Below are 57148 nucleotides of genomic sequence, written 5' to 3'. Positions count from 1 at the left end.
GGTGTCGCGGATGATCTCCTCGGCCGTGGTCTCGCGGTGAATGCGCGGGTTGGCCTCGTTCTCGAACTGGCGCGCGAGAACGGCGCCGGGGATCTCGGCGACGAGCTCCTCCGCCTTGGCGACGGCGCCCTTCATGCCGCCGGCCGGGTCGGTGAGCACGAGCTCGGCACCGTAGCCCTTGAGCAGCAGGCGGCGCTCGATCGACATCGACGAGGGCATCGCGAGCACGACGCGGTATCCGCGGGCGGCGCCGACCATGGCGAGCGCGATGCCGGTGTTGCCGCTCGTGGCCTCGACGATCGTGCCGCCGGGCTGCAGCTGGCCGGACTTCTCGGCGGCGTCGACGATGGCGATGCCGAGGCGGTCCTTGACGCTTGACGCCGGGTTGTAGAACTCGAGCTTGGCGATCACGTTGCCGCCGAGGCCCTCCGCGGTGCGGTTGAGGCGCACGAGGGGGGTGTTTCCGAAGGCGGAGGTGATGTCGGGGTGGATGCCGGTCATGTCAGGCCTTTCAGCGGTGGTCTGCGGGTGGGGACAAGCCTAGGGGGACGCATCCATCGTGAGTCCTTCTGTGACGGTGGCCCGACCACGGGCGAGTACCCTGCCGGGCTTAGGCTGGACGGGCCCATGGCTTCACCCGAGACACCCCCGACCACCGCCGCCTGGCTGCGTGATGCCGCCGCGCGCCTGGCGCAGGCCGGTGTGCCCGATCCCGATGTCGACGCCGAGCTGCTCGCTGCGTTCGCGCTGCAGACCGGTCGCGGGGGAGTGCAGGCCGCCGCCATCCGCGGAGACGCCCTTCCCGCCGAGGTGGTCCGGCAGCTCGAGACGCTGGTCGAGCGCCGTATGACGCGCGAGCCGCTGCAGCACATCACCGGCCTCGCCCCCTTCCGCCATCTCGAGCTCCGCGTCGGACCCGGCGTCTTCGTGCCCCGGCCCGAGACCGAGATGGTGGCGCAGCTGGCGATCGACGCGCTCGCGGCCGCGGCATCCCCCTCTCCCATCGCCGTCGATCTCGGCACCGGAAGCGGCGCGATCGCCCTTGCGATGGCCACCGAGGTGCCGCACGCCCGGGTCTTCGCGGCCGAGAACTCGGTCGACGCCTTCGTCTGGACGAAGGAGAACTTCGAGCGCGTCGGCGCCGACAACGCCGCGCTCGCCTTCATCGATCTGGCTCACGCGTTCCCCGAGCTCGACGGCACGGTGTCGGTCGTCGCGTCCAATCCGCCGTATGTTCCGGATGCCGCGATCCCGCGCGATCCGGAGGTGCGGTTCTTCGACCCGCCCGCCGCACTGTACGGCGGCGGGGACGGCCTCGACGTGGTGCGCATCCTCAGCGGTGTGGGGCTCCGGCTGGCGCACCCCGGCGGCACGATCGTCATCGAGCACGGCGAGTGGCAGGGCGAGGCGATCCGCGACCTCCTCACCGCCGACGGCTGGCGCGCGGCATCCACTCATCCCGATCTCACGATGCGCGACCGCGCGACCACCGCCATCCGTCCCTGATACCCGCTCCCCGCGCGCCGCGGATCCCCAGGCGCCCTTGATTAGACTGTGCGCGACATGTCCCCCATCTTCGATTGCCGCGATGAGGCACAGCTCCTTTCCGGCATGCGTCAGGCGCGCCAGGCCATCGGCCGCGCCGACCTGGTCGTCATCCCCACCGACACCGTCTACGGCGTGGCCGCCGACGCCTTCAGCGCGAAGGCCGTGCAGAAGCTGCTCGACGCCAAGGGGCGCACCCGGCAGATGCCGCCGCCCGTTCTGGTGGCCGGCACTGCGACGCTGCGAGCCCTCGTCGCCGAGGTTCCCGAGCAGATCGAGCGCCTCGTCGAGGAGTTCTGGCCCGGCGGACTCACGATCGTGCTCCCCGCCCAGCCGTCCCTCTCCTGGGACCTCGGCGAGACGCGGGGAACCGTCGCCGTGCGCATGCCCGCGCACCGCATCGCCCTCGAGCTGCTCGAGGAGACGGGCCCGCTCGCGGTCTCGAGCGCGAATCGGACCGGCAAGGCGGCCGGCATCACGGCGGAGGACTCGGAGGGGATGCTGGGCGACAGCGTCGCGGTGTACCTCAGCGACGGTCCGTCCACGACGGGGATCTCGTCGACGATCATCGACGCCACCAGCCTCGTCGGCCAGGCCGAGCCGCTCGTGCGGGTGCTGCGTGAGGGCGCCGTGAGCCGTGAGCAGCTGCGCTCGGTGCTCGGCGACCTGCTCGAACCCGACCCCGAGGCAGACGAGGCCGAGACGGACCTGCCCGAGCCCGAGGCAGTCGACCCCGAGGCAGACGAGGCCGACGGGCCCGAGTCCGCGCCGAACCCCGACGAGCCGGGCGGGCCGTGAAGCAGTACGTCTTCACCATCCTCTTCACCGCGGCGGTCACCTTCGCGCTGTCGTGGACGGTCTGGCGACTCGGGCTGAAGTACAAGCTGTATCCGGGGATCCGCGAGCGCGACGTCCACAAGACGCCCACCCCGCGCCTCGGCGGCATCGCGATGTTCCTGGGCGTCGTCGCCGCGTTCCTGGTCTCGTCGCAGCATCCGTTCTTCGCCATCGTGTGGAACGAGCCTGCGCAGGTGTGGGCGATCCTCGGGGCGACGTTCCTGATCGTGGTCGTGGGCGTCGCGGACGACCTGTGGGACCTCGACTGGATGATCAAGCTCGGCGCGCAGTTCCTCGCCGCCGGCATCATCACGTGGTTCGGCGACCTGCAGATCTACTCGCTGCCCATCGGCGGGCAGGCGGTCGGCTCGAGCTGGGTCAGCTTCACGCTCACGGTGTTCTCGATCGTCGTCGTCATGAACGCCGTCAACTTCATCGACGGCCTCGACGGGCTGGTCGCGGGCGTGTGCCTCATCGCCAACGGGGTGTTCTTCGCGTACTCCTACATGCTGGTGCGCGACACCGGCCAGAGCAGTTACTTCAACCTCGCGTCGTTCATCGCCGCGGTGCTGATCGGCGTGTGCGTCGGGTTCCTGCCGCTCAACTGGCGGCCGGCGAAGCTCTTCATGGGAGACTCCGGCGCGCTGATGCTCGGCCTCCTGATGGCCTGCTCGGCGATCGCCGTCACCGGCAGCATCACGCCGGCCATGGTCGGCGACAACGACGAGTTCGGCCGCTCGCAGCTGCTCGGTGCGTTCATCCCGATCCTGCTGCCGGTGGTGATCGTCCTCCTGCCGCTGCTCGACTTCGGCCTGGCGATCATCCGGCGGATGAGCAAGGGCAAGTCGCCCTTCTCGCCCGACCGCAAGCACCTGCATCACCGGATGCTCGACATGGGGCACTCCGACCTCGGTGCGGTGCTCATCTTCTACGCCTGGACCACGATCGTCAGCCTGTCGGTCCTGCTCATGTACATCGGCACGTCCGAGGGCTGGCCGGGGGACTACCTCCTCGGCGTGGCGTTCGGGCTCATCGGGGTCGTCGCGTGCCTCGTGGTGACCCTGCTGCCTTCCCGCCGGCCCGTGCCGGCTCCCGACACCGTCCTGGAGGACGCCGCATGACCACCAACCCCATCTCGAGCACGCCGATCCTGCGCACCGTCCTGGTATGGGGCGGCGTCGTCACCGGCGCGCTGGCGGTGCTCGGCGGCCTCATCGGGTTCCTCGTCGCCGGCACGAACGGGCTGTGGAGCGCGCTCGTCGGCGTGCTCGTCGCGGCCGCCTTCCTCCTCATCACCGTCGCCAGCATCCTGATCGCCAACCGGTGGTACGGCGACCCCCTCTACGTGCCGCTGTTCTTCGGCATCGTGCTCGGCGGCTGGATCCTGAAGTTCATCGTGTTCATCGTGCTGCTCCTGGTGCTGCGGGGTCAGCCGTGGATCGAGCCGATGGTCTTCTTCCTGGCCGTCGTCGTGGGCGTGCTCGCCTCGCTCATGGTCGACGTCGTCGTGCTGCTCCGGATGCGGGTGCCCCACGTGAGCGACGTCACGCTGCCGAGCGATCCCGACGCCGGAGACCGTCGCGATGACACCCAGGAGGGAGGGCGCGGGCGCCCCGGGGCGGATTCAGGCCCCTCTCAAGTTTGATAGGCTCTTCCTGCGCCCGCCTGCTCGCCTAGCGAGCATTTGCGGAGTGACGCTCATCGACCATCGTCGCAACGGTTCTCGACCGGTGCCCCGAAGCTGGAGCCAGCGCTGTTTACTCATGCTGCGACCCTGATCGCCCCCCTTGCCGCCGACGCGCCGCCGGAGTTCCACGGACCTTCGATCGAAGAGTTCTTCCCTGAGATCCTCTTCACGCTGGCGGGGGTGCCGATCCACCGGATCCACCTGATCCAGTTCCTGGCGACGATCGCCGTCGTGCTGATCTTCTGGCTCGGCACACGTCGCATGCGCGTCGTCCCCGGCCGGTTCCAGAGCCTGGTCGAGATGGGGCTGGACTTCGTCCGCGTCAACATCGGCGAAGACCTCCTCGGCAAGAAGGACGCCCAGAGGTTCCTCCCGATCCTCACGACGATGTTCTTCATGATCCTGTTCATGAACATCACGGGAATCATCCCGTTCCTGAACATCGCCGGCACGAGCATCATCGCGGTGCCGCTGACGCTCGCGATCGTGAGCTACATCACCTTCATCTACGCCGGCATCAAGAAGAGCCCCAAGAACTTCTTCAAGAACTCGCTCTTCCCGTCGGGCGTGCCGTGGCCGATCTACATCATCGTCACGCCGATCGAGCTCATCTCGACGTTCGTCATCCGCCCCGTCACGCTCACGCTCCGACTCCTGATGAACATGATGGTCGGCCACCTCCTCCTGGTGCTGTTCTTCGCCGCCACGCAGTTCTTCATCGTCGACCTGGGCGGCTGGTGGTCGGTCCTCGGCGCCGGCAGCCTCGCGTTCGGCTTCATCTTCACCCTGTTCGAGATCCTGGTGGCTGTCCTCCAGGCCTACGTCTTCGCCCTTCTCACCGCGGTCTACATCCAGCTCGCGGTCGCCGAAGAGCACTGATACGGGACGGCCGGAAGGCCGCCCACAACCGAAAGGAAACACCCCCGTGGACGCAACTACGGTTCTCGCCGAGGTCTCCGGCTCCATCGCCACCGTCGGCTACGGTCTCGCCGCCATCGGCCCGGCCATCGGCGTGGGCATCGTCGTCGGCAAGACGATCGAGGGCGTGGCCCGTCAGCCCGAGCTGGCCGGCCGTCTGCAGGTCCTGATGTGGATCGGTATCGCCTTCACCGAGGCGCTCGCCTTCATCGGCATCGCGACCGGCTTCATCTTCGGCTTCTGATCGCCAACTCTCGACCTAAGGAGACAGGATGCTGAACGCTCTTGTCGCGTACGCCGCGGAGGAGGGTGCTGCACCCAACCCGCTCATTCCCGCGTGGTACGACATCATCTGGTCGTCGGTGTGCTTCATCGTCATTCTTCTCGTCTTCTGGAAGGTCGCCCTTCCGAAGATGAAGAAGCTGCTCGACGAGCGTTCCGCCGCGATCGAGGGGAACATCGCCAAGGCCGACGAGGCCCAGCGCAAGGCCGAGGCGGCACTCGAGGAGTACACCGCCCAGCTCGCCGACGCGCGCAAGGAGGCCGGTGAGATCCGCGACGCCGCCCGTGAGGACGGCAAGAAGATCGTCGCCGAGGCGAAGGACACCGCTTCCGCAGAGGCCGCGCGTCTGACCGCGACCGCGCACTCGCAGATCGAAGCCGAGCGCCAGACGGCCCTCGTGTCGCTGCGCAGCGAGGTGGGCACGCTCGCCCTCGACCTCGCCGGCGGCGTGATCGGCGAGACGCTGTCCGACGACGCGAAGGCTCAGGCCGTCGTCGACCGCTTCCTGGCCGAGCTCGAGGCATCCGAGGCAGAGAAGGCGTCGAAGTAATGGGCAGCGCGACCACTCAGGCCCTCGCGGCGACGACGAAGGCGCTCGACGCCACGTCGGGCGTCGACCTCGACGTGGCCGGCGAGCTGTTCGCCGCGGCGCGCGCCGTGGGCGACTCGTCGCAGCTGAGCGGCGCGCTCGCCGACTCCGCCGCTTCGGCCGAGGCACGCACCAAGGTCGTCACCGACGTGTTCGGACGGGCCGTGTCGCCCGCGACGGTCTCGTTGCTGACGGTCGTCGTGGCGCAGCGCTGGTCGTCGGCGTCCGACCTGGTCGACGGCATCGAGGAGCTCGCCATCCGCGCTGCGGCGGTCGCCGAGCCGTCGGCCGACGTCGAGGACGAGCTCTTCCGCGTCTCCCGCACGGTCGCCGAGAACCCCGAGCTCGAGCTCGCCCTGGGCAGTCGTCTCGGGGATGCCTCGGCCAAGGGAACGCTCATCGACACGCTGCTCGCGGGACGCGCGAGCCGCGCGACGACGCTGATCGCGGCATCCCTCGTCCAGCAGCCGCGCGAGCGTCGCGTTCGTCAGCTGCTGTCGCGGGCCACCCGCCTCGTCGCCGACCAGCGCGGCCGGAAGGTCGCGACGGTCTTCGCCGCGTCGCCGCTCAGCGCCGCACAGGCCGACCGCCTCGCCGACACGCTCTCGAAGCGCTACGGCACGCGGGTGTCCATCAACACCGTGGTCGACCCGACCGTGGTGGGCGGGCTGCGCGTGCAGATCGCCGACGACGTCATCGACGCCAGCGTGTCGGCCCGGCTGGCGGATCTCCGTCAGAGGCTGGCCGGCTAGCACAGACTTCCCGCCGCAGGCGGAGATCTCGGGGGCACGACCCCCACACACAGAATTTGGAACAAAGGGAAGACCATGGCAGAACTGTCAATCAGCCCCGACGTCATCCGTGACGCGCTGAAGGATTTCGTCGCCGCCTACGAGCCCACCGGGGCAGCGGCGACCGAGGTCGGCACCGTCATCGACGCCGCCGACGGCATCGCTCATGTCGAGGGACTCCCCGGCGTCATGGCGAACGAGCTCGTCACGTTCGAGGACGGCACGCTCGGCCTCGCGCAGAACCTCGACGAGCACGAGATCGGTGTCGTCGTCCTCGGCGAGTTCTCGGGCGTCGAGGCGGGCCAGCCCGTCACGCGCACCGGCGAGGTCCTGTCGGTTCCGGTCGGCGAGGGCTACCTCGGCCGCGTGGTCGACCCGCTCGGCAACCCGATCGACGGACTCGGCGAGATCGCCAACATCGAGGGCCGCCGTGCGCTCGAGCTGCAGGCGCCCGGCGTCATGCAGCGCAAGTCGGTGCACGAGCCGCTCCAGACCGGCATCAAGGCCATCGACGCGATGATCCCCGTCGGCCGCGGCCAGCGTCAGCTGATCATCGGCGACCGCCAGACCGGCAAGACGGCGATCGCGATCGACACGATCATCAACCAGAAGGCCAACTGGGAGTCCGGCGACGCCAACAAGCAGGTCCGCTGCATCTACGTCGCCATCGGCCAGAAGGGCTCCACGATCGCCGCCGTCAAGGGCGCGCTCGAGGACGCCGGCGCCATGGAGTACACGACCATCGTCGCGGCGCCCGCGTCCGACCCGGCCGGCTTCAAGTACCTCGCTCCGTACACCGGCTCGGCCATCGGCCAGCACTGGATGTACGACGGCAAGCACGTCCTCATCATCTTCGACGACCTGACGAAGCAGGCCGAGGCCTACCGCGCCGTGTCGCTGCTGCTCCGCCGCCCGCCGGGCCGCGAGGCGTACCCCGGTGACGTCTTCTACCTGCACTCGCGTCTGCTCGAGCGCTGCGCGAAGCTCTCGGACGAGCTCGGCGCAGGCTCGATGACCGGTCTGCCGATCATCGAGACGAAGGCCAACGACGTGTCGGCCTACATCCCGACCAACGTGATCTCGATCACCGACGGCCAGATCTTCCTCCAGTCCGACCTCTTCAACGCCAACCAGCGTCCCGCCGTCGACGTCGGCATCTCGGTCTCGCGAGTCGGCGGTGACGCGCAGGTCAAGTCGATCAAGAAGGTCTCCGGCACGCTCAAGCTCGAGCTGGCCCAGTATCGCTCGCTCGAGGCGTTCGCGATGTTCGCGAGCGACCTGGATGCCGCGTCCCGCCGCCAGCTGGCCCGTGGCGCGCGCCTCACTGAGCTGCTCAAGCAGCCGCAGTACTCGCCGTACCCGGTGGAGGAGCAGGTCGTCTCGATCTGGGCCGGCACCAACGGCAAGCTCGACTCGATCGAGGTCGAGGACGTGCTGTCGTTCGAGCGCGAACTGCTGGACTACCTGCGTCGCAACACGACGATCCTCGACACGCTCCGCGACACGAACGTCCTCGATGACGACACCGTCGCCGAGCTCGGCAAGAAGACCGACGAGTTCATCCTCGAGTTCCAGGCCGGCAAGGGCCAGACGATCTCGAAGCCCGGCCATGAAGAGGTCGCGGCGGCAGAGGCCGAAGACGTGAACCAGGAGAAGATCGTCAAGGGCCGCCGCTAAGGCGACACCGGACAGAGACAATGGGCGCACAACTCCGGGTCTACAAGCAGAAGATCAGCACTGCTCAGACGACCAAGAAGATCACGAAGGCGATGGAGCTCATCGCGGCTTCGCGCATCCAGAAGGCGATGGCGCGTGTGCGCGCGTCGTCGCCCTTTGCGCGAGCCGTGACGCGAGCCGTCTCCGCCGTGGCGACGCACTCGAACGTGGAGCACCCGCTCACGACGGAGCGCGAGGTCATCCGCCGCTCGGCGGTGGTCATCTTCGCCTCCGACCGCGGCCTCGCCGGCGCGTTCAACTCGCAGATCCTCCGCGAGGGCCTCGAGCTGGCCGAGCTGCTGCGGCAGCAGGGCAAGGAGCCGGTGTTCTACCTCATCGGCCGCAAGGCCGTCGGGTACTTCCAGTTCCGTCGAATGGAGGCGGCTGCGGAGTGGACGGGCGACACCGACACCCCGCACTTCACCACGGCCGAGGAGATCGCGGCGACACTGCTCTCCGCGTACGACCGCGGTGGCGAAGACGGCGGCGTCGACGAGATCAACCTCGTCTACAACCGCTTCGTCAGCATGATGACGCAGACGCCCGAGACGGTGCGGCTGCTTCCGCTCGAGGTCGTCGAGGCCGAGGAAGCGGCGTCCGCTCAGGTGTACCCGCTCTACGAGTTCGAGCCGGACGCCGAGACCGTGCTCGACGCGCTCCTGCCGGTGTACATCCAGAGCCGCGTCTTCAACGCCCTCCTGCAGTCGTCGGCCGCGAAGCACGCCGCCACGCAGAAGGCGATGAAGTCCGCCAGCGACAACGCCGACAAGCTCATCACCGATTACACCCGCCTGCGCAACAACGCTCGCCAGGCCGAGATCACGCAGCAGATCGCCGAGATCGTCGGCGGCGCCGACGCTCTGGCGTCGGGCAAATAGACCACACGAAAGAGAAGAAGCCATGAGCCTCACCGCAGAGAAGACCGAGACCGCGGTCGTCGGCCGCGTCGCGCGGGTCACCGGCCCCGTCGTCGACATCGAGTTCCCGCACGACGCGATCCCCGACATCTACAACGCGCTCAAGACCACGATCACCATCGAGGGCGAGTCGACCGAGATCACCCTCGAGGTCGCCCAGCACCTCGGTGACGATCTCGTGCGCGCCATCGCGCTCAAGCCCACCGACGGCGTCGTCCGCGGTCAGGAGGTGCGCGACACCGGCGAGCAGATCACCGTGCCCGTCGGCGACGTCACCAAGGGCAAGGTCTTCAACGTGACCGGCGAGGTCCTCAACGCCGAGCCCGGCGAGACCATCGAGATCACCGAGCGCTGGCCGATCCACCGCAAGGCCCCGAACTTCGACCAGCTCGAGTCGAAGACCCAGATGTTCGAGACCGGCATCAAGGTCATCGACCTTCTCACCCCGTACGTGCTGGGTGGAAAGATCGGCCTCTTCGGCGGTGCGGGCGTCGGCAAGACGGTCCTCATCCAGGAGATGATCCAGCGCGTCGCGCAGGACCACGGTGGTGTGTCGGTGTTCGCCGGTGTCGGCGAGCGCACCCGTGAGGGCAACGACCTCATCCACGAGATGGAAGAGGCGGGCGTCTTCGACAAGACCGCCCTGGTGTTCGGCCAGATGGACGAGCCGCCGGGCACGCGTCTGCGCGTGGCCCTGTCGGCGCTGACGATGGCGGAGTACTTCCGCGATGTCCAGAAGCAGGACGTCCTCCTCTTCATCGACAACATCTTCCGCTTCACGCAGGCCGGTTCCGAGGTTTCGACCCTGCTCGGCCGCATGCCGTCCGCGGTGGGCTACCAGCCCAACCTGGCTGACGAGATGGGTGTGCTCCAGGAGCGCATCACCTCGACGCGTGGTCACTCGATCACCTCGCTGCAGGCGATCTACGTGCCCGCCGACGACTACACCGACCCGGCTCCGGCGACCACGTTCGCCCACCTCGACGCCACGACCGAGCTCTCGCGTGAGATCGCGTCGAAGGGTCTCTACCCGGCCGTCGACCCGCTGACGTCGACGAGCCGCATCCTCGACCCGCGCTACATCGGCGACGACCACTACCGCGTGGCCACCGCCGTCAAGCAGATCCTCCAGAAGAACAAGGAGCTGCAGGAGATCATCGCCATCCTCGGCGTCGACGAGCTCTCCGAGGAAGACAAGATCGTCGTGTCGCGCGCACGCCGCATCCAGCAGTTCCTCTCGCAGAACACCTACATGGCCAAGAAGTTCACCGGCGTCGAGGGCTCCACGGTCCCGATCAAGGAGACCATCGAGTCGTTCGACGCGATCGTCAAGGGCGACTTCGACCACGTCGCCGAGCAGGCGTTCTTCAACGTCGGCGGCATCTCCGACGTCGAGGAGAACTGGGCGCGCATCCAGAAGGAGAACGGCTGATCATGCCGCTCAACGTGAGTCTCGTCTCCGCCGATGCGGAGGTCTGGTCGGGAGCGGCGTCGCTCGTCGTCGCCAAGACCGTCGAGGGTGAGATCGGCTTCATGTCGGGTCACGAGCCGGTGCTGGCGATCCTGGCCGAGGGTCAGGTGCGCATCACCCAGACCTCGGGCACCAAGATCGTCGCGAACGCGCAGGACGGCTTCCTCTCCATGGAGGGCGACAACCTGACGATCGTCGCCGGCAACGCGGCGCTCATCGCCTGACGAACCTCAGACCGGAACGCCCCAGTCCGACGCGGACTCGGGGCGTTTCGTCTCTGCCACGACGACATCACGGGACCCATGCTGATCCTCCTTCCTCCCTCCGAGACGAAGCGGCCGGGGGGCCGCGGCCGCCCGCTCGACGTCGGCGGCCTCGCGATGCCGGCCCTCGCGCCCCAGCGCGTCGCCGTCGTCGACGCGCTCGTCGCGCTCTCGGCTGACGAAGCGGAAGCCGCGAGGGTGCTGAAGCTCGGCCGCACCCAGCTCGGCGAGGTCGCGGTGAACGCGGCGCTGCACGAGGCGCCGACCATGCCTGCGGTGGATCGGTACACCGGTGTCCTCTTCGACGCGCTGGACGCGGCATCCCTTCCCGCGGTCTCCCGCCGTTGGCTGGGCGCGCACGTCCGCGTGCACTCGGCCCCGTTCGGACCTGTGGGCGCCCTCGATGCGATCCCGTCCTACCGACTCGGTGCGTCGGCGTCGCTGCCGGGCCTCGCGTCCCTGAAGAAGGTGTGGGCGGATGCCGTCACCGCGGCGCTGGCCGAGGAGCGGCCTCGGTTCGTACTCGACCTGCGCTCCGAGGCGTATGTCGCACTGGGGCCGGTCCCGACGTCGGTGCCCTCGGCGTACGTGCGGGTCGTGTCGGAGTCCGAGGGAGGCGCCGTGCGCGCCCTCAACCACTTCAACAAGCACGCGAAGGGCGCGCTCGTGCGTCGCCTCGCCGAGGACCGGCCACGTGTGAACTCGCTCGCGGGATTCGTGAGCTGGGCGGATGCCGCGGGCCTGCGCGTGCGCGCCGGAAAGCCCGGAGAGCTCGAGCTGTTCGCCTGAGCCCGCCCGCCGCCGAGTTGCCGGCTCCGGTGACTTCCGCTTCGTTCACGCCGCGAGAAGTGGCAGCTCGACGGGCGAAGGAGCGTCAGCGCCGGGTGTGCTGAGCGGTGCGCTCCGTGTTCTCTGCGATCGCGATGAGCGCCACGACGGCCTCGATGATGAACCTCAGCGCGATGATCGCGATGAACGCGACGAGCGGCACGATGATGATCGTCGCGATGATCGCGGTGACGCCGGCGCCCACGTTGATCCACAGCAGTGACGTGCCGCCGACGATCCCGTTCACGAGGTACACGATGAAGCCGATCGCGATGGCGATGAGGCCCACGACGTAGAAGACGCTCGCGAGGCGGCGCGTGATGAACGTGCGGAAGCTGATGTCGAACAGCGCCGCGAAGAAGCCACGGCCGACGGCGGCGACATCGTCGTCGAGTGACCGCGGCACCCCCGTGTCGTCGGGGTCGGTCGCGGGATCGTAAGCGGGAGCGGATGCCTCGCCCGGCGTCGCCGCGGAGCGCGCGGCGTCTGCGGCAGGCTGTTCGGGGAGGGGCGGAACGGGGGGAGTGGGGTCGGTCATGGTGATCCTTCCGCTGACTGTTCCTGTCAGGCTATCGACAGCCGCGCCGGGGGTCAGCCCCCGAAACGCCCGGTTTCTGCTGACATGCCCGCATGGGCATCGCTAGCATGTGTCCCGCGGGGCGAGGCGCCTCGCTCGATGTGCGTGCGCATCGACGATCGTTCCGGAGAGGACGTTCATGTCATACGACGACGACTACGGGATCGGAGGGCTGATCGCCGTCTGGCTGGTCCTCGCGCCCCTGCTGTTCATCCTCGCGATCGCGGCCTACGTGATCTCGTCGTGGTTCCTGATGAAGATCTTCGAGAAGGCGGGCGTGCAGGGCAAGTGGCGCGCATGGGTCCCGGTGTACAACACCCTGATCTTCGTCAAGCTCGGCGACCTCAACCCGTGGTGGCTGCTGATCCTGTGGGGCGCCACCGCGTTCCTCAGCTGGATCCCGGTGGTCGGTCAGCTCTTCGGTCTCGCCGCCTTCATCTACACCCTTCTCGCCGCGTGGCGCGTTGGCCTGAAGCTGCAGAAGGAAGCCGTCTGGCTCATCCTCTACTTCTTCCTCTCGATCGTGTGGCTCGGCATCAACGCCTTCGACAAGTCGCGCTGGAACACCGCGATCCCGGCGGCTCCGTGGGCGGGCAACTTCCTCGCCGACAACACGACGTGGTCGGGCATCCCGAACCAGGTCCCCGCCGGCGGCTTCCCGCCCAACGCGGCGACCGCTCCCGGCAGCTACGCGCCGCCGGCCGGCTACCAGCCGCCGCCCGCGGGCTATTCGGCACCGCCCGCGCCGCCTGCCGGGCCTGCGGCCCCGGCCGCGTACGCACCCCCGCCCGCCGGGGGCCAGCCGCCCGTGACGCCGCCGCCGGCCGCGCCGGACGCGCCCGCCGCTCCTCCGGCGGCTGCGCCGCCTGCAGCCGAGCCCCCCGCAGCGCCTCCGGCAGCGACCGAGCCCCCGCCGGCGACCGAACCGCCGGCGTCCGAGCCGCCCGCAGCACCGGACGCGCCCGACGCCCCTCGTCCGTAGCGCAGTACGAAGACCCCTCGCCCTCCGGCGGGGGGTCTTCGCGTGCTCGGCGCCGTCGGCCCTCCGCGGTTCGGCGTGCGGAGCTCGCCGTCGGCTCGCGGGATAACGTGGAGGGATGACATCCCCCGTTCCCCTGCGCCGGGTCGGCGCCTCCGGGCTCCTCGTCTCGGCCGTCGGCCTCGGCTGCAACAACTTCGGCCGTGCGGGCACCCGCACCGAAACCCTCGAGGGGACTCGCGACGTGCTCGACGCCGCCATCGACGCCGGCGTCACGTTCCTCGACACCGCCGACATGTACGGCAAGGACCCGGGACTGTCGGAGTCGCTCATGGGCGAGGCCCTGCGCGGTCGTCGCGACCGTGTGGTGCTCGCGACCAAGTTCGGGCATTCGGGCCGCGACATGGGCCTGCCGGTCGTCGGGGCGAAGGCCTCACGGTCGTACGTGCGACAGGCGGTCGAGGCATCCCTCACCCGTCTGCAGACCGAGTGGATCGACCTCTACCAGCTGCACACCCCCGATCCGGGCACGCCCATCGATGAGACGCTCGACGTGCTGGGCGATCTCGTCCGCGAGGGCAAGGTCCGCTACATCGGGCACTCCAACCTCAGCGGCTGGCAGATCGCCGAGGCGCACTACGTCGCGGCGCAGCGGTCGGGCACCCCGTTCGTCTCGGCGCAGAACCACTACAGCCTGCTGGCGCGCGCGTCGGAGCGCGAGGTGATCCCCGCGGCGGAGCGGTTCGGGCTCGGCTTCCTGCCCTACTTCCCGCTGCACAACGGACTGCTCACCGGCAAGTTCTCGCGAGACCATGCACCCGAGGACACCCGCATCATGCGGCAGCGTCAGCACGTCTGGCAGGACGCGCCGTGGGACGAGCTCGAGCAGTTCCAGGCGTTGTGCGACGAGCGCGGCATCACGATGCTCGAAGCGACCTTCGGCTGGCTGCTCGCGAAGCCCGTGCTCGCGAGCGTGATCGCGGGCGCGACGAGCGCGGAGCAGGTGCGCGCCAACGCCGCCGCCGCCAGCGCGTGGTCGCCCACCGCAGACGACATCGCGGCGATCGACGCCCTCTTCCCGCTGCCGGAGGACCCGGGCGCCAAGGTCTGAACCGCGCTCCGCCGCCCGATCGGCGGCCGCGTGCGGGGTGGTTCGCCCACGGCGTAGCGGGCGGGTTGTGGCGTGTCCGCGGCCAGGCGTAGCGTCGCTCTCTGTGCGCTGCCGCGGTCGCGGCGGTCTCGGCGCACCGGAAAGGACGCTCGTGCTCGGCAAGCTCCTCGTGCGATACCTGCGACCCGCGTGGCCGCTCATCATCGCCGTCGTGGTCTTCCAGTTCGCGCAGTCGATCGCGTCGCTGCTCCTGCCCACCCTGAACGCCGACATCATCGACAACGGCGTGGTCACCGGAGACATCCCGTACATCTGGCAGACCGGCGGTGTGATGCTCGCGATCAGCCTCGTGCAGATCGCGTGCGCGATCGTGGCGGTCTACTTCGGGTCGCGCCTGGCGATGGGCATGGGGCGCGACCTGCGCGGCGACCTGTTCCACCGCGTCGTGGCGTTCTCGCAGCGCGAGGTCGGGCAGATCGGCGCGCCGTCGCTCATCACCCGCAACACCAACGACGTGCAGCAGGTGCAGATGCTCGTGCAGGTGTCGGCGACCCTGATGGTGTCGGCGCCGATCCTCGCGATCGGCGGCGTCATCTTCGCGGTGCAGCAGGACGCGGGCCTCTCGTGGCTCATGGCCGTCGCGATCCCGGTGCTGCTGATCATCGTGGGCCTCATCGTCTCGCGAATGGTGCCCGCGTTCACGAAGATGCAGACCCGCATCGACCGCGTGAACCAGATCATGCGCGAGCAGCTCACCGGCATCCGCGTCGTGCGCGCGTTCGTGCGCGAGCCCGAGGAGCAGGTGCGCTTCACCGGCGCCAGTGCCGATGTGCAGGAGACGGCGCTGCGCGCCGGCAACCTGATGGCGCTGATGTTCCCCGCGGTCATGCTCGTCATGAACGTCTCGAGCGTCGCGGTGATCTGGTTCGGCGCCTTCCAGGTGCAGGAGAGCGGCGTCGAGATCGGCACGCTGTTCGCGTTCCTGCAGTACCTCATGCAGATCCTGATGGGCGTCATGATGGCGACCTTCATGTTCGTGATGATCCCGCGCGCGGCCGTGTGCGCGAACCGCATCGGCGAAGTGCTCGAGACCGCGCCGTCGGTCGACGCACCGGTGGCCGCGGCATCCGCTCCCGTTCCTGCGGGCCGTGTCGAGTTCGACGCTGTCGACTTCGCCTACCCGGGTGCCGACGACGCCGTGCTGCACGACCTGACCTTCACGGTCGACCCCGGCACGACGACAGCCGTGATCGGGTCGACGGGCGCGGGGAAGACCACGCTCATCGGCCTCGTCGCACGCCTGTTCGACGTGACCGCCGGCGCGGTGCGGGTCGACGGCGTCGACGTGCGCGAGTACGACCCCGATGAGCTGTGGCAGCGCATCGGCCTCGTGCCGCAGAAGGCCTTCCTGTTCTCGGGCACGGTCGCGTCGAACCTGCGCTACGGCAACGGCGAGGCGACCGACGACGAGCTGTGGCACGCCCTCGAGCTGGCCCAGGCGAAGGACTTCGTGTCGGCCCTGCCCGAACGGCTCGAGGCGCCGATCGCGCAGGGCGGCACGAACGTCTCCGGCGGGCAGCGTCAGCGGCTCGCGATCGCCCGGGCATTGGTGAAGCGGCCCGAGGTCTACATCTTCGACGACTCCTTCTCGGCCTTGGATCTGGCGACGGATGCCGCGCTCCGTCGCGCCCTCGATGCGGAGCTGCCCGATGCCACGAGGATCGTGGTCGCCCAGCGCGTGTCGACGATCCGCCATGCCGATCAGATCATCGTGCTCGACCACGGACGGATGGTGGGGATCGGCACCCACGACGAGCTCGTGGAGACGTGTGAGACCTACATCGAGATCGTGGAATCGCAGCTCGCGGCGGAGGCGGCATGAGCGGCCCGCAGGGCGCCCCGCGGCGGATGCCGATGCAGCGCGGACCGATGGGCCAGGTCGGCGGCGGCGAGAAGGCGCAGAACTTCGGCCCGAGTGCCAAGCGGCTGCTCGGCACGCTGCGCCACGATACGTCCGCGCTCATCGCGGTGCTGATCTTCTCGGTGCTGTCCGTCGCCCTGACGGTCATCGGCCCGAAGCTGCTCGGGAACGCGACGAACGTCGTGTTCGCCGGATTCGTGTCGCTGCAGATGCCGCCCGGTGCCACCAAGCAGCAGGTGGTGGACGGGCTGATCGCGCAGGGGAACGTGGATCAGGCGAACATGATCGCCTCAATGGACTTCACGCCCGGCGGGGGTGTCGACTTCGAGCAACTGGCGTGGATTCTCGGTGCCGTGCTCGCGGTCTACGTCCTGGCGAGTGTCTTCGGCTGGCTTCAGGCGCGGATCCTCAACGGCGTCGTCCAGCGGGCCATGCACCAGCTGCGGCTGCGGGTCGAAGAGAAGGTGCACCGCCTGCCGCTCTCCTACTTCGACAAGGTGCAGCGCGGCGAGCTGCTCAGCCGCGTCACCAACGACGTCGACAACATCGGCCAGACGATGCAGCAGACGATCTCGCAGGTCGTGATCTCGCTGCTCACCGTCATCGGCGTGCTCGTGATGATGTTCGTCATCTCGCCGCTGCTCGCGCTCATCGCCCTCGTGACGATCCCGCTCACGGTGGTGATCACGGTGGTGGTCGCGAAGCGATCGCAGAAGCTCTTCGCGGCGCAGTGGAGATCGACGGGCGTGCTGAATGCGCGCGTGGAGGAGACGTTCTCCGGCCACTCGATCGTGAAGGTCTTCGGCCACCAGCGCGAAGTGGAGGCCGACTTCCGCGCCGAGAACGATGAACTTTACAAGGCGAGCTTCGGCGCTCAGTTCATCTCGGGCATCATCATGCCGTCGATGATGTTCATCGGGAACCTCGTGTACGTCGCGATCGCTGTCGTCGGCGGTCTGCAGGTGGCGGCCGGACTGCTGTCGATCGGCGACGTGCAGGCGTTCATCCAGTATTCGCGCCAGTTCACCCAGCCGCTGAGCCAGCTCGGGTCGATGGCGAACCTCCTGCAGTCGGGCGTGGCGAGCGCCGAGCGGGTGTTCGAGCTTCTCGACGAGGCCGAGGAGCAGCCCGATGACGTCCCGGTGCAGAGCGCGCCCGACACCGCGAGTCACCTCGCGTTCGAGGGCGTCTCGTTCCGCTACTCGCCGGACAAGCCGCTCATCGACGACCTCTCGCTCACGGCCCAGCCCGGCAGCACCGTCGCGATCGTCGGTCCGACCGGCGCAGGCAAGACGACGCTGGTGAACCTCATCATGCGCTTCTACGAAGTGGATGACGGCCGCATCACGCTCGACGGTGTGGACACCCGTCGCATGACGCGCGACGACCTGCGCGCGCGCACGGGGATGGTGCTGCAGGACACGTGGCTTTTCGCGGGCACGATCCGCGAGAACATCGCGTACGGCCGGCCCGACGCCACCGAGGAGGAGATCCTCGCTGCCGCCACCGCCGCCTACGTCGACCGATTCGTCCACGCCCTGCCCGACGGGTACGAGACGATGCTCGACGATGAGGCGACCAACCTCAGCGTGGGCGAGCGCCAGCTCGTCACGATCGCGCGGGCGTTCCTGGCTGATCCGCGCATCCTCATCCTCGACGAGGCGACGAGCTCCGTCGACACGCGCACGGAACTGCTCATCCAGCGGGCCATGTCGCGGCTGCGCGAGGATCGCACCGCCTTCGTCATCGCGCATCGGCTCTCGACCATCCGCGATGCCGATCTCATCCTCGTCATGGAGGCCGGATCCATCGTCGAGCAAGGCACCCACGACGAGCTGCTGGCCGCCCGCGGTGCGTACTGGCGGCTGTACAACGCGCAGTTCGAAGCGCCCATGGACGAGGAGACCCTCGAGGACTCCGTCGCGGTCGGAGCGCCGGTATCCGGCGCGTCATCGGGCCCGGCCGCCGAAGAGGTGGGGGAGGAACCCACTAGTATGTGAAGACGCGCCCGGACACCGGGCTGCGCCAATTCGATCGGGAGGACGACGGCGTGCCCGAGGTATCCACCCAGTCGCTCTCGGTGCCCGTGCCGGGTGGAACCATCGACCTGGCGTGGGCGGCGGTCACCGATACGGGTCGCCGGCGCGAGGTGAACCAGGACGCCATGTTCGCCTCCTACCCGCTGTTCGTCGTCGCCGACGGCATGGGCGGTCACGTCGGAGGCGAGATCGCCAGCGCCAGCACCATCGACCGCCTCAAGGTCGTGGCCGACGAGGGTACCGTCACGCCGAAGGCGATCGAGAAGGCCCTCGCCCGTGCGGTGAAAGACATCGCGTCGCACCCCGAAGCGACCGACGACGGCACCGGAACGACGCTCACCGGGCTCTACCTCGACACGAGCGGCGACACCGCGCACTGGGTCACGCTGAACATCGGCGACTCGCGCGTGTACCTCGTGCGCGATGGCGCCATCGTGCAGATCACCACCGACCACTCCGTCGTGCAGGAGCTCATCGCCTCCGGACGACTGAGCCCTGAAGAGGCCGAGAACCACCCGTACGGCAATGTGATCACGCGTGCCGTCGGGCCCAGCGAGGGTGTCACGCCCGACTACGTGCGTCTCGACGTCGCCGAGGGCGACCGGTTCGTGATCTGCTCCGACGGGCTCACCAAGGAGCTCACCGACTACGGCATCCGACACTTCCTCGACGAGAACGCCGACCCGGCCGATGCCGTGAACGCGATGCTCGACGCCGCGCTCGAGAACGGCGGTCGCGACAACATCACGATCATCGTGCTGGACGTCGGGTCGGCCTCGGGGGCCGGTGAGGACGACGTCCGTGATCGTGAAGAGCAGGACGGCGCGGCCGCAGACGAGTCGCCTGCGGATGGCGATGGCAGGCGAGAGCGTCGGGATGCCGCGGCCGGCGCCGCCGCGGACGATGGCGCTGCTGCGGCCGGTGACGATGCGGCCGGTGCCGACTCCTCCCCACGCAGGGACTGACCGCCGCCGTCCACCGATGGGTGACGTCGCGGCTTCGGGTCGACGGTGCCGCGCTGAACTGAGGCGTGTCCTTCGCCGCACCTCGCTTCGCAGCTCCTCGCCCCGCCAGGGCTGACGGACTCTCGTTCGCTGACCCAGCAGCCTCCGAGCCGCTGAATCTGCCCTCAGCGTGGACGCCCCCGTCCCGGCCGCCGCTCCCCGTGGTGGCTGCGGTCGTCCCGATCGTCGGCGCGATCGGGCTGTGGCTGGTGACGGGGTCGATCCTGTCGCTGTGGCTTGCCGCCCTCGGCCCGCTGATCGCCGTGGCGACGCTCGCCGACGCCGCCCGCAGCGCACGCCGCGACCGCCGTCTGCATCATGCCGACGCCACGCGCGTGCAGGCCGAGGTCGCCCAGGCGGTGGCGCGGCGGCACGACGAGGAGCGCCGGCGCGCGTGGGCGCGGCATCCCGATGTCGCCTCGTTCCTCGCTCGCGACGACGAGGTCTGGCGCAGATCACCGGACCGCGACGACGTTCTCGTGATCGGCGAGGGCGAGATCGCGAGCGACGTGCGGATCACCGGCGGAGAGGGCGACGCGCGTGCGATCGCCCTCCGTGCGCGGTCGTCACGGCTGTCGCACGCACCGGTGATCGCTTCCCTGCACGCCGGGGTCGTGGTGGTGGGGAACGCCGTGATCGCCGCGGCGGTGCAGCGCGCGCTCGTCATCCAGCTGTGCCTCGCCCTGCCGCCGGGAGATCTCGCCATCGTCGGCCCGCTGACAGACGGACTCGCCTGGATGGAGGCGCTCCCGCATCGGGTCGTGGGCGCTCCGCGGCGCCTTGCGGTCGTCCTCTCGGGAGAGACCGTGCCGTCGGAGGCCGACATCGTGATCGCGTGCTCCGCGCCCGGCGACCCGCTGCCTCCGCAGTGCGGCACCGTGATCACCGCTCGCTCGCCCGATTCGGCGACCGTCGAACGGGGAGGGGAAGTGTCGGAGGTCAGCGTCGAAGCGCTCGCGGTGGAGCAGGCCGCGGCAGTCGCAGCGATGCTCGCCGAGCGTGCAGAGCGCGTGCTGGGGCTGAGAGTCCGCGACAGCGGGCCGGTGACGCTCGCCGATCTCGCGGCGCCCGTCGATCTCGCCGCGGTCGACGCGAGCCGGTCGGGTCTCGCGGCGGTGATCGGCCTCGAGGGGCGGGAGCCGGCGGTCGTCGACCTCGTCGCCGACGGTCCACACGCCGTCGTCGCGGGGGTCACGGGTTCCGGCAAGAGCGAACTGCTCATCACCTGGATCCTCGCGCTGTGCCGCACCCGCTCGACGCGGGAGGTGACGTTCCTGCTCGCCGACTTCAAAGGCGGAACCGCGTTCGACTCGCTTGCCCGCGTGCCGCACGTGACCGGCGTGATCACTGACCTCGACGGTGCCGGTGCACGTCGTGCCATCGAGAGCCTCAGGGCCGAGGTGCGGTGGCGCGAGGGAGAACTGGCCGCTGCCGGCGCGCGCGACATCCTCGATCCGCGGGTTGCGCTGCCGCGACTGGTGGTGGTCGTCGACGAGTTCGCCGCGCTCCTCGGCGACCACCCCGAACTGCACGCCGTCTTCGCCGACGTCGCCGCCCGCGGTCGTGCGCTGGGCATCCACCTCGTGCTGGGCACGCAGCGTGCTGCGGGCGTGATCCGCGACAGCCTCCTCGCGAACTGCCCGCTGCGCATCAGTCTGCGCGTGACCGACGCCGCCGACAGCCGAAGTCTCCTCGGCACCGACGAGGCCGCGCTGCTGCCGGGCGGAGCAGAAGGGAGGGGTCACGCCCTGTTGCGCCGGGCGGGCGACGCCCGTCCGCGGCCCGTGCGGGTCGCGCTGTCCGGACCCTCGGACATCGACGCCGCAGCGGCACGGGGCGGCGATGAGCGTCCGCGCCGACCGTGGCTTCCGGGCCTGCCCCCTCGGCTGTCGCTGGCAGAGCTCGCCGAGCTGTCCCCGACGGCGGTGAACGGCGAGGTCCTGCTGCTCGGCCTCGCCGACGAGCCGCACCTCCAGCGACAGCGTGCCGCCACCCTGCGCATCGAAGACCGCGGGCTTCTCGTGCTGGGCGGTCCCGGCGCGGGGCTGACGAACGCCGTCGCGCTCGCCGCAGCACAGGCTCCCTCCGCAGTCATGCGGATCCCTGCCGCGCCCGAGCCGATGTGGGATGCCATCGCGACGCTCGCCGCCGAACCGCCGCCGCCGGGCTCGCTCGTGTGCATCGACGATCTCGATGCCGTCGCGATGCGGCTCCCGCCCGACTACGCTCAGGTGGCGATCGAGCGCATCGAGGAGCTCGTGCGTCGCGCGGGGTCGGACGGCGTCCTGATCCTGGCCAGCGCGCATCGTCTCGCGGGCGCCGTCGCGAGGATCGCCGACCTCTTCCCCAAGCGACTGCTGCTGCCGTTCCCGACGCGCACAGAGCACATCGCCGCCGGCGGTGATCCCGCCGCATTCGTCCCCGGCGCGCCGCCTGGCCGCGGGGTGCTCGACGGTACGGCGCTGCAGGTCGCGCTCGCACCGCGGCTCCCGAGCCTCGCGCCCGACCCTTCTCCGGACTGGTGCCCGTCGGCTCCGCTGACCGCCTTCGCGACGCGACGCTCGCCTGCCGCGCGGGCGGCGCTGGACGAGTGGGAGCGGCGCGGTGTCCGCTCCGTCTCGGTAGACGGCTACGCCGCCGATCCCGCGGTCACGGCGGACGGCCCGGTCGTGGTCGTGGGCGAGCCCGACGACTGGCAGCGGCACTGGCGGCTGCTCGCCGACGCGCGCGGCGACCACGACCTCGTCGTCGACACGTCCTGCGCCGCGGAGTTCCGGCTGCTGACCGGTGCCCGCACGCTCCCGCCGTACTGCGAGTCCGGCCGAGGCCGCGCGTGGCTGATCTCGGCCGGCGGCGACGCCGTCCGCATCGTCCTTCCTTCGGCCGAGGTCCGGCCGAACCGTCCCCGCGCGTGGCCTTGATTCCCCTCCGACCGGGCCATAGCGTCACGGTGTGTCTACAACCCCGATCAACCTCGAACGTCCGCAGGGCAAGGGACTCGCGACCGGCACGTTGGGGCTGTTCGGCTCCACGGTCATCGGTCTCGCCTCAACCGCTCCCGTCTACTCGCTCGTCGCGACCCTCGGATTCGTGGTGCTCGCGGTCGGCGCCCAGGCGCCCATCGCCTTCGTCATCGCGTTCATCCCCATGCTGTTCATCGCCTTCGCCTACCGCGAGCTCAACAATGCGGTGCCGGACTGCGGCACGACATTCACCTGGGGCACCAAGGCCTTCGGACCATGGGTGGGCTGGTTGGGCGGTTGGGGCGTCGCGGTGGCAGGAATGGTAGTCCTCGCCAACCTGGCCCAGATCGCAGGCATCTACTTCTGGGCTCTGATCGACGGCATCGTCCGCTCCCCGGAGGACGCCCTGCTCTCCGACAACGTGCCTCTTGTCACCGCCACCGGCGTCGTCTTCATCGCCGCCATGACCTGGGTCAGCTGGCGCGGTGTCGAGATCGGCGAGCGCATCCAGAACGTGCTGCTCGCCATCCAGTACCTCGCCCTGGCGATCTTCGTGATCGCGGCGCTGTGGCACTTCTTCGCCGGCTCGGCGCCCGACGCCACGCCGTTCGACTGGTCGTGGTTCAACCCGTTCGCGTTCACCGAGTGGGGCGGGTTCATCGAGGCGATCCTGCTCGCCCTGTTCATCTACTGGGGCTGGGACACGTGCCTGGCGCTCAACGAGGAGACGAAGGACCCGAAGCGCATTCCGGGCCGGGCCGCGCTGCTCACGACGGTCATCCTCCTGGTGACGTACGTCGGTGTCACGGTCGCCGCGATGATGTACGCGGGCCTGGGTGAGACGGGCACCGGCCTCGGCAACGAGGCGAACGCCGACGACTTCTTCCTCGCGATCAAGGACGGACTTCTGGGTCCGGTCGGCTGGGTGCTCGTGGTGGCCGTGATGATCTCGGCGATCTCCTCCACGCAGACGACGATCCTGCCGACCGCGCGCGGCACGCTGTCTATGGCGGCGTACAAGGCGCTTCCGCGCAAGTTCGCCACCGTGCATCCGACGTACAAGACGCCGTCGTTCTCCACGCTCGTGATGGGCGTCGTGGCGATCGTCTACTACGTCGGCATGGTCCTCATCAGCGACAGCATCCTGCAGGACTCGATTCTGTCGCTCGGGCTCGCGATCGCGTTCTACTACGCCATCACCGGCTACGCGTGCGTCTGGTACTTCCGCCGGGAGCTCTTCACGTCGCCCCGGAACTTCTTCTACAAGTTCCTCCTCCCGCTCCTCGGCGCGCTCATGCTGACCTACGCGTTCGTGCAGTCGGCGATCGACATGTTCGACGTGGACTACGGCTACACGGTGCTGCTCGGCGTCGGCGGCACGTTCGTCATGGGCATCGGCGCGCTCGCCTTCGGAGTGCTGCTGATGTTCCTGTGGTTCTTCTTCCCGCGGTCGAAGCCGTTCTTCCGCGGCGAGAGCCTCAACCGCGACACCCCGGTGCTCGTGCCCGAGGATCCGGCGGACTTCAGCCGCTCCATCGACGGCGGCCTCGCCTGACCCGGGCGGTGACCCGGCGACCGGCCGCTCACTGAAGCGCGACGCGCTCCACCGTCTCGAGCACCGAGGTCCGCGGCTCGGCGGCGATTCCCGCCGGGCGAGATGCCCACATCGCCTCCAGCCGAGCGAGCATCGCACGGGCCGCATCCGCGTCGTCGAACTCGAGATCGATCACCACGACAGCCGGATCGTCCGCGTCGCGATGCACGGCGTAGCCGCGCACCGAGGATCCGCGACGATCGAGCGGGTCGCTGTCGAACGCGGCTTTCCACCGTTCGAAATCTCCGACGGGATGCTGGATCCGCAGAAGCACCATGAGGAGTACCTCGATTCTCGGCAGAATGCTACGCCGCGCACCGAGGAGCCGCCATGGTCCGCTGGCGACGGTGGCCGGGATCCTGCGAGGATCCCGGCCACCGGGCGACGCGGTGGACCCGATCAGGCGAGCGCGGGCTCCAGCGGCGCGAGCTCGAGACCGTGCGCGGTTGCGACGCCGGCGTTGACCACGCGGCCGTCGACGGTGTTCAGACCGCCCGCGAGCGCGGCATCCGCTCGCAGCGCGTCCTTCCAGCCGCGACGCGCGATCTGGCGGATGTAGGGGAGGGTCGCGTTCGTGAGCGCCGAGGTCGACGTGTTGGGCACGGCGCCCGGCATGTTAGCGACGCAGTAGAAGACGCTGCCGTGCACCGGGAAGGTCGGGTCGGCGTGGGTCGTGGGGCGGGTGTCCTCGAAGCAGCCGCCCTGGTCGACGGCGATGTCGACGAGCACGCTGCCCGGCCGCATGCGCGAGACCATCTCGTTCGTGACGAGCTTGGGCGCCTTCGCGCCGGGGATCAGCACCGAGCCGATGACGAGGTCGGAGTCGACGACTGCTTTGTCGAGATCGAAGGGGTTGGATGCCGCGGTCTTGACGCGACCCTGGAAGTGGTCGTCGAGGTAGCGCAGGCGCTGCACGTTCGTATCGAACACCGTGACGTCGGCGCCCATGCCCACGGCGATCACGGCCGCGTTCGCGCCGGCGACGCCGCCGCCGATGACGGTCACGCGGGCCGGACGTGTGCCCGGAACTCCCGACATCAGCAGGCCGAGTCCGCCGGCGGAGCGCATGAGCGTCGCCGCGCCGACCGTCGGCGCGAGACGACCGGCCACCTCGCTCATCGGGGCGAGCAGCGGGAGGCCACCGCCGGCGACCTGGACGGTCTCGTACGCGATCGCGGTCACGCGGTCTTCGACCAGGCGGTCGGTGAGCGGCCGGTCGGCGGCCAGGTGCAGGTAGGTGAACAGCACCAGGTCGTCGCGGAAGTACCGGTACTCGCTCGCGATCGGCTCCTTGACCTTGAGCAGCAGCTCGGCTCGCGCCCAGACCTCTGCAGCGTCGTCGAGAAGGGTGGCTCCGGCGGCCTCGTACTCGCTGTCGGGCATCGATGATCCGGTGCCGGCGCCGCGCTGCACGAACACCTCGTGGCCCGCGGCGACGAGGTCGTGAACGCCCGCGGGTGTCAGGGCCACCCGGTACTCGTTGTTCTTCACCTCGGTGGGGACGCTGATCCTCATCGTGTGATCCTTTCCGCTCCGCCGTTGGAGCGCTCGGGCTCCTTGTGGGAGCGCCTCTAGAAAGCGGGGCGAATCGCCCCGACACTCTGCCCGCCGCCGAACACCGACAGCGGAAGCTTGTGCATGGTGGCCGCTACCTCGTTCGAGCCGAGGGCGCCGGCGCGCTCGAGGAGGCGCAGACCGACGGCGGTGGCGGCGCGGCCGCTGCCGTCGAGCATCTTGAGCGCGACAGTCGTGCCGTCGGGGGCGACCATCACCATCACGCCCTCGGCGCCGCCCTTGGCGAACACACCGAGCTGCTCGTTGACGATCGTGTCGGGCCGTTCGGGGCCGTCGATCGTCCAGGGGTTCTCGCGCACCGCCTGCACCAGGGTGCCGGCGCTGCGGTGCAGCGCGAACGGCGACGTCGGCGACGAGTTGCCGATGCGGTGGATGGCCCGCGCGAGCCCGAACAGGGTTGTCGCGTAGACCGGCGCGCCGCAGCCGTCGATGGCGGTGGCCGCGGCCTTCTCGCCGAGGAGACGCTCGATCACCTCGCGGACGTGGAGCTGGAGCGGATGCTCGGCAGCGAGGTAGCCGGCCGGATCCCAGCCGTTGGTGACGCAGGTCAGCAGCATGGCGGCGTGCTTGCCCGAGCAGTTCATACGGACGCGTGAGGGCTCGGCGCGCTCGCGCACCAGCTCGTCGCGAGTGGCGGTGTCTCCGGGCCACGCCGGCGGACAGCCCAAGGCCTCTTCGCCGAGACCTGCAGACTCGAGGACCTCGCGGACGACCGCCACGTGGCGGTCGGTGCCGGAGTGGCTCGCGGTAGCCAGACCGAGACGCTGGCCCTCGAGCGGGGCGCCTGCCGCGAGGCAGGCGAGCGCCTGCAGCGGCTTGAGGCTCGATCGCGGGAGGATGAGCGCGGACGGATCGCCCAGCTTGGTGTGGATCGTGCCGTCGGGCGCGAGGACGATCGCGATTCCGGCGTGGCGGGATTCGATGAAGCCACTGCGGTCGACGACGGCGAGCTCAACGGCGTCGGCTGCGGCGAAGGTCTGCGGCACCCAGCCAGCCTATCGCCGCGGCAGACGGCGGCTGCATGACAGACTGTGCACATGTGGGGAGAGCATCGATACTCCGTCCGGACGTCGTGGACCGGAGATCGGGGCACCGGCACCTCGGGCTATCGCGACTACGACCGTGCGGTCACGATCGACATCGCGGGCAAGCCCACGTTGCAGGCATCCTCCGACAAGCCCTTCCGTGGCGACGCGACGAAGTGGAACCCGGAAGATCTGCTCCTCGCATCGCTCAGCGAGTGCCACCTGCTCTCGTACCTGCACGCGTGCGTCCAGGCGGGCGTGGTCGTGGTCGGCTATGAGGACGACGCCTCCGGGCTCATGGTCGAGGACGGCCGGGGCGGGGGAGCCTTCCGCGAGGTGGTGCTGCGGCCCCGGGTGACGGTGGCGGAGGCGTCGATGGTGGATGCCGCGACCGCCGCGCATACGCAGGCGAACGAGTGGTGTTTCATCGCGAACTCGGTGAACTTCCCGGTGCGCCACGAGCCGACGGTCGTGGTCGCGGGGGTCAGCGACGCTCGTGCGGCAGGACCTGCTTGATGCGCTCGATCGGGTTCTGCGCGGGCGCCTCGTTGTAGGCGTTGGCGAGCTCTTGGCCCGACAGGGCGTGGATCGCGCTCATGATGTCGTCGGTCGCGAGGCGGCGCGCCTTGCCGGAGGTGGCGGGCCCATGGTGGGCGAGGTCGAGCGGCTGGCCGAACTTGACCGTGGCACGGTGCTGCCGCGAGGGGCGCTTGGCGCCGACCGGCATGACCTCGTCGGTGCCGATGAGGCCGACGGGAACCACCGGGGCGCCGGTCTGCAGGGCGAGGAAGGCGACCCCGGTGCGGCCCTTGTAGAGGCGCCCGTCGAGCGATCGCGTGCCCTCGGGGTACAGCGCGACGGCCCTCCCCTGGTCGAGCAGCACGCGCTGCTGGTCGAGCGCGTCGAGGGCGGCCTGCCCCGCACCACGCCGCACGGGGATGGCGCCGATCGCCGTGAAGAACTCGCGCGAGGCCCAGCCCTTGAACCCGGTGCCCTCGAAGTAGTCCGCCTTCGCGAGGAAGTGAACCGGGCGCGGCGCGGCTACGGGGATCGCGATGGAGTCGATGAACGAGAGGTGGTTGCTCGCGAAGATCACCGGCCCGCTCTTGGGCACGTTGCCACGGCCCTCGATGTGCGGGCGGTACACGAGGCGCGCGGTCGGGGTCAGCACGAATCGACCGAGGAAGTACGTGGCGCCCATTCGGGTCGCCGGAGCCTCCGGAGGTGCGACTGCGGCCGGTTCATCCGCTTCGGGTACCAGGTCGGAAGTCACCCGTCGAGGGTACTCCCCATTCCATTCCGGTATCGGCATGGCGACTTCTCAGCGCAGACAAAGCAAAGATGCGGGAGGATGGGGGCTTCCCCTGCAATCGACTCGAGGTCTCACCGTGCGCATTCGCCCGATCGCCGCCCTGTCCGTCGCCGCGCTCTCCGCGGTTCTGCTGGCGGGTTGCGCCGGCGGCGCAAACCCCAACGCCACCCCCACGCCCAGCACGAGCGGAGCGGCGGCCGACCTCTGCGCCGCTGCGGCGCCGTCGGGAGCGGCAACCGAGTCGATCACCGTCGAGGGCGAAGTCGGCGAGAAGTCCACCGCGACCTTCGAGGCGCCGCTGGAGGTGGAGGAGCTGCAGAGCACCGTCGTCTCGGAGGGTGAGGGCGACCCGGTCGCAGCCGGTGACCTCGTGACCTACGCGCTCACCGCGTTCAGCGCCGAGACCGGCGAGGAGCTCGGCTCGTTCGGCTACGACGACGCGCCCGTGCTGCCGCAGCAGATCTCGGGCGACAACCCGCTCGGCCAGCTGCTCGGCTGCGCGACGCCGGGCACCCGTGTCGTGGCCGCCTTCCCGGCCACCGAGCAGGGAGCCGCCGAGGTCTACGTGGTCGACCTTCTCGAGGTCGTTCCGAATGCCGCCTGGGGCGAGCCCGTCGAGCCGACCGAGGGTCTGCCCACGGTCGAGCTCGCCGAAGACGGCGCCCCCACAGTGACGCTGCCCGAGGGCGACGCGCCCACCGAGTTCGAGAAGGCCACCCTCAAGGAGGGTGACGGCCCGGTCGTCGCGGCCGGCGACGGCGTGCTGGTGCAGTACCACGGCGTCTCGTGGGACACCGGCGAGGTCTTCGACGAGAGCTGGGGCGGTGCGCCGTTCTCGTTCACCGCGGGCAGCGGCGTCGTGCAGGGCTTCACCGACGCGGTCGTCGGCGAGACCGTCGGTTCGCAGGTCGTCGCCGTGCTCCCGCCGGCCGTCGCCTACGGCGAGGGCGAGATCAACGACGCCGACCTCAAGGGCCAGACCCTCGTGTTCGTCGTCGACATCCTCGGCGTGCAGCCCGCGGAGACTCCCGCGCAGTAACCCGCTCGGTAGGCTGATCGGATGCGGCGCGTCCTCGTCCTCGGCTCGACCGGTTCGATCGGAACCCAGGCTCTCGACGTCATCCGGGCCAACCCCGGACGCTTCGAGGTCGTGGGGCTGTCGGCCGGCTCCAATCGCACGGTCCTGCAGGCGCAGGCCGACGAGTTCGGGGTCGAGAGCATCGCGCTCGGCGCGGAGGAGGCCGAACAGCTGGTTCGGGATGTCGAGGCCGACGTCGTGCTCAACGGGATCACCGGGTCGGTCGGGCTCGGCCCGACGCTGGCGGCACTCGAGAGCGGGCGCACGCTCGCGCTCGCGAACAAGGAGTCGCTGATCGTGGGCGGCGATCTCGTGACGGCGATCGCCCAGCCGGGTCAGATCGTGCCCGTCGACTCGGAGCACTCCGCGATCGCGCAGGCGCTGCGCTCCGGTGACCGGGCCGAAGTGCGGCGGCTCGTGCTCACCGCATCGGGAGGCCCGTTCCGCGGCCGCTCGCGGGAGTCGCTTGCGAGCGTCACGCCCGCCGAAGCGCTGGCTCACCCGACGTGGGACATGGGCCGCGTGGTCACGACGAACTCGGCGACGCTGGTGAACAAGGGGCTCGAGGTCATCGAGGCGCACCTTCTGTTCCAGGTGCCGTACGGCGAGATCGACGTCGTCGTGCACCCGCAGTCGATCGTCCACTCGATGGTCGAGTTCTCCGACGGCTCCACGATCGCCCAGGCGTCACCGCCTGACATGCGGCTTCCGATCTCTCTCGGGCTCGACTGGCCGCACCGCGTCTCGGGCGTCGGGCGTCCGCTCGACTGGACGGCCGCGACGTCGTGGACGTTCGAGCCCCTCGACGAGCAGGCGTTCCCGGCCGTGAAGCTGGCGAAGCGCGTCGGCCGGGCCGGCGGGACGTTTCCCGCCGTGTTCAACGCCGCCAACGAGCAGGCGGTCGACGCGTTCCACGAGGGGCGACTCGGCTTCACCGGCATCGTCGAGACCGTCGAGCGCGTGGTCGAGAAGCACGAGGCACCCGGCGCCCTCACCCGCGAGTCACTCGCCGAGGCGGAGCGCTGGGCGCGCGAGGCCGCTGATCGCGCGATCGCGGCCGGCTCCGCGTGACTTTTCGCCCCCCGCTGATCGAGTGCGCGCGCCGCGCGTGTGTCGAGGCCCGTCGTTACAGGCCGTGCGTGCAGGGGTTCGATGCGGCGCTGCGCGCCGAGCCAACCGGAGGCGCTACGACGCGGGGTAGGCGGGGCGCTCGGGGTCGGAGGCCGGGGTCTCGTCGGCAGGATAGGGCACGGGCCAGTGCGGCTCGGGCACGGGCCAGCCGGCACCGCGCAGCGCGCGACGTGCGAGCTCGCGCGCGGAGTAAGGCGTGCGCACGCCGCGGATGTCGCGATAGTCCTGGTGGCCCGGACCGGCCCAGAGGATCGCGTCGCCGTCGCCGACGAGTGCGACAGCTTCGAGGATCGCCCGCTCCGGCGGCGAGAACTCGAGGATGTCGGCATTCGGCTGCGCCCGGCGCGCGCCCTCGATCAGCGTCGCGCGGATCGAATCGGGGTTCTCGTGCCGCGGGTGGTGGTCGGTGACGATGAGGATGTCGCTGCCCTCGACGGCGGTGCGACCCATGTCGTGGCGCTTGGTCGCGTCGCGGTCGCCGTCGGCGCCGAAGAGCATCACGACCTTGCCCGGCGTGACGCGCCGCACCGCGGCGAGCGTCTTCTCGAACGCGTCGGGGGAGTGCCCGAAGTCGACGTACACGGCGGGGCCGGTCTCGCCCGAGACCAGCTCGGCGCGCCCGGGAAGGTACGCCTCGATGCGGTGGCCGTCGAGCGTCTCGACGAGGCGCTCCCACGCGTAGCCGCCCTCGAGGATCATCACGATTGCGAGGCCGGCGTTCGCGGCCATGTGCCGGCCGATCACCGGCACGAGGGTGGTCAGGCTGCGGCCGTCGCGCGCGGTGAGGCGGAACTCGGTGCCGACAGGGCGCTCGTCGAGGATTTCGACGACCCAGTCGGCATCGGCCGAGGCATCCGGATCCGAAGCCAACGCGGGCGTGCCCACGGTCACGGTCGGCACCTGGCTGCGCGCGACGACCTCGGCGCCCTGCTCGGAGTCGACGCACACGACAGCACGACGTGAGCGGTCGGGCAGGAACAGCGGCAGCTTGGCCTCGAAGTACTCGCGCATGTCGGCGTAGTCGTCGAGGTGATCGTGGGTGAGGTTGGTGAACCCGGCGACGTCGAACACGATGCCGTCGACGCGACGACGGCTGAGCGCCTGCGCGCTCACCTCGACCGCGACCGCCTCCACCCCGCGCTCGCGCATGAGCGCGAGGAGCGCGTGCATCTCGTATGCCTCGGGCGTGGTGAGGCGCGACACGATCACCTGGCCCGCGATGTGTCGCTCGGCGGTCGAGGAGAGGCCGGTGACCGCCCCGAGCTGACCGAGGATGCCCTCGAGGATGTGCGAGACGCTCGTCTTGCCGTTCGTTCCCGTCGTGCCGAAGAGGATCGGGAGGTGGTCGTCGCGTCCGGTGCTGTACACCCACGCTGACAGGTCGCCGAGGAACCCGCGGGGGTCGTCCACGAGCACGACGGGGAGCCCGCTGGTCGCGGCGAGCTCGGCACCGTCCGGGTCGGTCACGACGGCGACGGCGCCCTTCTCGGCGGCGGCGGCGGCGAACTCGGCGCCGTGGCGGTTGACGCCTCGCACCGCGACGAACACGTCGCCGGGCCGGAGGTCGGCGGTCGCGAGCGTCACGCCCGTCAGCGTCACCCCGGCGGTCTCGCCGCGCACCTCGAGGCCGAAGCGTGCGGCGAGCTGATCGAGGGTGTGAACGGGCGGCGCGTCCGGTCGGAGGACGGGGGGAAGGTTCGAAGGCGCGTCGGTCGGCATGGCGTCTCCATCCTCTCATCCGGAGGGCGTGAACCCCACGCCCGTCCACAGCGCACACCGCCCTCGTCGCCGTCGCCGGCCGCCGGCCGCCGGTCTTCGGTCGCCGGTCTTCGGTCGCCGGTGTTCGGTCGCCGGTGGCCGGTCAGCCGTCGCCGAGATCAGGCGATCTGGCGTATCCAGGACGTTTCGCGGGGAATCGTCCTGTTTTCGCCAGATCCCCTGATTCGGCACGGCACGGGGTCAGCACGCCGCGGCACCGCGCGGCACGGCACGGGGCCCGCACGGCGCGGTGGGTGTGGTCAGACGTCGCCGGGCTTGCGCGAGCGCCCGCGCAGGAGCACCACGACGAGCGCCGCGATGCCGGCGACGAGCCCGCCCGCCGCGAGCCAGCGCGCCACTGGGTCGGCCTCGGGGGCCGCGGCCGCCTCGCTGTCTGCGTGCTCGCCCTCACCCGCGGCCGCCGAGCCGTCGGCCGTCGAGCCGTCAGCCGCAGCGCCCTCGTCCGAAGCCTCCGCGTGGCCGTGCGCGTCGCCCTCGGCGACCGCGCCGACCTCGACGAGCGGTGCCGGAGCATCGAGGTCGTGCGGGTCCTGGCCGTCCTCGGCGATCTCGGCCCAGGCGGTCTCGCCCTCGGCGCACCGCTGGGTGACGGGGAACGCGAGCGTGCTGCCGGCTGCGGACTCGTCGAACAGCACGTCCATCGCGACGGTCGCCTTGAAACCGTCCTCGACGGGGGTGTCGCTCGTGAACGTGATCTGCGTCGGTACCCCGTCGGCGCCCGACTCGCGCGCGATGATCCAGCCGCCGTCGACGATGGGCGTCACGTTGCCGACGCCGTCGGGGATGTCGATGACGAGTGCGGTCGTGGGGGAGCCGTCGCAGCCGTGCGAAAACGCGAACGTGAGCGTCTCGGTCGACCCGGCCGCCACGGTCCCTGGGTCCACGTGGACGTGCGCCGAGGCGGCCAGCGGCGCGCCGACGGCGAGTGCGAGCCCTGCGGCGGTGCCGAGCGCGATGCGAAGTACGCGACGGGCGGGACGGGCGGGGGCGAGGATGATGCGGGAAGTGGTCATGAACTGTCTTTCGTCGAAGTGCGCAGGCAGGCGGTCGCCGCCGCGCGGGTGCACGGGACATCGGTCCACGCGCGTCGGGCGCTGGACCGGTGGGATGCCGCGGTCAGGAGGCCGCGAGGACGAAGGACGGAGGGCCGCGCCGAGAGACGTCGGACAGCACCACGCCGGCGGGGCGGTGCAGAGCGGCGACAGCCGGCGCCGAGCGAACGAACGGCGCGGCGACGAGCACCGGCACGCCGGCGCGACGAATCAGTGAGCGGATGCCGCGGCCCAGGGCGCGCAGCATCCGCTCGCCGTGATACAGCGCGAAGAGCGTGGCCGCCGCGGCGATGAGGTGGCCGACGAGCATTCCGCCGTCGGGCAGAATCCCCGCAGCCGGGGTGCCGCCGACGAGTTGAACGTCGTGGACGTGGCCGCGGAGTCCGGTCGTGTCCACGCCGGCGGTCATGGCGAACGCGGTGTGGAACAGACCCTGACTCACCACGACGGCGGTGCCGACCCGCCAGGCGGAGAGCCGGCGGCCGACCAGGGCGATGGCCACGGGCGAGGCGAGGACGCCGAGGACGGCGATGAGCACGGGGGAGGGTGCGCCCCCGCCGGCCAGAGTGTGCGACGTCGCGGCGATGATCGTCGCGGTCCACGCAGCCGCAGCGCCCCGCAGGGCGCGAACGTGGCGTGGGGTCACGGGATCCTCCTGGGACGAGCCTAGGCGAGAACCGAGGCCGGTCACGGCCAACTCAAAGGCCGGCGCGGGTACCGTGTCGGATGTGGAAGCACTCGCATTCGTCATCGGCGTCGTCCTCATGGTCGTGGGCCTCGCCGTGTCGATCGCGCTCCACGAGCTCGGTCACCTGTGGCCGGCCAAGAAGTTCGGTGTGCGCGTCGGCCAGTACATGATCGGATTCGGTCCCACGCTGTGGTCGCGCCGCATCGGCGAGACCGAGTACGGCGTCAAGGCGATCCCCCTGGGCGGCTACATCTCGATGGCCGGAATGTACCCGCCCTCGCCGAAGCAGGTCTCGGCCGCGGCATCCGGCCACCGCTCCGGAAAGGCGGGTGGTGGCTTCTTCGCCACGATGGTGCAGGACGCCCGCGCCGCGAACGACGAGACCCTCCTCAGCGAGGACGACGACCGCGTCTTCTACCGGCTGCCGGTGTGGAAGCGCGTCGTGATCATGCTCGGCGGACCGGTCATGAACCTCCTGTTCGCGATCGTGCTCTTCGCGATCCTGCTGTCGGGCATCGGCATCCAGACCGCGACGACCACCGTGTCGAGCGTCAGCGAGTGCGTCATCCCGTCCGAGTCCGCCCGCACCGAGTGCGAGCCCACTGACCCGCAGGCACCCGCTGCCGCCGCCGGCATGCAGCCCGGCGACGTGATCGTGGCGGTCGACGACGAGCCGATCTCGACGTTCGCCGAGGCGGCGGCCCTGATCCAGGCCTCGCCTGAGCAGGCGATCTCGATCACCGTGGAGCGCGACGGCGAGACCCTGACCTTGCCGCTGACCCCTGTCGCGGTCGAGCAGCCGGTGCTCGACGCTCGAGGTCAGCCGGTGGTCGGCGAGGACGGCGAGCCTCAGACCGAACGGGTCGGCCTCGCCGGCATCCGTCAGGAGGTCGACTACCTGCGTGAACCGGTGTGGGTCGCCCCGCAGATGGCGTTCGAGCGCGTCGGCGCCGTCGCGGGGATCATCTGGCAGATGCCGGTCAAGGTGTGGGAAGCCGGATCGACCCTCATCACCGGCGAGGAGCGCGACCCCAACGGGCCGCTCAGCATCGTGGGCGCCGGACGACTCTCGGGCGAGGTCGCGGCGGCGGACGCCCCCGTGCTGAACCGCGTCGCCGGCTTCCTCGAGCTGCTCGCCGCGGTCAACATCGCGCTGTTCGTCTTCAACCTCATCCCGCTCCTTCCTCTCGACGGCGGGCACATCGCGGTCGCTCTCTGGGAGGGGATCAAGCGAGTGTGGGCCAAGGTCTTCCACCGCCCGCCGCCCAAGCCGGTCGACGCCACCAAGCTGGTCCCGGTCACGTTCATCGTGGTCGTCGCACTCATCGCGATGGGCGCCGTGCTGATCCTGACCGACATCGTCAACCCGGTCTCGCTGTTCGGATAGGGATTCTCCGAGGACCTGTCGAAATCGGTCTTGTCCATTCGCTGTGGGGATGAAACGGTTCCACTGACGAAAGGACCACGACCGTGAAGTACGTCCTGATGTTCACCAGCACTCCCGAGCTCGATGCCGCCGTTCCGCCGGAGCGCGCGCAAGAGGTCTACGGCCGGATCTACGAGTGGTTCGGCGAGCACGCCGAGCACATCGATGACTCCGGCGCCGAGCTGCAGCCCCCCGACACGGCGACGACCGTCAAGCACGGCGGCGAGGCGCCCGTCGTGGTGGACGGGCCGTTCTCGGAGGCCAAGGAGGTCGTCGGCGGATTCAGCGTGCTCAACGCCGACGACCTCGACGCGGCCATCGCGATCGCCAGGACCTGGCCCGCCCTCGCACTCCCCGGTGTGGCGGTCGAGGTGCGCCCGATGGTGGTCGACTACAGCCAGTTCGAGCAGTGAGCACTCCGGATGCCGCGACCCCACGCGATGCGCGCGGCGGGGCCGCGGCATCCGATCTCCTGCTCGCACGCGTTGTGCGTGAGGAGTCCGGACGCCTCGTCGCGACCCTGACGCGGTCGTTCGGCAGTCTCGACGTCGCCGAGGAGGCCGTCGCCGAGGCGGTCGAGGAGGCGCTGCGGGCGTGGCGGGGCCGCGGAATCCCGCCGAAGCCGGGCGCGTGGCTCACGCAGGCCGCCCGGCACAACGCGCTCGACCGCCTGCGCCGGGAGAAGGGCCTCCGCGACAAGCTGGCCCTCGTCTCGCGAGAGGCCGTGCCCCAGCCGGACGAGGGGAATGAGGTCGATGAACGGCTTCCGCTGCTGTTCGGATGCTGCCACCCTGCGCTCTCGCCCGACGCGCAGCTCGCGCTCACCCTGCGGGCGGTGTGCGGCCTGACGACGGCGCAGATCGCGCGCGCGACCTTCAGCGCCGATGCCGCGGTCGGTCAGCGCATCGTGCGCGCCAAGCGCAAGATCGGGACGGCGGGCATCCCGCTGCGCATCCCGGAGGGACCGGAGCGGGCGGAGCGGCTCGACATCGTGCTCACGATCGTGTCGGTCATGTACAGCGAGGCTCACCTGGTGGCGGGGAGGGATGCCGCGGCCGACCGCGATCTCGCCGATGACGCCGTGTGGCTCGCGCGCGTCATCGCGCACGCGCTGCCCCGGGAGCCCGAGGCGCAGGGGCTGCTGTCGCTGCTGCTCTTCCACCGAGCGCGGGAATCGGCGCGGGCCGTCGACGGTGAGCTGGTGCTGCTCGCCGACCAGGATCGCGCGCGGTGGGACGCCGCGCTGCTCGCCGAGGCACGCGCGGCGCTGGAGCGCGCGGCGCGGCAGCGCCGGCCCGGACGATGGCAGCTGCACGCGGCGATCGCGGCCTGTCACGCGGATGCGCCGACCGCCGCCGCGACGGACTGGCTGCAGGTGCTGACGCTCTACGACATGCTGCTCGCGTACGACCGCACGCCGGTCGTGCGGCTGAACCGGTCCGTCGCGCTCGCCCGCGTCGACGGTCCTGAGCCGGCGCTCGCCGAGGTGGACGCGCTCGAGGAGGCGCTGGCACGTTCACACCTCTGGCACGCGGTGCGTGCGTCGCTGCTGCGCGAACTGGGTCGCGACGACGACGCGCTCGCCGCGGACCTGCGCGCGCTGGAGCTCACCGCGAACGAGGCGGAGCGCCGCCTGCTGGCCGCGCGCACCCGCACCCGCTGATCGAGTGCGCGCGCAGCGCGTGTATCGAGATCCCCCGGACGGCGAGATCCGTCGGCGCTGGGGGTTTCGATACGGCGCTTCGCGCCTACTCAACCGGCGGATCGAAGAGCGCCGCCGCGCCTCCTCACCCGGCGGGGTCGGACAGCGCGTGCGACACCAAGCGCTCGAGCGTCGTCATGCCGTCGCGCGACAGGATCGACTCGAGGTGTCCCTGCACCGACGCGTACCCGGGACCGCGCAGCGCGTACACGTCGCCGGTCGCCGGATCCGCCGCGACCTCGGTCTCGCCGACCTCGGTCACTCCGGCAGGGACGCGCGCCGTGAAGGTGTTGTAGAAGCCGATGGATGCCGGCATCCCGAACACGTCCACCGTCTTCTGCAGCCCCTGGTGCGGTGCGGCGAGCGGCGCGAGCTCGATGCCCACCGAGTCGGCGAGGATCTGGTGGCTCAGGCACACCGCGAGGATCGGGCGCCCGGCCTCGCGGCGTCGGCGCACGACCTCGCGCATCCGGCGCATGCGCGGGCTGGACGGTTCGCGCGGGTCGCCGGGGCCTGGGCCGGACACCACGAGCTCGGCCTCGTCGATCTGCGCATCGGTCACCTCGCTCCACGGCGCGATGGTCACGTCGAGTCCGAGGTGGCGCAGCTGGTGGGCGAGCATCGTGGTGAAGCGATCCTCGGCGTCGACGACCAGCGCCGACCGCCCCGCGAACGGTCCGGCTTCGCCCGTCTCCTGCGGGTTGAGCCAGAACGACGCGAGCCGGCCGTTGCGCGAGGCCAGCAGCGCGGCGATCTCGGGGTCGTCGGCGAGACGCCGCGGCTCGGCGGCGGGCGCATCTTCGTCGATGGCGGCGGCTTCGGCGGCGGCGGGCACCTCGGGGCGGAGCTGCGGTCCGGGATCGCGGGCGATCGCGCCGATCGCGCCCAGCACGCCGGCGGCCTTGCCGTGGGTCTCGCCGACTTCGCCGTACGGGTCGGAGTGGCGCACGAGCGTCGCGCCGACCGGCACGCGGAGGCGCCCGCCGTCGAGATACGCCGTGCGGATCAGGATCGGCGCGTCGAGGTCGTGCGTGGGCTCGCCCTCGCCGACGGTCGGGCGCGGGGTGAACAGCGCCGCGACGCCGGAGTAGTAGCCGCGCGGCGTGCGCTCATGGCGGGTGATCACCGTGCACGCGTTCTGCATAGGCGAACCGGTGACGGTGGGGGCGAACATCGTCTCGCGCAGGATGTCGCGCGGATCGAGGCGGCTGCGCCCGCGCAGCACGTACTCGGTGTGCGTGAGGCGCGACATCTCCTTGAGGTGCGGCCCGGTGATGCGGCCGCCGTCGGAGCAGACCGCGCTCATCATCTTGAGCTCCTCGTCGACGACCATGAAGAGCTCTTCGGTCTCCTTGGTCGACTCGAGGAACTCGCTGAGCGTCTCGGCGGTCGCCCCGCCGGCAGGGTGGCGGAAGGTGCCCGAGATCGGGTTCATCGTCACCACGCCGTCCTGTGCGCTCACGTGCGCCTCGGGGCTCGCGCCGACGGCGACGTGGCCGGGCGTGACGACGGCGAACGTCCAGTACGCACCGCGCTCGTACTCGAGCAGGGCGCGGAACCACGTCAGTGCGGCGGTGGCGGGTTCGACGTCGACCCGGGCGGTGAAGTCGCGACGGATGACGAAGTTCGCCCCCTCGCCGCGTCCGATCTCGTCGGCGATCACCCGTCGCACGATGTCGGCGTACTCCTCGTCGGCGATGTCGAACCCGGCGCCCTCGAGCGGCACCGCCTCGGTCGGCAGCTGCGCGAGCACCTCGTCGCGGAGGAGCGACACGCGCTCCGATACGACGAGGCAGCGCAGCGGAGCGCCGTCGTCGTGGCACTCGAAGCCCCGCTCGACCACCTGGCGGAACGGCACGAGCGCGAGCACTTCGCGCGGCGCGCCGGTCGCGTCGAGCAGCGGGATGTCGGCGAGCAGCGCGACGTCGACCACGTCTCCGGTCAGGAGTTCGACGGTCGCGCCGTCACGTGCGATGAGGGCGAACGGGATGCCGCGAGCGGCCAGCTCGCGGACGGACAGGTGGGCGGGCCCGGTCATGATCGTCTTTCGTCGTGGGGGCGGTCGCCCTACGAAGAAGAAGACCGCCTCGAGGGCGGTCTGTGGTCGCGCGAACCCACCGCCTTATGCGGTGAGCCACCAGGTGCGGGTCGCGGACATGGGCCGAACCTACCACAGCAGCGTGCGCCGTCTCCGCCCCGTGACGCATGCGTCAGCGGGTCGCGCGCTCGAGCGTGCCCGCCGCGCGCCGCCGGCCGAACGTCTCGTAGCCCACCACCACGAACGCGGGGGACACCGCGACGAGGATGATGCCCGCGCCGAGCGTCGCGCCGGAGGACACGGCGATCACACCCGCCGCGAGGAACAGGATCACCCCGATGTAGAGCACCAGGTGGAACCAGTCGATCTGCATCACGAGGAACCCGTACAGCGCGAAGAGCAGCGTCTCGAAGGCCAGGACGGGGATCGCGATCGCGAGGATCGCGAAGGTGGCGTCGACGTGCGCCTCATGCGAGATCACATTCGCCGCGACGTGCAGGCCCGCGCCGACCGCGATCAGCGAGCCGAACAATGCGATCTGCAGGTAGCCCCACACGAATGCGCGCCCGCGGTGGCGTTCCAGCACCGCACCGAACGGGATGGCGAAGTACATCCACCACATGCCGAATGCCAGCGCCGTGCCCCCGAACGCGACCAGGGCCGCCTCGACCGTCCAGCCAGCATCGCCGCTCACCACGGCGGAGATCGCGAGGATCGTGCCCAGGATCACCTCGCCGAGCGTGATGATGACCAGGAGCCCGTACCGCTCGGCGATGTGATGAGCGTGCCAGGGCGTACGCCCGAAGCGCAGCTCGGCGAAGAGCGGGCACGCGAGTTCGAGCAGCATCAGCAGTGTCGTGAAGACGAGCGTGATGCCCACCGGCAGGGTCAGGAAGATCAGTGCGATCCAGCCCACCTGAGCGATGGAGATGCCGATGGCATACGCGAGGCACGTTCGCCGGCGCCTCTCGTCGTGGCGCGCGGCGCGCAGCCAGAGCGCGACCGTGGCAAGACGCATGATGACATAGCCCGCGACCATGACGGTGTTGTCCAGGTGCGCGCCCTCGGCGAGCGAGTGGAACACGTCGGGGACCCCGAGGGCCACCACCAGGACGCCGACCATCACGACGAGCGTGGCCACGCGGAAGAACACGTCGTCCGTGTCGTACGCCGACGCGAGCCACGAGTAGTTGATCCAGGCCCAGGTCACCGCGAACGTGCCGAAGGCGAAGCCCACCAGAGCCGTCGAGACCTGGTCGAGCTCGAGGTAGTGGGCCATCTGCGACGAGATCTGGCTGAACGCCACCACGAAGGTCAGGTCGAAGAGCAGCTCGAGAGGTGTGGCCGCGCGGTGCGCCTCATGCGGATCGCGTCCGGTCATCCGCCGAACGTGATGGCTGAGGCTCATGCGGGAAAGCTACACCGTTAGCAGGCGCCCGGCGCCACGGCAACGCTCAGGCGACGACCAGCCCCGGCGCGGCCACCCCGCGTAGGCTGGGGGATGTGCCAGCAGTGAATCTCGGGATGCCCAAGGTCCCCGAAGTCCTCGCCCCTCGTCGCAAGACCCGGCAGATCAGTGTGGGCAAGGTGCTCGTCGGAGGCAACGCTCCCGTCAGCGTCCAGTCGATGACGACGACGCAGACCACCAACATCAACGCCACGCTGCAGCAGATCGCGGAACTCACGGCCTCGGGCTGCGAGATCGTCCGTGTCGCCGTTCCCCACCAGGACGACGCCGACGCGCTCAAGATCATCGCGATGAAGAGCCAGATCCCGGTGATCGCCGACATCCACTTCCAGCCTCGCTACATCTACACCGCGATCGACGCGGGCTGCGGCGCGGTGCGCGTGAACCCCGGCAACATCCGCCAGTTCGACGGCAACGTCGGCCAGATCGCCGCCGCGGCGAAGGCCGCCGGCGTCTCACTGCGGATCGGCGTCAACGCCGGCTCGCTCGACAAGCGCGTCCTGGAGAAGCACGGCAAGGCGACGGCCGAAGCGCTCGTGGAGAGCGCCGTCTGGGAGGCTTCGCTCTTCGAGGAGCACGACTTCCACGACTTCAAGATCTCGGTCAAGCACAACGACCCGGTCGTGATGGTGAAGGCGTACCGGATGCTCGCCGAGCAGGGCGACTGGCCGCTGCACCTCGGCGTCACCGAGGCCGGGCCCGCCTTCCAGGGCACGATCAAGAGCGCCACGGCGTTCGGCATCCTTCTCTCCGAGGGCATCGGCGACACGATCCGCGTGTCGCTGTCGGCGCCCCCGGCCGAAGAGGTGAAGGTCGGCCACCAGATCCTCCAGTCGCTGAACCTGCGCGAGCGCAAGCTCGAGATCGTGTCGTGCCCGTCGTGCGGTCGGGCGCAGGTCGACGTCTACACGCTCGCCGACAACGTCACCGAGGGCCTCAAGGACATGACGGTGCCGCTGCGCGTCGCCGTCATGGGGTGCGTCGTGAACGGTCCGGGCGAAGCGCGCGAGGCCGACCTCGGCGTGGCATCAGGCAACGGCAAGGGTCAGATCTTCGTCAAGGGCCAGGTCATCAAGACCGTGCCCGAAGCAGACATCGTCGCGACGCTCATCGAAGAGGCGAATCGCATCGCCCACGAGATGGGCCCCAACGCGCCCCTCGGCACGGCCCAGGTCGTCACGAGCTGACGATCCGGAGCCGGCTCGTCTAGGACAGAGTGCCGGCGCTCACCGCGAGGTCTCGGGTGACGCTCGCGCTCGTGCGCACCGCGATCTCGAGCGCGCGCGCGATATCGGCGAGGGGCAGGGACGAGGCATCCGTCGACCGATGCTCGGCCGCCCACGGCACGTGCACGAACCCGGTCCGTGCGCCGCGCGTCGCCGACTCGTGGAGCGCCGTGAAGAAGACGTGGTTGCATACGAAGGTGCCCGCAGAATGCGACACGGATGAGGGGATGCCGGCTGCCGCGATGTCACGCGCGATGGCCTTGACGGGCAGCGTCGCGAAGTAGGCGGTGGGGGCGTCGGGCACGCTCGGCGCGTCGACCGGCTGCGCGCCGGCATTGTCGGCGATGCGTGCATCGCGCAGGTTGACCGCGACGCGCTCGACGGATATCGCGGCGCGATCGCCCGCGAGGCCGGTCGCGACGACGACGTCGGGGGAGTGCTCGGCCATGAGCTCCGCGAGGCGCGCGGCCGCCCCGTCGAACGTCACGGGCAGGACGGCGGTGACGAGGGTCTCGGGGCCGCGCCATCCCGCTGCGACGATGCCGACCGCCTCTCCGGAGGGGTTGACGGAGTCGCCGCCGAAGGGCTCGAAGCCGGTCAGGAGGATCGTCGTCACCTGACCAGGGTATGCGGCGCTTATAGACTCGGGCGATGCCCGCGCTCACCCCGGATCAGACCGCGGCGCTGGCGTCGTGGCTGCCGGGCTTCGAGATCGCGGCGGATCTCAGCTGGGGGCAGACCGACACCGTGGTGCTGCGGGTCCGCACCGCGGGCGGCGAGTACGTGGTGAAGGCGGGAGGCCCCGCGAACCATCACATCCTGCGCGAGCTGCAGGCGCACGACGGCGCGACCGACGTGTGGGTCGCCGAGGGTCGCGCCGCACGGCTGCGCCATGCCGATGCCGCGCTGCGCATCCTGGTCGTCGACTATCTGCCGGGCGTGCTCGCGGGATCGACGCCGGCCGCTCTCGACCCCGACGTGCACCGGCAGGCCGGCGAGCTGCTTCGCCAGCTCCACGACGAGGCGTCGGTCGACGGCGCCATGGCCGAAGAGGCGGCGATGCGCTCGGCGCTCAGGTGGCTCGACACGACGCACCGCATCGCCCCGGCGACCGTGCGGCGGCTGCGCGACGCCCTGGGCGCAGCATCCGTCGACCCGCCTCCTGCCGTGCCGACGCACGGCGACTGGCAGCCGCGAAACTGGCTCATCGACGACGGCGTCGTGAGGGTGATCGACTTCGGCCGGTTCGCGCTTCGCGCGGCGGCGACCGACTTCGCGCGCCTCGCCGCGCAGGAGTGGCGGACGGACCCCGACCTCGAGCGCGCGTTCTTCGAAGGGTACGGCGACGACCCGCGCACGCCGGAGCACTGGCGGCTGGTGAGGCTGCGTGAGGCGATCGCCACCGCCGCGTGGGCGCACCAGGTGGGCGACGAGCAGTTCGAGGAGCAAGGTCACCGCATGATCCGCGAGGCGCTGGAGTGAGCGCGGTCTCACCCGGCGAGCCGCTGTCTCGGCCCATCACCGCGGGGGTCGTGACGGCGCTCGTCGGGTTCACGAGCGCGTTCGTCATCGTCCTCACCGGTCTCCGCGCGGTCGGCGCCACCCCGGCGCAGGCGGCGAGCGGCCTGCTCGCGGTGTGCGTCACGATGGGTCTCGGCTCGCTGGTGCTCGCGTGGCGATACCGGATGCCGATCACCGTGGCCTGGTCGACGCCCGGCGCCGCCCTGCTCGCGGCCACCGGGGCCGTCGAGGGCGGATGGCCTGCCGCAGTGGGTGCGTTCCTCGTGGTCGGTGGGCTCGTCGTGCTCACCGGACTCTGGCCGATGCTGGGGCGCCTGATCGCCCGCATCCCGCCGTCGATCGCCCAGGCCATGCTCGCGGGCGTCCTGCTGCCGCTGTGCCTCGCGCCGATCACCGGGATCGTCGTCAATCCGTGGGGCGTCGTGCCGGTCGTGCTGACCTGGCTCGTCTTCGCGAGGCTCGCCCCGAGATGGGCGGTGCCACTCGCGTTCGTCACCGCGGCGATCGTGGTGGGGGTGTCGCTCGCGGCCGAGGGCGCTTCGGTCGACCCGGCGTTGCTCATTCCGCGGATCGAGCTCACGATGCCGACGCTCACCGTCGGCGCGCTCGTGAGCATCGCCATCCCGCTCTACATCGTCACGATGGCGTCGCAGAACGTGCCGGGCGTGGCCATCATGCGCAGCTTCGGCTATCGGGTGCCGTGGCGGCCCGCGATGCTGGTCACCGGGATCGGCACGGTCGCCGGCGCCCCGTTCGGCGGGCACGCGATCAACCTCGCCGCGATCAGCGCCGCGCTCGCCGCGGGGCCGGAGGCCGATCCCGACCCGAAGCGCCGCTGGGTCGCCGGAATCTCGGCGGGCGGATCGAGCCTGGTGCTCGGCGCGGCATCGGCGGCGTTCGCGGCGCTCGTGCTGCTCGCTCCGGAAGCCGTGATCCCCGCGGTCGCGGGCCTGGCGCTGTTCGCCGCCTTCGGATCGGCCGTGCAGCAGGCGATCGACGACCCGGGCGAGCGGATGCCCGCGGTGGTGACGTTCCTCGTCGCGGCGTCGGGCGTCTCACTCCTCGGCGTGAGCGTCGCGTTCTGGGCGCTCGTGGCCGGGCTGCTCGTGCGCACGGTGCTGCACCTCGGGCGCCGCCGCTTCGGCTGACCACGGACGCGGTCGCAGAATCGGAGATCGTCGCGGACACGCCGTGCCGGGGGCAGCTCCAGCCGGCGTGTCGTGGGACGATCTCCGATCTTGGGACAGAGGTCGGGCTGATCCCGCCGCCGGCCGACGCCGGCCGCGGCATCCCACCGCTCTAGACTTGTCGCTCGTGGTCACACGTCTCTCGCAGTACTTCCTCCGCACGCTCCGCGAAGACCCGGCTGACGCCGAGGTCGCGAGTCACCGTCTGCTCGTGCGCGCCGGATACATCCGCCGCGCCGCGCCGGGCATCTTCACGTGGCTGCCGCTGGGACTGAGGGTCAAGGCGAAGATCGAGAAGATCATCCGTGATGAGATGACCGACGCGGGTGCGTACGAAGTGCACTTCCCGGCGCTGCTCCCTCGCGAGCCCTACGAGCAGTCCGGCCGCTGGACCTCGTACGGAGACGGCATCTTCCGACTGCACGACCGTCGCGGCGCGGACTACCTGCTCGCGCCGACCCACGAGGAGATGTTCACCCTCCTCGTGAAGGACCTGTACTCGTCGTACAAGGACCTGCCGCTGACGATCTACCAGATCCAGGACAAGTACCGCGATGAGGCTCGTCCGCGCGCAGGCCTCCTGCGCGGCCGTGAGTTCACGATGAAGGACGCGTACTCGTTCGACTACACCGATGAGGGGCAGGATGCCTCGTACCAGTCGCAGCGCGACGCGTACGAGCGCATCTTCACGCGCCTCGGCCTCGAATACGTCATCGTCGCGGCCGACAACGGTCTCATGGGCGGTGCGCGCAGCGAGGAGTTCCTCCACCCGACGCCGGTCGGCGAAGACACCTTCGTGCGCTCGGCCGGCGGGTATGCGGCCAACGTCGAGGCCTTCACGACCGTCGTGCCCGACGCCCTGTCGTTCGACGGACTCGGCGCGCCGGTCATCTTCGACTCGCCGGACACGCCCACGATCCAGACGCTCGTCGATCACGCCAACGCCCACCTCGAGGCTCCCGCGCCCGGCATCGCCGGCCCGGCGACCGACGACGCCACCACGTGGACGGCGGCGCACACGCTGAAGAACGTCGTGCTCGCCCTGACGCACCTCGACGGCACGCGCGAGCTCGTCATCGTCGGCATCCCGGGCGACCGCGACGTCGACGACAAGCGCGCCGAGGTCGCCTTCGCGCCCGCCGTCGTCGAGGCGGCCACGCCCGAGGACTTCGAGAGGCACCCGCTCCTCGTGAAGGGCTACATCGGCCCGTGGTCCGAGACCGGCCCGCTCCTCGGCGAGGAGTCGGCGACCGGCATCCGCTATCTGCTGGACCCCCGCGTGGTCGACGGCACGGCGTGGATGACGGGCGCCAACATCGACGAGAAGCACGTGCACACGCTCATCGCCGGCCGGGACTTCACGGGAGACGGATTCGTCGAGGTCGCCGACGTGCGCGCCGGCGACCCGGCTCCCGACGGCTCGGGCCCGGTCGAGCTGGCGCGCGGCATGGAGATCGGTCACGTCTTCCAGCTCGGGCGGTTCTTCGCCGAGACACTGGGCCTCAAGGTGCTCGACGAGAACGGCAAGCTCGTCACGGTGACGATGGGCTCGTACGGCATCGGCGTGACGCGCATCCTCGCGAACCTCGCCGAGCTCAACCACGACGAGAAGGGCCTGCAGTGGCCGGCCTCGGTCGCGCCGTTCGACGTGCACGTCGTCGCCGCCGGCCGCGAGGCCGTGGCGTTCGAGGTCGCCGAGAAGCTGTCGGCCAAGCTCGAGGCATCCGGTCTCGACGTCCTCTACGACGACCGGGTCAAGGTCTCGCCGGGAGTGAAGTTCGGCGATGCCGAGCTCATCGGCGTCCCGAAGGTCGTCGTCGTGGGGCGCGGTGCCGCCGAGGGTCAGCTAGAGCTGTGGGATCGCCGCACCGGCGATCGCGACGCCGTTTCGGTCGCCGAGGTCGTGGAGCGTCTCCGGGCGAACTAGGCAAGCCCGCCCTCAGGGGGCGGCGGCATGCCACGCTGGATGCATGCCCGACCCTTCTGCTGTGCCCCCTGAGGTGACCGACGACATCCGCGCGCTGATCGCCGACGCCGGGATCACCGAGAACGTCGACCTCATCGCGCGCATCCTCGTGACCGGCGTCGGCCTCGGCCTCGACCGCGCGGACCGGCTCGACCTGAAGATCACGACGGCGGCGCTGGGTGAGATGCGCGCCGCGTTCGAGCACTTCGCCCCGTACGACGGCGTGCCGAAGGTCACGATCTTCGGTTCCGCGCGCACGCGGCCCGACGACCCGGTGTACCGCGCGGCGGCGAGCGTGGCGGAGGCGCTCGCCGAGAGCGGCTGGCTCGTCGTGACGGGCGCGGGGCCGGGCATCATGCAGGCGGCCGCCGAGGGCGCGGGCGCGGAGCGCTCCCTGGGCGTCTCCATCCGGCTGCCGTTCGAGGACCGCCCGAACGCGGTCATCGCCGAGAACTCCCGCAACGTGGCGATGAAGTACTTCTTCACGCGCAAGCTGATGCTCGTCAAGGAATCGCATGGGTTCGTGTGCGTGCCCGGTGGCTTCGGCACGCTCGACGAGCTGTTCGAGCTGCTCACGCTGCAGCAGACGGGCAAGGCCGAGCCGACGCCGATCGTGCTGCTCGACAAGCCCGGCGGCACGTTCTGGCACGGCCTCGAGCGTTTCGTCGACGAGCAGCTCGCCGGCTCGGGCCTGATCTCGCCCGGCGACTTCGGCCGCCTGCTCATCACGGACTCCGTCGAGGCCGCCGCGCAGGAGATCACGGGGTTCTGGCGCAACTACGACTCGCTGCGCTGGGTGGGGGATCGTGTGGTCATCCGGCTCAGGGCCGAGCCGACCGACGCCGAGGTGGACGCGCTGAACGAGCGCTTCGGCTCCCTGCTGCTGTCGGGGCGCATCGAACGGAGCGAGCCGCTGCGGGCGGAGGCCGACGATGAGGCGCGCGCGCGCCTGCCACGGCTCGTGCTGCGGCTCGATCAGTTCAAGGTCGGCTCGCTGTATCTCCTGATCCGGGCTGTCAACGAGCTCGAGACGGCTCCGAGGGGCCCGGCCCACGCCGCCTGAGACCGTCCGACCCCATCGGTCACCGGGCACGTGGGAACGTCAGCAGCTGACCGTGCCGTGGCGCATCATGTCGTCGGGCGTGTCCCGCGTCACGAGCGCCTTGAGCATGCCGGCGGCGACGACGAGCTTGCCGTGGCGGGGCTCCCAGAACTCGCACTCCTTCGGGGTCACGCGCAGCAGCGCGATGCCCGGGGTGTCGAGTCCGTCCTCGAACCAGATGTCGAGACTGGGGGAGTAGAGCTCCTCCATCTTCGCGCGGTCGTGCACCACGGTCGCGCGGCCGGCCACCGAGACGTAGCGGTGGCCCTTCGCGTCGATGTACGCGAGGCCGACGTCGTGCCCGGGGTCGGCCTCGGCCTCAGCGACCTTCTTGGTGTCGTCGAGCGTGAAGAACCAGATGTCTCCTGCGTCGTCCATCTGGCGCGTGCTCATCGGACGGCTGACGAGATTTCCCGCGGCATCCAGCGTCGTGAGCATCGTGAAGTCGATGTCCTCGACGAGCTCCTTCACGCGGGCGATCGCCTCCGTGCCGGTGACTTCGGTGGGTTGTGTCGTGTCGGTCATGCTTCGACACTCCCCGAGACGGCGATCTGGAGACAGGGGATTGACAGATCGGATGCCGCGGCCGCCCTCACATGCGGGCGAAGCGGGCCCGCGCCACCGTGAAGACCCCGTAGGCGATGAAGCCTGCGCCGACGACGCCGGCGATCAGCGGCCCCAGAGCCAGGGCGAGCATCACGTCGACCGCCCCGTCGATGCCGCCCGCGACCTCGGCATCCGTGCTCAGCGCCGCCACCAGCAGGAGTACGCCGACGATCGCCAGGGCGACGCCCTTGGCGATGAATCCCACGACGCCGAGGCCCGTGATGCCCCGGCCGACGGTGGTGTCGGGGATGTCCATCCGGTTGTGGAAGCTGCGAAGGATGCCCATCGCGACGAAGGCGACTCCGGCGGCCGCGAACCCGAGTCCGATCAGCGACAGCACGATCGGCCCGCCCGGGATGTCGATCAGGCCGCGGCTCGCGTCCTCGGCGGCCTCCTCGGCGTTCGGGCGGGCGCCCAGGGCGACGGCGGCTGCGATCACGCCGAGGCCGATGAACACGACGGCCTGACCCCACTCGGACGTGCGTCGTCCCCACTTCTTCGCCGCGCCCTTGGTATCGCCCGACAGGTCACGCGCGAGCAGACCCTCTGCGGCGTGCCAGAGGCCGAGCGCCCACAGCGCGGCCGCGATGAGCCACAGCAGGACGAAGCCGAGCGGCGCGGCCGCCACCGCCTTCAGCACACCCGCCTGATCGCCCTCCGCCTCGCCGCCGAACGCGATGACCAGCACGAGCACACCCAGCAGGATGTGCACGATGCCGTTCGCCACATATCCGGCGCGCGCGAACAACTCGAAGACCGGGCTCGCCTCAGCTTGTCGCGCGGCGGCCTTCGCAGAGGGGGCCGACATGCGGTCAGCCTATTGCGGCGGGTCGGAAGCAGAGCGGGGTTGCGCACTCGCCGCAATTCGTGCTGGCGTGCGAGTCGCCAGCATCCTCCCAGCGCCGTCGGCCGCGGCATCCGGTAACGTAAGAGGGTTCCGGCGGCTGGATGCGTCGGTGAGAGCTGAATACGGAGGCCCAGAGTGGACATCGATCTCGGATTGCTGCGGACTGTCGAGCGTGAGAAGGAGATCCCCTTCGACGAACTCGTCCGGATCATCGAGCAGGCCATCCTGACCGCCTACGCCAAGCACACGTCGCCCACCGGCGAACTCCCCGAGGGCGCGCGCGCCGAGCTGGACCGCAAGACCGGCCACGTCGCCGTCTTCGTGCCGCTGCTCGATGACGAGGGCGCGGTCATCGGCGAGGAGGAGAGCACCCCCGAGGACTTCGGCCGCATCGCCGCATTCGCCGCCAAGCAGGTGATCTCGCAGCGCCTGCGTGACATCGCCGACGACGCCGTCCTCGGCGAGTTCCGCGGCAAGGAGGGCGACATCGTCGCCGGCGTCGTGCAGCAGGGCCCCAACCCGCGCATGGTGCACGTCGACCTCGGCACGGTCGAGGCCATCCTCCCGCCCGAGGAGCAGGTGGCGGGGGAGGAGTACCTGCACGGCTCGCGCCTGCGCGTGTATGTGACGTCGGTGTCGAAGGGCACCAAGGGACCGCAGATCACGGTGTCGCGCACGCACCCCGGCCTGGTCCGCAAGCTCTTCGCTCTCGAGGTGCCCGAGATCGCCGCCGGGCTCGTCGAGATCGTCTCGCTCGCACGCGAGGCCGGCCACCGCAGCAAGATTGCCGTCAAGGCCAACGACCCGACCATCAATGCCAAGGGCGCGTGCATCGGCGAGCTCGGCCGTCGCGTCCGCGCGGTGACCGAAGAGCTGGGCGGCGAGAAGATCGACATCGTCGACTACGACCCCGAGCTCGCGAAGTTCGTCGCCAACGCGCTGTCGCCGGCGAAGGTCACCTCGAGCTTCATCCTCGACGCCTCGAGCAAGGCCGTGCGCGCGCTGGTCCCCGACTACCAGCTGTCGCTGGCGATCGGCAAGGAGGGCCAGAACGCCCGTCTCGCCGCCAAGCTGACCGGCGCGAAGATCGACATCCAGCCCGACTCGATTCTCGAAGAGGGCTGACACGGACGGCGCTCCCAGCCCCGAGGTGTAACATGGAGCCTGTACGAACGTGCGTCGGTTGCCGCACGCGTGCTCCCCGGTCCGCCCTCCTCAGGGTGGTCTCCATCGATTCCGTCCTCGTCCCAGACGAGCGTGCGGTGATGCCGGGGCGAGGCGCGTGGGTGCATCCGACGAACGAATGCGTGGATGCCGCACTCCGGCGCCGCGCCTTCGTGCGGGCATTGCGTGTGTCGGGCCCGCTTGACACGCAGACCATCGAGAAACGGCTGAACGGCTATGGAAACAAAGTGAACGGCTCGAAATGAGTCCCGTCCGCGACTAACGGTCTGCCCTGCCTGGGTAGACCCCAGACAGGAGAATTGTGGCAAACGCCAAACCACGCGTGCACGAGATCGCCTCCGAACTCGGCGTCGACAGCAAGGTCGCCCTTGCGAAGCTCAAGGAGCTCGGCGAGTTCGTGAAGAGCCCCTCGTCCACCATCGAACCCCCCGTGGCTCGCAAGCTGCGCGCCGCCCTCGAGGCGGACGGCGCGGCCAAGCCGGCTGCTGACGCGAAGCCGGCCGCTCCGGCGCGCCCCGCCGGTCGTCCCGGCCCCGCGCGTCCGGCGGCTCCGGCTGTGCCGGCTGCTCCCGCGGCCAAGGCGCCCGCCGCGCCGGCTCCGGCTCCGGCTCCGGCTGCCAAGACCCCGGCCCCGGCCCCCGCGCCTGAGGCGCCGGCTGCGGCCGCCCCCGAGGCTCCCGCAGCCCCCGCAGCCAAGCCCGGCGCGCCCGCGCCCGGCGCCCCGACCCCGGGCGCTCCCCGCCCCGGTGGCGGTGCAGGCGCTCCGCGTCCCGGCAACAATCCCTTCGCCTCTTCGCAGGGCATGGGCCAGCGTCCCGCCGGCCCGCGTCCGGGCAACAACCCCTTCGCCTCGGCGCAGGGCATGGGCCAGCGCCCGAACCCCGGCAACATCCCGCGTCCGCAGGCTCCGCGCCCCGGCGCCCCCCGTCCCGGCGCTCCGCGCCCGGGTGGCGGCGGTCGCCCCGGTGGCGGCGGTCGTCCCGGCGCCCCGTTCCAGCAGCGTCCCGGCGGTCCCGGCCGTCCCGGCGGCGCCGGCGGCGGGTTCCAGCGTCCTGGCGCTCCCGGTGGCGGCGCTCCCGGCGGCTTCGCGGGTCGTCCCGGCGGTGGCGGTGGTCGTGGCCGTGGGCCCGGCGGTGGCACCGCAGGCGCCTTCGGCAAGGGCGGCGGCAAGTCGAAGCAGCGCAAGTCGCGTCGCGCGAAGCGGCAGGAATTCGAGATGCGGTCGGCGCCGGTCGTCGGCGGCGTCAATGTCTCGAAGGGCAACGGCGAGATCATCCGCCTGCGCCGCGGCGCATCGATCGCCGACTTCGCCGACAAGCTGGAAGCGCTGCGCGGCTACACCGTGCAGCCTGGCACGCTCGTGACCATCCTGTTCAACCTGGGTGAGATGGCGACTGCCACCGAGTCGCTCGACGAGGCGACCTTCGAGGTCCTCGGCGAGGAGCTCGGCTACAAGATCCAGATGGTCTCGCCCGAGGACGAGGACAAGGAGCTCCTCGAGGGCTTCGGTCTCGACCTCGAGGCCGAGCTGGAGGCGGAGAGCGAGGAGGACCTCGAGATCCGGCCTCCCGTCGTGACCGTCATGGGTCACGTCGACCACGGTAAGACCCGACTGCTCGACGCCATCCGCCAGACCAATGTGGTCGCGGGCGAGGCCGGCGGCATCACGCAGCACATCGGCGCCTACCAGGTCTGGACCGAGCACGAGGAGATCGAGCGGGCGATCACGTTCATCGACACCCCCGGTCACGAGGCGTTCACCGCCATGCGTGCACGAGGCGCGCAGGTCACCGACCTCGCGATCCTCGTGGTCGCCGCCGACGACGGCATCATGCCGCAGACGGTGGAGGCGCTGAACCACGCCCAGGCGGCGAACGTACCGATCGTGGTGGCCGTGAACAAGGTCGACAAGCCCGACGCGAACCCCGCCAAGGTGCGCCAGCAGCTCACCGAGTACGGCCTGGTCGCCGAGGAGTACGGCGGCGACGTCATGTTCGTGGATGTCTCGGCCCGTCAGGGAACCGGCATCCAGGAGCTCCTCGACGCCGTCCTGCTCACGGCCGACGCCGGTCTCGACCTCACGGCCAACCCGAACAAGGACGCCCGTGGTGTCGCGATCGAGGCCAAGCTCGACAAGGGCCGCGGTGCCGTGGCGACGGTGCTCATCCAGTCCGGAACGCTCCGGGTCGGCGACGCGATCGTCGCCGGCACGGCGTACGGCCGTGTCCGCGCGATGGCCGACGAGAACGGCGACGCCGTCCTCGAGGCCGCCCCGTCGCGTCCGGTCCAGGTGCAGGGTCTGAATTCGGTGCCGCGCGCCGGTGACACGTTCATCGTGACCGAGGAGGACCGCACGGCCCGCCAGATCGCCGAGAAGCGTGAGGCCGCCGAGCGCAACGCCCAGCTGGCCAAGGCCCGCAAGCGCATCTCGCTCGAGGACTTCACCCGCGCACTCGAAGAGGGCAAGGTCGAGTCGCTCAACCTCATCATCAAGGGCGACGTGTCGGGTGCCGTCGAGGCGCTCGAGGAGTCGCTCCTCAAGATCGAGGTCGACGACTCCGTGCAGCTGCGGATCATCCACCGCGGCGTCGGCGCGATCACCGAGTCCGACGTGAACCTGGCGACGATCGACAACGCGATCATCATCGGCTTCAACGTGCGTCCCGACACGAAGGCGCGCGAGCGCGCCGCTCGCGAGGGCGTCGACACGCGCTTCTACTCGGTCATCTACAACGCGATCGACGACGTCGAGCAGTCGCTCAAGGGCCTGCTCAAGCCGGAGTTCGAAGAGGTGCAGTCGGGTGTCGCCGAGATCCGCGAGGTGTTCCGCTCCTCGAAGTTCGGCAACATCGCCGGTGTCATCGTCCGCTCGGGCACGATCACGCGCAACGCCAAGGCGCGCGTCATCCGCGACGGCGTCGTCATCGCCGATGGCCTGGCCATCGAGTCGCTGCGCCGCTTCAAGGATGATGTCACCGAGGTCCGCACGGACTTCGAAGCCGGCATCGGCCTCGGCAAGTACAACGACATCCAGGTCGGCGACGAGATCGAGACCACTGAGATGGTCGAGAAGCCTCGCGGCTGATCGCAATCGGTGAGGGGCGCCAGGCGGCGCCCCTCACCTGTCGAAAGGAACGGACATGGCCGGCGAACGTCAGGCACGACTGGGCGACCGCATCCGAGTGATCCTCGCCGAGCGGCTCGAGAAGGGCCTGCGCGACCCGCGGCTCGGCTTCGTCACCATCACCGATGTGCGTGTGACGGGCGACCTGCAGCACGCGTCGGTCTTCTTCACGGTCCTCGGCAGCCCCGAGGAGCGCGAGGCGTCGGCGGCTGCGCTGCGGTCGGCGACCGGGATGCTGCGCTCCGAGGTTGGCAAGCACCTCAACGTGCGGCTCACCCCGTCGCTCGAGTTCATCCCCGACGCGATCCCCGAGAACGCCGACCACATCGCCGACCTCCTGCGCGAGGCGCGCGAGCGCGATGCGGCCGTGGCAGGGCTGGCGTCTTCGGCGACGTACGCCGGTGATGCCGACCCGTACGTCAAGCCGCGCGAGTTCGACGAGGACGATGAGGTCGACGCGTCCGATGCGTTGGACGAGGACGAGGACGACGACGTCCAGGGCGACCCCGACGACGAACGCTGATCCTCACGACGGCAGGCGGAGGAGTCCTTCGGATGCCTCGGCCAGGCCGTCCGCGATGAGCGAGTCGATCGCGCGATCGCGCTGGCGCGGATCGTGCCAGTCCGGCACGACGTCGCCGAGCGGGACCGCGTGGGTCGCGGCATCCCTCAGCACTTTCAGGATCGCACCGCGCGCCTGCCGGTCGCTGCCCTCGTAACGGGCCTGCCGTCTGCGGTCGTCGCCCGTGTCGGGATAGCCGGCCGCGCGCCACGCGCAGCGGTCCGCGATCGGGCACGCGTCGCACCGAGGCGCCCGCGCGGTGCACACCACCGCGCCGAGCTCCATCGCGGCCGCATTGACGATCGCGGCGTCATCGTCGCTCGGTGGGAGGATCGCATCCATCGCGGCGAGGTCGCGCTTGGCGGCCGGCGCGGGCTGTGAGCGTCCGTCGACGGCCCGCGCGAGCACTCGACGCGTGTTGGTGTCGACCACGGGGGCCCGCCCGCCGTAGGCGAAGACCACGACCGCCCGCGCGGTGTAGTCGCCGATGCCGGTGAGCGCGAGCAGGGCGTCGACGTCGCGGGGGACGACGCCGGTGTGCCGGTCCCGGATCTCGATTGCGGCGCGATGGAGCCAGAGCGCCCGTCGCGGGTACCCGAGGTTCGCCCACTGGCGCACCGCGTCGGCGGGGGCGGACGCCGCGAGATCGGCGGGAGACGGCCAGCGCTCGAGCCACCCTTCGAGATGCGGGATGACTCGCGCCACCGGGGTCTGCTGGAGCATGAACTCGCTCACCAGAACGCCCCACGCGCCGAAGCCGGCGCGTCGCCAGGGCAGGTCGCGGGCGTTCTCCCGGTACCACTCGATGAGCGGCGTCGCGAGGTCGGGCATGCCTTTCAGCCTAGGCTGGAGTCATGCGCCTGCCCGTCACGCCCGCCACGACGCTGTGGCGCGAACTGCGCGACGAGGTGCAGCGCGACTACCCGCGCGGACGCGTGATCGTCGCCGTCGACGGGATCGACGGTGCCGGCAAGTCGACGTTCGCAGACGGCTTCGCCGAGGTGTTCGCCGAGAAGGGAGCGGCGGTCTTCCGCGCGAGCATCGACGGCTTCCACCGCCCGCGTGCGGAGCGCTACGCCCGCGGGCGCCGCAGCCCCGAGGGCTACTACTACGACTCGTACGACTACGCGACGTTCCGCCGGGTGCTGATCGACCCGTTCCTCGACGGCGCGCAGACCTCGGGTGCCACCGGGTTCCAGCTCGCCGCCTTCGACCACGTGCGCGACGCCGTCGTCGAATCGCAGTGGGTGACTGCACCGCGTGACGCGGTGCTCGTGGTGGACGGCATCTTCCTCCACCGTCCCGAGCTGAAGAACCTGTGGCACTGGTCGGTCTGGCTCGATGTGCCCGAGTCCGTGGCGTGCGCCCGGATGGCGATCCGCGACGGCAGCGACCCCGATCCCGCGGCGCCCGCGAACGCGCGCTACCGCCAGGGCCAGGAGCTGTACCTCCGCGAGGCGAAGCCCGAGCTCGCGGCATCCGCCATCGTCGACAACAGCGATCTCGCCCACCCGCGTCGCGAGTACCGAGACTTCTGCTGATGGCGGCGCCCGGCATCCTCCTCGTCGACAAGCCCGGCGGGATGACCTCGCACGACGTCGTCGCGCGCGCTCGACGCGCGCTGGGTACGCGCAAGATCGGCCACGCCGGCACGCTCGATCCCATGGCGACGGGACTGCTCGTGCTCGGCGTCGAAGGCGCGACGCGCCTTCTCACCTTCATGGTGGGGCTCGACAAGACCTATGAGGCCACGATCCGGCTCGGCGTCGCAACCGACACCGACGACGCCGACGGCGAGACCGTGGCGGTGACGGATGCCTCGTCCCTCACCTCATCGCGCGTCACCGACGAGATCGCCGCTCTGACCGGCCGCATCTCGCAGGTGCCGAGCACCTACTCCGCGATCAAGGTCGATGGGCGACGCGCCTACGACCTCGCCCGAGCGGGGGAGCAGGTCGAGCTGAAGGCCCGGGAAGTCACGGTCTCGCGCTTCGACGTCCGCGCGGAGCGGCACGAGGGCGCCGTCGTCGACCTCGACGTGGTCGTGGACTGCTCCAGCGGCACCTACATCCGCTCGCTCGCGCGGGACCTGGGCGCGGCCCTCGGCGTCGGCGGACATCTCACCGCGCTGCGCCGCACGCGGATCGGGCCGTTCGAGGTCACGCAGGCGGCGTCCGTCGAGGAAATCGACGGCGCTCCGCTCGTCGGGCCCGGTGCCGCAGCGACCGCCGTGCTGAGCCGCTTCGACGTGACGGCCGAGGAGGCGCGCGACCTGCGTCACGGCAAGCGGCTGCCAGGCGCCGCGGTGCGCCTCGGCTCGCAGCCGGCGGCCGCGATCGATCCCGACGGTGCGCTCGTGGGGGTCGTCGAGAAGCGCGGAGACGACGTCAAGAGCTCGATGAACATGCCCGAGGAGGCCTCCCGATGATCCTGTGGTTCACGATCGTGCAGGTGGCCGTCGCAGTGATCGCCGGACTGTTCTGCGTCATCGCCGGACTCGCCGGCCGTCGTCCGAGCGACTTCACCGTCGGCGCGATGGCGTTGCTCGAACTGCTGCTGATCGCGCAGATCGTGATGGGGATCGTGGCCCCCCTCGTCGGGAACTCGCCGACCGGCAGCCTGCTGGAGTTCTGGGTCTACCTCGTCTCGGCGGCGCTCCTGCCGATCGCCGGCGTGGGCTGGGCGCTGCTCGAGCGCAGTCGCTGGAGCACCGTGATCATGGGCATCGCCGCGCTCGCCGTCGCTGTCATGGTGTGGCGCATGTACACGATCTGGACCGTCCAGCTCGCCTGAGCGTCACTTCTGGATGAGGTAGGAGCGTTGCACCCAGCCGGTCTTGCCGTTGTAGGTGACCTTCGCCCAGGAGCCGGAGGTGGCTTGGATCTTGCCGACGTTGGCGCCCTGGGGGATGACGCCGAGTGAGGTGCCGCCGGCGGAGGCGGTGGCCTTGAAGGCGAGTGCGGCGGTGGCGGTATAGGTGTCGGTTGTCGGCGCGGGTGCGGGTGTGGTCGCGGGTGGGGCCGCCGGGGCGTTGGTGAGGTAGGAGCGTTGCACCCAGCCGGTCTTGCCGTTGTAGGTGACCTTCGCCCAGGAGCCGGAGGTGGCTTGGATGCTGCCGACGTTGGCGCCCTGGGGGATGACGCCGAGTGAGGTGCCGCTGGCGGAGGCGGTGGCCTTGAAGGCGAGTGCGGCGGTGGCGGTATAGGTGTCGGTTGTCGGCGCGGGTGCGGGTGTGGTCGCGGGTGGGGCCGCCGGGGCGTTGGTGAGGTAGGAGCGTTGCACCCAGCCGGTCTTGCCGTTGTAGGTGACCTTCGCCCAGGAGCCGGAGGTGGCTTGGATGCTGCCGACGTTGGCGCCCTGGGGGATGACGCCGAGTGAGGTGCCGCTGGCGGAGGCGGTGGCCTTGAAGGCGAGTGCGGCGGTGGCGGTATAGGTGTCGGTTGTCGGCGCGGGTGCGGGTGTGGTCGCGGGTGGGGTCGCCGGGGCGTTGGTGAGGTAGGAGCGTTGCACCCAGC

General features: G+C 70.4%; 54 protein-coding genes (1 of these 54 cut by a window edge). 38 read left to right on the top strand and 16 right to left on the bottom strand.

Annotated features, from left to right (window positions below; genetic code table 11):
* Positions 1 to 501: the 5' portion of a cysteine synthase A gene (gene cysK, locus H9622_RS00730; protein ID WP_191763296.1), read on the bottom strand. It extends 438 nt beyond the left edge of the window; the window shows 501 of its 939 coding nt (coding positions 1–501); the start codon lies at positions 499 to 501; its stop codon lies beyond the left edge, outside the window.
* Positions 502 to 627: 126 nt separating this feature from the next.
* Between cysK and prmC the strand changes: the two genes are divergently transcribed.
* The 13 genes from prmC to H9622_RS00665 all read left to right on the top strand — a co-directional run bounded on the left by prmC (position 628) and on the right by H9622_RS00665 (position 11806).
* A complete protein-coding gene (gene prmC / locus H9622_RS00725) occupies positions 628 to 1506 on the top strand; it encodes a peptide chain release factor N(5)-glutamine methyltransferase (RefSeq protein WP_191763294.1) in 879 nt (292 codons plus the stop codon).
* Between the two features lie 57 nt (positions 1507 to 1563).
* Positions 1564 to 2343, top strand: coding sequence for an L-threonylcarbamoyladenylate synthase (locus H9622_RS00720; protein ID WP_191763292.1), 780 nt, complete (start codon positions 1564 to 1566; stop codon positions 2341 to 2343).
* Positions 2340 to 3503: an MraY family glycosyltransferase gene (locus tag H9622_RS00715; protein ID WP_191763290.1), complete on the top strand. Its 1164-nt coding sequence runs from the start codon at positions 2340 to 2342 to the stop codon at positions 3501 to 3503. The genes H9622_RS00720 and H9622_RS00715 overlap by 4 nt, the downstream gene beginning before the upstream one ends.
* On the top strand, positions 3500 to 4027 hold the full coding sequence (locus tag H9622_RS00710) for a hypothetical protein (protein WP_191763288.1): 528 nt from the start codon (positions 3500 to 3502) through the stop codon (positions 4025 to 4027). Before H9622_RS00715 ends, H9622_RS00710 begins: the two co-directional genes overlap by 4 nt.
* A 129-nt stretch (positions 4028 to 4156) precedes the next feature.
* The gene (gene atpB / locus H9622_RS00705; RefSeq protein WP_191765481.1) at positions 4157 to 4948 is read left to right on the top strand and encodes a F0F1 ATP synthase subunit A; all 792 of its coding nucleotides are present in this window, start codon (positions 4157 to 4159) and stop codon (positions 4946 to 4948) included.
* A gap of 46 nt (positions 4949 to 4994) precedes the next feature.
* Positions 4995 to 5231, top strand: a complete 237-nt coding sequence (gene atpE, locus H9622_RS00700) for an ATP synthase F0 subunit C (protein ID WP_159845304.1) — start codon at positions 4995 to 4997, stop codon at positions 5229 to 5231.
* Positions 5232 to 5259: 28 nt separating this feature from the next.
* Entirely contained in the window at positions 5260 to 5820 is a 561-nt protein-coding gene (locus tag H9622_RS00695; protein ID WP_191763286.1) for a F0F1 ATP synthase subunit B, read from the top strand.
* Positions 5820 to 6611, top strand: coding sequence for a F0F1 ATP synthase subunit delta (locus H9622_RS00690; protein WP_191763284.1), 792 nt, complete (start codon positions 5820 to 5822; stop codon positions 6609 to 6611). The genes H9622_RS00695 and H9622_RS00690 overlap by 1 nt, the downstream gene beginning before the upstream one ends.
* Positions 6612 to 6686: 75 nt before the next feature.
* On the top strand, positions 6687 to 8327 hold the full coding sequence (gene atpA, locus H9622_RS00685; RefSeq protein ID WP_191763282.1) for a F0F1 ATP synthase subunit alpha: 1641 nt from the start codon (positions 6687 to 6689) through the stop codon (positions 8325 to 8327).
* A 20-nt stretch (positions 8328 to 8347) separates the two neighbouring features.
* Entirely contained in the window at positions 8348 to 9244 is an 897-nt protein-coding gene (locus H9622_RS00680; RefSeq protein WP_191763280.1) for a F0F1 ATP synthase subunit gamma, read from the top strand.
* A 22-nt stretch (positions 9245 to 9266) separates the two neighbouring features.
* A complete protein-coding gene (atpD, locus tag H9622_RS00675) occupies positions 9267 to 10715 on the top strand; it encodes a F0F1 ATP synthase subunit beta (protein WP_191763278.1) in 1449 nt (482 codons plus the stop codon).
* Between the two features lie 2 nt (positions 10716 to 10717).
* Positions 10718 to 10978 (top strand): F0F1 ATP synthase subunit epsilon, encoded by a 261-nt coding sequence (locus H9622_RS00670; protein WP_191763276.1) that lies wholly within the window; start codon positions 10718 to 10720, stop codon positions 10976 to 10978.
* Positions 10979 to 11056: 78 nt separating this feature from the next.
* Complete coding sequence (locus H9622_RS00665) at positions 11057 to 11806, top strand: YaaA family protein (protein WP_191763273.1); 750 nt, start codon at positions 11057 to 11059, stop codon at positions 11804 to 11806.
* Between the two features lie 85 nt (positions 11807 to 11891).
* Here the strand turns inward: H9622_RS00665 and H9622_RS00660 are convergent, their stop codons facing one another.
* Positions 11892 to 12383, bottom strand: coding sequence for a DUF4282 domain-containing protein (locus tag H9622_RS00660; RefSeq protein WP_191763271.1), 492 nt, complete (start codon positions 12381 to 12383; stop codon positions 11892 to 11894).
* A 178-nt stretch (positions 12384 to 12561) separates the two neighbouring features.
* Here H9622_RS00660 and H9622_RS00655 point away from each other — a divergent pair, with 178 nt between their 5' ends.
* The 7 genes from H9622_RS00655 to H9622_RS00625 all read left to right on the top strand — a co-directional run bounded on the left by H9622_RS00655 (position 12562) and on the right by H9622_RS00625 (position 23994).
* Positions 12562 to 13404: a DUF5684 domain-containing protein gene (locus H9622_RS00655; protein WP_191763269.1), complete on the top strand. Its 843-nt coding sequence runs from the start codon at positions 12562 to 12564 to the stop codon at positions 13402 to 13404.
* Positions 13405 to 13519: 115 nt separating this feature from the next.
* Positions 13520 to 14512, top strand: a complete 993-nt coding sequence (locus H9622_RS00650; RefSeq protein ID WP_191763267.1) for an aldo/keto reductase — start codon at positions 13520 to 13522, stop codon at positions 14510 to 14512.
* Between the two features lie 151 nt (positions 14513 to 14663).
* A complete protein-coding gene (locus tag H9622_RS00645; RefSeq protein ID WP_191763266.1) occupies positions 14664 to 16394 on the top strand; it encodes an ABC transporter ATP-binding protein in 1731 nt (576 codons plus the stop codon).
* Positions 16391 to 18433, top strand: a complete 2043-nt coding sequence (locus H9622_RS00640; protein WP_191763264.1) for an ABC transporter ATP-binding protein — start codon at positions 16391 to 16393, stop codon at positions 18431 to 18433. The genes H9622_RS00645 and H9622_RS00640 overlap by 4 nt, the downstream gene beginning before the upstream one ends.
* A gap of 50 nt (positions 18434 to 18483) precedes the next feature.
* Positions 18484 to 19437, top strand: a complete 954-nt coding sequence (locus H9622_RS00635) for a PP2C family protein-serine/threonine phosphatase (RefSeq protein ID WP_191765479.1) — start codon at positions 18484 to 18486, stop codon at positions 19435 to 19437.
* 203 nt (positions 19438 to 19640) lie between these two features.
* Complete coding sequence (locus H9622_RS00630) at positions 19641 to 22397, top strand: FtsK/SpoIIIE domain-containing protein (protein WP_191763261.1); 2757 nt, start codon at positions 19641 to 19643, stop codon at positions 22395 to 22397.
* A 31-nt stretch (positions 22398 to 22428) separates the two neighbouring features.
* Positions 22429 to 23994, top strand: a complete 1566-nt coding sequence (locus H9622_RS00625) for an APC family permease (RefSeq protein WP_191763259.1) — start codon at positions 22429 to 22431, stop codon at positions 23992 to 23994.
* A 28-nt stretch (positions 23995 to 24022) separates the two neighbouring features.
* Here the strand turns inward: H9622_RS00625 and H9622_RS00620 are convergent, their stop codons facing one another.
* The 3 genes from H9622_RS00620 to H9622_RS00610 form a co-directional block, all read right to left on the bottom strand.
* Complete coding sequence (locus tag H9622_RS00620) at positions 24023 to 24310, bottom strand: hypothetical protein (RefSeq protein ID WP_191763257.1); 288 nt, start codon at positions 24308 to 24310, stop codon at positions 24023 to 24025.
* Between the two features lie 122 nt (positions 24311 to 24432).
* A complete protein-coding gene (gene ald / locus H9622_RS00615) occupies positions 24433 to 25548 on the bottom strand; it encodes an alanine dehydrogenase (protein WP_191763255.1) in 1116 nt (371 codons plus the stop codon).
* A 56-nt stretch (positions 25549 to 25604) separates the two neighbouring features.
* A complete protein-coding gene (locus tag H9622_RS00610) occupies positions 25605 to 26594 on the bottom strand; it encodes an asparaginase (RefSeq protein ID WP_191763253.1) in 990 nt (329 codons plus the stop codon).
* A gap of 51 nt (positions 26595 to 26645) precedes the next feature.
* Here H9622_RS00610 and H9622_RS00605 point away from each other — a divergent pair, with 51 nt between their 5' ends.
* Positions 26646 to 27149, top strand: a complete 504-nt coding sequence (locus H9622_RS00605; RefSeq protein WP_191763251.1) for an OsmC family protein — start codon at positions 26646 to 26648, stop codon at positions 27147 to 27149.
* Here H9622_RS00605 and H9622_RS00600 read toward each other — a convergent pair.
* Complete coding sequence (locus tag H9622_RS00600) at positions 27118 to 27834, bottom strand: lysophospholipid acyltransferase family protein (RefSeq protein WP_225221591.1); 717 nt, start codon at positions 27832 to 27834, stop codon at positions 27118 to 27120. The two genes, H9622_RS00605 and H9622_RS00600, sit on opposite strands and share 32 nt — an antisense overlap.
* A gap of 187 nt (positions 27835 to 28021) precedes the next feature.
* Here H9622_RS00600 and H9622_RS00595 point away from each other — a divergent pair, with 187 nt between their 5' ends.
* Together H9622_RS00595 and dxr are read left to right on the top strand one after the other, a co-directional pair.
* Positions 28022 to 28984 (top strand): FKBP-type peptidyl-prolyl cis-trans isomerase, encoded by a 963-nt coding sequence (locus tag H9622_RS00595; protein WP_191763247.1) that lies wholly within the window; start codon positions 28022 to 28024, stop codon positions 28982 to 28984.
* Between the two features lie 21 nt (positions 28985 to 29005).
* A complete protein-coding gene (dxr, locus tag H9622_RS00590; protein ID WP_191763246.1) occupies positions 29006 to 30094 on the top strand; it encodes a 1-deoxy-D-xylulose-5-phosphate reductoisomerase in 1089 nt (362 codons plus the stop codon).
* A gap of 114 nt (positions 30095 to 30208) precedes the next feature.
* On the opposite strand, the gene H9622_RS00585 is transcribed toward dxr, so the two are convergent.
* The 3 genes from H9622_RS00585 to H9622_RS00575 form a co-directional block, all read right to left on the bottom strand.
* Positions 30209 to 31873 (bottom strand): Mur ligase family protein, encoded by a 1665-nt coding sequence (locus H9622_RS00585; RefSeq protein ID WP_191763244.1) that lies wholly within the window; start codon positions 31871 to 31873, stop codon positions 30209 to 30211.
* A 299-nt stretch (positions 31874 to 32172) separates the two neighbouring features.
* Positions 32173 to 32946 (bottom strand): YcnI family copper-binding membrane protein, encoded by a 774-nt coding sequence (locus H9622_RS00580; RefSeq protein ID WP_191763242.1) that lies wholly within the window; start codon positions 32944 to 32946, stop codon positions 32173 to 32175.
* A gap of 103 nt (positions 32947 to 33049) precedes the next feature.
* The gene (locus H9622_RS00575; RefSeq protein ID WP_191763240.1) at positions 33050 to 33631 is read right to left on the bottom strand and encodes a hypothetical protein; all 582 of its coding nucleotides are present in this window, start codon (positions 33629 to 33631) and stop codon (positions 33050 to 33052) included.
* Positions 33632 to 33713: 82 nt separating this feature from the next.
* On the opposite strand from H9622_RS00575, the gene H9622_RS00570 reads away from it, so the two are divergent.
* The 3 genes from H9622_RS00570 (at position 33714) to H9622_RS00560 (ending at position 36762) form a co-directional block, all read left to right on the top strand.
* Positions 33714 to 35060 (top strand): M50 family metallopeptidase, encoded by a 1347-nt coding sequence (locus tag H9622_RS00570; protein WP_191763238.1) that lies wholly within the window; start codon positions 33714 to 33716, stop codon positions 35058 to 35060.
* Between the two features lie 83 nt (positions 35061 to 35143).
* Positions 35144 to 35512, top strand: coding sequence for a YciI family protein (locus H9622_RS00565; RefSeq protein WP_191763236.1), 369 nt, complete (start codon positions 35144 to 35146; stop codon positions 35510 to 35512).
* On the top strand, positions 35509 to 36762 hold the full coding sequence (locus H9622_RS00560; protein WP_191763234.1) for an RNA polymerase sigma factor: 1254 nt from the start codon (positions 35509 to 35511) through the stop codon (positions 36760 to 36762). The genes H9622_RS00565 and H9622_RS00560 overlap by 4 nt, the downstream gene beginning before the upstream one ends.
* A gap of 124 nt (positions 36763 to 36886) precedes the next feature.
* Here H9622_RS00560 and H9622_RS00555 read toward each other — a convergent pair whose 3' ends face one another.
* Complete coding sequence (locus H9622_RS00555; protein WP_191763232.1) at positions 36887 to 38839, bottom strand: anthranilate synthase family protein; 1953 nt, start codon at positions 38837 to 38839, stop codon at positions 36887 to 36889.
* Positions 38840 to 39011: 172 nt separating this feature from the next.
* Complete coding sequence (locus tag H9622_RS00550) at positions 39012 to 40247, bottom strand: low temperature requirement protein A (protein WP_191763230.1); 1236 nt, start codon at positions 40245 to 40247, stop codon at positions 39012 to 39014.
* A 95-nt stretch (positions 40248 to 40342) separates the two neighbouring features.
* Between H9622_RS00550 and ispG the strand changes: the two genes are divergently transcribed.
* A complete protein-coding gene (gene ispG, locus H9622_RS00545) occupies positions 40343 to 41494 on the top strand; it encodes a flavodoxin-dependent (E)-4-hydroxy-3-methylbut-2-enyl-diphosphate synthase (protein WP_191763228.1) in 1152 nt (383 codons plus the stop codon).
* A gap of 19 nt (positions 41495 to 41513) precedes the next feature.
* Here the strand turns inward: ispG and pcp are convergent, their stop codons facing one another.
* A complete protein-coding gene (gene pcp, locus H9622_RS00540; RefSeq protein ID WP_191763226.1) occupies positions 41514 to 42149 on the bottom strand; it encodes a pyroglutamyl-peptidase I in 636 nt (211 codons plus the stop codon).
* A 35-nt stretch (positions 42150 to 42184) separates the two neighbouring features.
* Here pcp and H9622_RS00535 point away from each other — a divergent pair, with 35 nt between their 5' ends.
* The 4 genes from H9622_RS00535 (at position 42185) to H9622_RS00520 (ending at position 47270) form a co-directional block, all read left to right on the top strand.
* Positions 42185 to 43015: a phosphotransferase gene (locus H9622_RS00535; RefSeq protein ID WP_191763224.1), complete on the top strand. Its 831-nt coding sequence runs from the start codon at positions 42185 to 42187 to the stop codon at positions 43013 to 43015.
* Positions 43012 to 44202 (top strand): benzoate/H(+) symporter BenE family transporter, encoded by a 1191-nt coding sequence (locus H9622_RS00530; protein WP_191763222.1) that lies wholly within the window; start codon positions 43012 to 43014, stop codon positions 44200 to 44202. The genes H9622_RS00535 and H9622_RS00530 overlap by 4 nt, the downstream gene beginning before the upstream one ends.
* Before the next feature lie 166 nt (positions 44203 to 44368).
* Complete coding sequence (locus tag H9622_RS00525; protein WP_191763220.1) at positions 44369 to 46168, top strand: proline--tRNA ligase; 1800 nt, start codon at positions 44369 to 44371, stop codon at positions 46166 to 46168.
* 43 nt (positions 46169 to 46211) lie between these two features.
* Positions 46212 to 47270, top strand: coding sequence for an LOG family protein (locus H9622_RS00520; protein WP_191763218.1), 1059 nt, complete (start codon positions 46212 to 46214; stop codon positions 47268 to 47270).
* A gap of 39 nt (positions 47271 to 47309) precedes the next feature.
* Here the strand turns inward: H9622_RS00520 and H9622_RS00515 are convergent, their stop codons facing one another.
* Both H9622_RS00515 and H9622_RS00510 read right to left on the bottom strand, forming a co-directional pair.
* The gene (locus tag H9622_RS00515) at positions 47310 to 47834 is read right to left on the bottom strand and encodes a pyridoxamine 5'-phosphate oxidase family protein (protein ID WP_191763216.1); all 525 of its coding nucleotides are present in this window, start codon (positions 47832 to 47834) and stop codon (positions 47310 to 47312) included.
* A 67-nt stretch (positions 47835 to 47901) separates the two neighbouring features.
* On the bottom strand, positions 47902 to 48723 hold the full coding sequence (locus tag H9622_RS00510) for a DUF1206 domain-containing protein (RefSeq protein ID WP_191763214.1): 822 nt from the start codon (positions 48721 to 48723) through the stop codon (positions 47902 to 47904).
* A 174-nt stretch (positions 48724 to 48897) separates the two neighbouring features.
* Here H9622_RS00510 and nusA point away from each other — a divergent pair, with 174 nt between their 5' ends.
* The 4 genes from nusA to rbfA all read left to right on the top strand — a co-directional run bounded on the left by nusA (position 48898) and on the right by rbfA (position 53594).
* Entirely contained in the window at positions 48898 to 49887 is a 990-nt protein-coding gene (nusA, locus tag H9622_RS00505) for a transcription termination factor NusA (protein ID WP_191763212.1), read from the top strand.
* 32 nt (positions 49888 to 49919) lie between these two features.
* Positions 49920 to 50192 (top strand): YlxR family protein, encoded by a 273-nt coding sequence (locus H9622_RS00500; protein WP_191763210.1) that lies wholly within the window; start codon positions 49920 to 49922, stop codon positions 50190 to 50192.
* A gap of 77 nt (positions 50193 to 50269) precedes the next feature.
* Positions 50270 to 53032 (top strand): translation initiation factor IF-2, encoded by a 2763-nt coding sequence (gene infB / locus H9622_RS00495; protein ID WP_191765477.1) that lies wholly within the window; start codon positions 50270 to 50272, stop codon positions 53030 to 53032.
* Between the two features lie 55 nt (positions 53033 to 53087).
* Entirely contained in the window at positions 53088 to 53594 is a 507-nt protein-coding gene (gene rbfA / locus H9622_RS00490; RefSeq protein ID WP_191763208.1) for a 30S ribosome-binding factor RbfA, read from the top strand.
* Between the two features lie 3 nt (positions 53595 to 53597).
* On the opposite strand, the gene H9622_RS00485 is transcribed toward rbfA, so the two are convergent.
* The gene (locus H9622_RS00485) at positions 53598 to 54464 is read right to left on the bottom strand and encodes an A/G-specific adenine glycosylase (protein WP_191763206.1); all 867 of its coding nucleotides are present in this window, start codon (positions 54462 to 54464) and stop codon (positions 53598 to 53600) included.
* Between the two features lie 23 nt (positions 54465 to 54487).
* On the opposite strand from H9622_RS00485, the gene H9622_RS00480 reads away from it, so the two are divergent.
* From H9622_RS00480 to H9622_RS00470, 3 genes are read left to right on the top strand one after another with little or no spacing between them, the layout of a single operon-like run.
* A complete protein-coding gene (locus tag H9622_RS00480) occupies positions 54488 to 55174 on the top strand; it encodes a nucleoside/nucleotide kinase family protein (RefSeq protein ID WP_191763204.1) in 687 nt (228 codons plus the stop codon).
* Complete coding sequence (truB, locus tag H9622_RS00475) at positions 55174 to 56061, top strand: tRNA pseudouridine(55) synthase TruB (protein ID WP_191763202.1); 888 nt, start codon at positions 55174 to 55176, stop codon at positions 56059 to 56061. The genes H9622_RS00480 and truB overlap by 1 nt, the downstream gene beginning before the upstream one ends.
* On the top strand, positions 56058 to 56426 hold the full coding sequence (locus H9622_RS00470) for a hypothetical protein (protein ID WP_191763199.1): 369 nt from the start codon (positions 56058 to 56060) through the stop codon (positions 56424 to 56426). The genes truB and H9622_RS00470 overlap by 4 nt, the downstream gene beginning before the upstream one ends.
* A gap of 3 nt (positions 56427 to 56429) precedes the next feature.
* On the opposite strand, the gene H9622_RS00465 is transcribed toward H9622_RS00470, so the two are convergent.
* Positions 56430 to 57148, bottom strand: a 719-nt coding sequence (locus tag H9622_RS00465) for an SH3 domain-containing protein (RefSeq protein WP_225221508.1), incomplete at its 5' end; no start/stop codon positions are given.

Origin of the sequence: Microbacterium gallinarum, from assembly GCF_014837165.1 — a bacterium.
Taxonomy (GTDB): domain Bacteria; phylum Actinomycetota; class Actinomycetes; order Actinomycetales; family Microbacteriaceae; genus Microbacterium; species Microbacterium gallinarum.
This window is presented reverse-complemented; position numbering and strand designations above follow the sequence as displayed.

Excerpts from the sequence above, each read along its gene's own strand:
- prmC (WP_191763294.1), top strand. The coding sequence starts at position 628 with ATGGCTTCACCCGAGACACCCCCGACCACCGCCGCCTGGCTGCGTGAT.
- H9622_RS00720 (WP_191763292.1), top strand. The coding sequence starts at position 1,564 with ATGTCCCCCATCTTCGATTGCCGCGATGAGGCACAGCTCCTTTCCGGC.
- H9622_RS00710 (WP_191763288.1), top strand. The coding sequence starts at position 3,500 with ATGACCACCAACCCCATCTCGAGCACGCCGATCCTGCGCACCGTCCTG.
- H9622_RS00695 (WP_191763286.1), top strand. The coding sequence starts at position 5,260 with ATGCTGAACGCTCTTGTCGCGTACGCCGCGGAGGAGGGTGCTGCACCC.
- H9622_RS00690 (WP_191763284.1), top strand. The coding sequence starts at position 5,820 with ATGGGCAGCGCGACCACTCAGGCCCTCGCGGCGACGACGAAGGCGCTC.
- atpA (WP_191763282.1), top strand. The coding sequence starts at position 6,687 with ATGGCAGAACTGTCAATCAGCCCCGACGTCATCCGTGACGCGCTGAAG.
- H9622_RS00680 (WP_191763280.1), top strand. The coding sequence starts at position 8,348 with ATGGGCGCACAACTCCGGGTCTACAAGCAGAAGATCAGCACTGCTCAG.
- atpD (WP_191763278.1), top strand. The coding sequence starts at position 9,267 with ATGAGCCTCACCGCAGAGAAGACCGAGACCGCGGTCGTCGGCCGCGTC.
- H9622_RS00670 (WP_191763276.1), top strand. The coding sequence starts at position 10,718 with ATGCCGCTCAACGTGAGTCTCGTCTCCGCCGATGCGGAGGTCTGGTCG.
- H9622_RS00665 (WP_191763273.1), top strand. The coding sequence starts at position 11,057 with ATGCTGATCCTCCTTCCTCCCTCCGAGACGAAGCGGCCGGGGGGCCGC.
- H9622_RS00660 (WP_191763271.1), bottom strand. The coding sequence starts at position 12,383 with ATGACCGACCCCACTCCCCCCGTTCCGCCCCTCCCCGAACAGCCTGCC.
- H9622_RS00655 (WP_191763269.1), top strand. The coding sequence starts at position 12,562 with ATGTCATACGACGACGACTACGGGATCGGAGGGCTGATCGCCGTCTGG.
- H9622_RS00650 (WP_191763267.1), top strand. The coding sequence starts at position 13,520 with ATGACATCCCCCGTTCCCCTGCGCCGGGTCGGCGCCTCCGGGCTCCTC.
- H9622_RS00640 (WP_191763264.1), top strand. The coding sequence starts at position 16,391 with ATGAGCGGCCCGCAGGGCGCCCCGCGGCGGATGCCGATGCAGCGCGGA.
- H9622_RS00620 (WP_191763257.1), bottom strand. The coding sequence starts at position 24,310 with ATGGTGCTTCTGCGGATCCAGCATCCCGTCGGAGATTTCGAACGGTGG.
- ald (WP_191763255.1), bottom strand. The coding sequence starts at position 25,548 with ATGAGGATCAGCGTCCCCACCGAGGTGAAGAACAACGAGTACCGGGTG.
- H9622_RS00605 (WP_191763251.1), top strand. The coding sequence starts at position 26,646 with ATGTGGGGAGAGCATCGATACTCCGTCCGGACGTCGTGGACCGGAGAT.
- H9622_RS00600 (WP_225221591.1), bottom strand. The coding sequence starts at position 27,834 with ATGGGCGCCACGTACTTCCTCGGTCGATTCGTGCTGACCCCGACCGCG.
- dxr (WP_191763246.1), top strand. The coding sequence starts at position 29,006 with ATGCGGCGCGTCCTCGTCCTCGGCTCGACCGGTTCGATCGGAACCCAG.
- H9622_RS00585 (WP_191763244.1), bottom strand. The coding sequence starts at position 31,873 with ATGCCGACCGACGCGCCTTCGAACCTTCCCCCCGTCCTCCGACCGGAC.
- H9622_RS00580 (WP_191763242.1), bottom strand. The coding sequence starts at position 32,946 with ATGACCACTTCCCGCATCATCCTCGCCCCCGCCCGTCCCGCCCGTCGC.
- H9622_RS00555 (WP_191763232.1), bottom strand. The coding sequence starts at position 38,839 with ATGACCGGGCCCGCCCACCTGTCCGTCCGCGAGCTGGCCGCTCGCGGC.
- H9622_RS00550 (WP_191763230.1), bottom strand. The coding sequence starts at position 40,247 with ATGAGCCTCAGCCATCACGTTCGGCGGATGACCGGACGCGATCCGCAT.
- H9622_RS00535 (WP_191763224.1), top strand. The coding sequence starts at position 42,185 with ATGCCCGCGCTCACCCCGGATCAGACCGCGGCGCTGGCGTCGTGGCTG.
- H9622_RS00520 (WP_191763218.1), top strand. The coding sequence starts at position 46,212 with ATGCCCGACCCTTCTGCTGTGCCCCCTGAGGTGACCGACGACATCCGC.
- H9622_RS00515 (WP_191763216.1), bottom strand. The coding sequence starts at position 47,834 with ATGACCGACACGACACAACCCACCGAAGTCACCGGCACGGAGGCGATC.
- H9622_RS00510 (WP_191763214.1), bottom strand. The coding sequence starts at position 48,723 with ATGTCGGCCCCCTCTGCGAAGGCCGCCGCGCGACAAGCTGAGGCGAGC.
- H9622_RS00500 (WP_191763210.1), top strand. The coding sequence starts at position 49,920 with ATGGAGCCTGTACGAACGTGCGTCGGTTGCCGCACGCGTGCTCCCCGG.
- rbfA (WP_191763208.1), top strand. The coding sequence starts at position 53,088 with ATGGCCGGCGAACGTCAGGCACGACTGGGCGACCGCATCCGAGTGATC.
- H9622_RS00485 (WP_191763206.1), bottom strand. The coding sequence starts at position 54,464 with ATGCCCGACCTCGCGACGCCGCTCATCGAGTGGTACCGGGAGAACGCC.
- H9622_RS00480 (WP_191763204.1), top strand. The coding sequence starts at position 54,488 with ATGCGCCTGCCCGTCACGCCCGCCACGACGCTGTGGCGCGAACTGCGC.
- truB (WP_191763202.1), top strand. The coding sequence starts at position 55,174 with ATGGCGGCGCCCGGCATCCTCCTCGTCGACAAGCCCGGCGGGATGACC.
- H9622_RS00470 (WP_191763199.1), top strand. The coding sequence starts at position 56,058 with ATGATCCTGTGGTTCACGATCGTGCAGGTGGCCGTCGCAGTGATCGCC.